We start from the raw sequence: 57671 nt of genomic DNA, 5'->3' as shown, positions 1-57671 counted from the left end.
GGTGAATAAATGAGTAAAATATATTTAGAAAAAGTCTCTTTAGAAAAAGCTAAAGAAGAATATTTAAAGATTTTCAAAGACTATTCTGTTGAAACAGAAAATATTAAAGTTGAGAATTCTAACGGTAGAGTTACAGCAGAAGCTATCTATGCAAAAAGGTTTGGGCCACACTATTATGCATCCGCAATGGATGGTATAGCGGTTAAAGCTTCAAATACATATGGAGCCAGTAAAACAAATCCATTGATGTTGAAAAAAGGTTTAGATGCGGTTATAGTTGATACTGGGGATCCGATACCAGAAGGATTTAATGCGGTTATAAAGATAGAAGAAATAAATGATGAAGGTGATTTTTACATTATAGAAAAAAGTGCTACACCATGGCAAAATATTAGAGCTATTGGAGAAAGTGTAATGAAAGGGCAATTAATGTTCCCAGTAAATCACATGATAAGGCCTTATGATGTAGGATCTTTATTAGAAGCAGGTGTGAAAGAAATCAACGTTAAAAAAAAGCCTTTGATAGGAATCATTCCAACGGGTGATGAGATTATTCCTCCCGATCAGGATCCAGAAAAAGGTCAACTTGTGGATTTCAATTCGACTATGATGAAAATTTATGGCGAACAATGGGGAGCAAAAGTTTCAATTACCGAGATCCTTCCCGACAAATATGAAGATCTCAAGAAAAAAGTGCTGGATGAGATCGAAAAAAACGATATTTTGATCATTATAGCGGGTTCTTCTGCCGGTAGGGAAGATTATACCGAGAAAATTTTAAATGAAGTAGGAAGAGTTGTTGTACATGGAATTAACATAATGCCTGGTAAACCAGTCATTCTTGGTGTTATAAAAGAAAAGCCGGTAATTGGTATACCTGGTTATCCTCTATCTGCTTTGCTGAATTATTATATTTTTGTACGAACCCTTGTGTATCAGATGTTAAGTTTGGACGTTCCAGAAACACCATATATAAATGCGGTTGTTCGTAGAAAAGTTCCTTCACAAGTTGGCTTGGAAGAATTTTTAAGGGTTAATTTAGCTTTTATTGATGGAGAATACGTAGCGGTTCCAAGAAAAAGGGGTTCGGCTGCCATGGAGTCACTGGTGAATGCAGATGGTATTATGCCTGTCCCAGAAAAATCCGAAGGAATAGGTATCAACGAAAAGGTGAAAATATATATTTTGAACCCCATCTCCTCCATTTCAAAAAACGTGTTATTCATTGGGAGTCATGATTATTCATTAGACATATTGGTTAACGAAATAAAATCTCAAAAACTTGGATTTGACTTTAACATTCAATCTGTGGGGAGTATGGGAGGATTGATGTCGCTTAAAAGAGGCGAGTGTCATTTGGCTGGAGCCCACCTTTTGGATCCACAAAGTGGAACGTACAATAAAACTTACGTTGAAGAGATTTTAGGTGATAAAAAAGTAACTATGGTTAATTTAATTTGGAGACAACAGGGTTTAATTGTACCAAAAGACAACCCTTTAGGATTAGGAAAGATAGAGGATTTAATCCGTCCAGATATTAACTTTATCAATAGACAGAAAGGTTCAGGTACCCGCGTATTACTAGACTATTGGTTGAACAAAAAGGGGATACCTTCAAAATCAATTAGAGGATACGAGAGAGAAGAATTCACCCACACTGCTGTTGCAGCAGCCGTTGCAAATAAATCTGCAGATGTAGGATTAGGGATAAAGGCAGCTGCCGATGCGATGGATTTGGATTTTATACCTCTTTTAGAAGAAAGATATGATTTTATAATTCCAACTGACTTTCTACAAGATACCAGGATGGGAAAAATTCTTGAGGTTATTAATTCTGAAAAGTTTAAGAGCCAAGTAATTGCATTGGGGGGTTATAGAACAGATAATACAGGTGAAATAATGTCATAAAAGGAGAGTTCAATTATAATGATTGATAAATACGGAAGAAGTATCGATTATCTTAGAGTATCGATAACAGATAGATGTAATCTACGTTGTATTTATTGTATGCCACCTCAAGGTGTGACTTTCAAGACCCATAGCAGTATTCTACGGTATGAAGAAATAATCAAAATCGTTGAAGTAGGTACTGAACTTGGTATAAAGAAAGTTCGTATCACTGGTGGTGAACCTCTTGTTCGACAAGGCGTAGTAAATTTAATCAAAGAATTGAGGAAAATTCCTGAACTTGAAGATATTACTATGACAACTAATGGCGTTCTTCTACCAAAATATGCATTTGCTTTAAAAAGGGCAGGTTTGTCTAGGGTTAACATTAGTCTTGATTCTTTAAATCCCGATACCTATAAAACGATTACTCGAAGGGGCGAATTTTCTCAAGCAATTGAAGGGATTAAAGCAGCACTTGAAGTTGGCTTAAATCCAGTAAAGATTAATACCGTTGTGATGAAGGGTATCAACGATAATGAATTGGAAAATTTCGTTAATCTCACAATAGATAAGGACCTACATGTGAGATTTATTGAGTATATGCCTATGGGTGAAACAAGCCTTCTTTCTGGTAATTATTATGTTTCTCTAAACGAATTCAAGGAAATAATTATCGATAAGATGGGTATGGTCCCTGTAAATATACAAAATAATGGCCCCTCAAAGGATTTCAAAGTCCCTGGGGCAAAGGGAACTGTAGGATTTATTACCGCTATTAGTCATAACTTTTGCTCAACATGTAATCGAATGAGATTAACTGCTGATGGATTTTTGAGGCCTTGTCTTGCCAGCGATGTTGAAGTAAATATGCGCGATGAAGATGGAAAGATCTCTTCAGAAGGTGTGAGAGAAAAGTTTGAAAAAGCTCTTCTTCTTAAACCCATTAGTCACAACTTTTACAAAAATGATTTTTTCCCGAAGAAAAATATGTCTCAAATTGGAGGATAGGTATGAAAGAATTTACTCATATAGACGAAAAAGGTAGAGCAAAGATGGTTGACGTTACAGATAAAGATGAAACCAAAAGAGAAGCTATAGCCTATGGGCAAATAAAGCTAAAAGAATCAACCCTTGAAAAGATAAAGAACGGTCAGATAGAAAAAGGAGCTGTTTTAGAAACCGCAAGAGTGGCTGGAATTATGGGTGTTAAGAAAACATCTGAGTTAATCCCAATGTGTCACCCTTTGCTGATAACCGGCATAGATATAAAATTTGAATTTGAAAATGCTACAACTTTAGGTATCTACGCAACGGTGAGAACAACAGGTAAAACGGGGGTTGAAATGGAAGCATTTACAGGTGTTTCAATAGCAGCTTTGACGGTATACGATATGTGTAAGGCTGTAGATAAAGATATGGTGATTAAAAATATAAAATTAATGAAAAAGACGGGAGGTAAAAGTGGGACTTATGTTAGAGAAAACGATGATTAGAGAAGGTAAAGTAGTCAAAGTTTGTAAATGTGAAAAAAGAGGAATGCTCAAAAAAATCCAAGATAAGATAAACATTATAACTAACTTTGGTGTAGAGGGTGACTATCATGCAGGAAAAAGTCATAGACAAGTCAGTTTGTTGGGCATAGAAAGCCTTGAAAAAATAGTAAAAGAAAGGAATTTAAAATTAAAAGATGGATATTGCAACTTCGCACAGAATATAACCATAGAAGGGATAGAGTTATATAAATATCCTGTGGGAACCAAATTTAGAGTAGGTGAGAGTGTATTACTCGAAATTACTGAAATAGGAAAAGCTGGAGAATTCAATCCTGACAATATAATGCTGACAGAGGGGATTTTCGCCAAAGTTTTAGAAGGTGGTATCGTGGTTCCAGGTGATAAATTAACGATTGTATCAGAGTAGGGGGTACAGTAATGATTAAAGTTGCAATAATAACAATAAGTGATAAAGGATCAAAGGGTTTAAGACAAGACAAAAGTGGTGAATTACTAATTAAGATGATTGAAGAAGAAGGTTGGATTAAAAGTTTTTACCTAATAATTCCCGATGAAAAAGAAGAAATAGAACAAAAATTAAAAGAAGTAGCCGACAATAATATTGCAGACTTAATACTCACAACAGGGGGAACGGGTTTAGCTCCAAGAGACGTTACTCCGGAGGCTACGAAAAACATTATCGAAAAAGAGGTTCCAGGAATTCCAGAAAAAATCAGATATGCCACGGGGGAGAATACCCCAATGGCATATCTTTCTAGAGGAGTTTGTGGAATTAGAAAATTCACTTTAATTATCAATTTTCCAGGTAGCACTAAAGCGGTTAAAGAATGTTTTGAAGCTGTTAAAGATCTTATCCCACACGGAATTAATATTTTAAAGGGTGAGATTACAGAACATTAAAAAAAGCCATATATCCAAGCAAGGGGAATCAATTAATTTTAAATACAAGGGCAATTTTCTCTGGGATTTTTAGAGATTTTTTGCCGTCGTTATAAGAATTATCTTCTAAATTGAAATCTTTTGTAGCGAATAAAAGATCTATTTTCCCTTCTTTTTTATCGAGTAGCCATAATGGCAGTTCAACATCGATCTCTTTTTCTTCTCTATTTATAACGGTGATTATATTTTCACTTTCATTCCATGAAGCGTAAGATACGTATCCTCCATTCCAATCAAGAAAATCAAAAGACCCCTTTCTCAATGCAAGATGTTCTTTGTACATTTTAATTAATTCTTTTGTGAAATTAAACAACATTTTATTTTCTTCACTTTCTTTTCCCCAAGGGTAAGGTCTTCTATTATCTGGGTCTGTCCAACCTTCTAAACCTATTTCATCACCGTAGAATAATCCGGGTGATCCTGGAAGAGTAAACATTGTGACTAACCCTATTTTGAAAACATCTAAATCCTTTCCAAGGGAAGCTTCTTCATGAGTTTTTGGTCCCAATCTCCCAACTTTTTGTGTGGTTCTTGTCATCCATCTAGAATGATCATGGTTGCTTAGTTGGTTTAAAGCAATAAATTTACTATTCATGGGTAATTGAGATAAAGCCCATCTCACTGAGTTAACGAAATACTCAGCATTTTTTAAGAGCTCAGGTTTATAATGCTCGTTGTGTTTTTCCATGCCTGTAAGAAAATAACTAACCGGATCCATACAGGTTATATAATTCATTATAGAGTCCCAGCATTGTCTTTCTAACCAAGCAAGAGGTGATTTATAAATTTCTGCAAATATTATCGATTCTGGATTTGACTTTTTTACAACTTTGTAGAAGAATCTCCAAAAAGCTGTGTTCATTTCAAAAGATTTACCTAAATCATCCGCAACATCGAGTCTCCATCCATCCGCATTGAAAGGTTCACTTACCCATTTTTTCCCAATATCAGCTATGTATTTCCATAAACTAATATTTCCATAATTCAATTTTGGTAGGGTGTGAAAACCCCACCATCCCTCATAGCTCTTTTGGGTACCGTCCCAATAAAAATAACTTTTGTAGGGAGAATCATCCCTATGTAGACTACCTTCACCATACAAATCCATTTCGTCTACCCACTTATGAAAAGAGCCACAATGGTTGAAAACGCCATCTAAAATAACTTTTATACCTTTTTCATGGGCTTTTTGAATAAGACTTTTTAGAATTTCATCGCTTTTTTCGAGGTTCTTTATAGAGGTAGTTCTGACTTTGTATTTTTCGTTAAGATCTTCAGAATCTTCCTCTATAACCCCAAAATGAGGGTCTACATGTTCGTAATCTTGAGTATCATATTTGTGCGGACTTGGAGAAACAAAGATAGGGTTTAGGTAAATCGTTTCCACTCCTAAATCTTTTAAGTAGTCAATCTTTTCTAAAACTCCTTGTAAATCTCCGCCATAAAACTCTCTATGACCATTTTTAGGATCTGGCAGTGAGTTCCAATCTTTTTTCAAAACTTCTTGACCATCGTATTGATACTCGTGAGATACTGGATCGTTTGTTTCATCTCCGTTTTTAAATCGATCAACAAATATTTGATAATATATTGAACCATGGGACCATTTTGGAGTTTTAAAATCTGCAACGAGTACAAAGTCATGAATAGTGCGATTTTCTACAATCCCCATAGCGTCATAGAACATTTTTTTGCCCTTTTCTATTAAATCTATTTCGAAATGGTACCTAACAATTCTGTCTGGCATTTTGAAAGTACTTTCAAAAAAATAAAAATAAGTAGTTTCTTTTGAGAGTTGCATTGGTTTATGTTGATAATTTTTTAAGTTTTTTTGAGGAGTAAAAATAACACTTCCGATACTTTTACCTAAGTATTTTGGAATTCTCAGTTTAATCGTTACCTTGTCATCTATGCTTGGCTCCTCGGGATAAAGATAACAGCTAGTTTGATCAGAATATATGCCTTTCATAATTATCCTCCGTAATTATTGTTTGAGATTTTAGTATGTTGATTTAATTCTTCTACATATTTACTTTCCAGTTTTTGTAGTTTTGTAAGTTCCTTTTCTAATTTGTTTTTTTCTTCAATTAATTCTAACACCTTATTATAATCGTCTCCATACTCAAAAAGTTTAGCTTCAACTGAATCTAACTTTTCAAATAGCAATTCCGATTCAACTCTGATTCTTGAAATTTCTTTGTTCAAAGTTTTTATTCTGTTTTTTATTTTTTTATTTTGTTCGTATTCTTCATTTACTTTTTTTTCTTTTTTTATTTTAAAAGAGTTATTTTTTATTTCTTCTAAAAGAGGTTCAATATTTTCAGATATTTTGGATTCACCGTTATCTATCAAAAGGAATTTGTTGGAGATATTCTCGATAAAAGATTGGTCATGTGAGACAAAGATTATGGCTCCCGTGTACTCCTTAAGTGCTTGCTCCAAACTTTCAATCGTTAGGATATCCAAATGGTTGGTGGGTTCATCCAATATCAAAACGTTTGGTTTCTCAAGTAAAATTTTAGCTAATGCCAATCTGGTGAGTTCTCCACCAGAGAGTTCGCTTACTTTTTTGAACACTTCGCTAGAATAGAATCCAAATCTCCCAAGATACTTTCTTACTTCGAAATCTTTCCAATCCTTTACCAATTCCCACGTTTCATTCAACACGTCATATTCTTGAGAAAGATTAGATATAACTTGATCTAAATATCCGATTTTGATATTGTATCCCCACTCAATGCTCCCTTCATGATTTTCTAATTCGCCTATCAATAATTTTAGTAAAGTGCTCTTTCCGCACCCATTTTTTCCTAAGATGGCTAATTTCTCTCCTTCGTAGAGTTCAAAAGAGATGTTTTCTAGTAATTTTTGTTCTTTGTTGTATGAAAAAGATAGGTCTTTAACCTCTACTACCTTGTAACCAGTTTTTGTGGGTTGGGGGATCTTTACGTCTATACCTTTTTCTTCTTCAATATTTTGAATCTCTTCGAGTTCATTTTTCAACTCTTCCAATTTTCTCTCGCGGATTACGGCTTGTCTAACCATTTTTTCTGTAGCCCAACTTCGGTAACGCTCTATCATTTTTTCGAGTCTTTCGATTTCTTTTTGCAAGTTCTGTTTTCTTGAATTTACTGAATTTATATAAATTTCACGTGATTGAATGTATTCTTTGTAAGTCCCTTTGAATTCCCAAATCTTAGAATTGTTTATTTCCCAATATTTGTTACACAACTCTTTTAAAAATGTCCTGTCGTGGGATACTATAACCATCGCACCTTTGTAATTTTTGAGATAGTTGATTAACCAATCGATAGAGAAGAGATCCAAGTGATTAGTAGGTTCATCAAGAAGTAATAAATCGCTTTTTTCAGAAAGGGTTTTTCCGAGGGACAATCTAGTTAGTTCACCGCCACTTAAACCAGAAACATTTCTGTTCCATTGGCTTTCTTCGAAACCAAGACCCACTAGCAAACTTCTGACAGTCTTATCGACTATGTGTTCAGGTGTATTTTTTGAGACACTTTCTTTTATAAAGTCATACAAAGTAGGATCTGTTTTATTTAAATCTAATCTATATTGCTTTAAAAGAGATATATTTAAATCATTTCTCTTGAGCACCCGTCCTTCGATAGGCTCAATATTTCCTGAAATAATATTCAATAAAGTAGTTTTTCCTGCACCATTTTTACCTATTAAAGCGATCCTATCGTTTTGATTTATAACCAAGTCGACATCGTAAAAGAGGTAAAATTCACCAAAATTATGAGACACATTTTCAAGTCTTAAAAGCAAATTTATCACCTTAAGTATTTTATTTCTATCATTGATTTGGGGTGGATATTATATAAGAATATATGTCTTCCAAAGTTGGACGTAATTTTCTTATCGACACTTTGAAATTATTCATTGTAAAGGTACTATCTTTTGAATCGATTATTAATTTTTCTTTGGATACGGGTTTTATTGCCAAAACATCAGAGAGATCTTTTAAATAGGTTAATATTTTTTCATGGTCTTTTTCTTCAAAAGTGAGTTCATAAATATTAATTATAGAATCGAACCTTTTATAAATATTTTCTATATTGTCTTTGATAACAATTTTTCCATCTATGATTATCCCCACACTTGTAGCTAATTGTTCAACTTCCCATAAATAATGGGAGGTTATCACTATTGTGGTTCCATTTTTGATGTTTTCGTTCAGTATATAACGTCTTATAAATCTTGAGGATTCTACATCTATGGCATTTGTTGGTTCATCCAACAAAAGTATTTTTGGAGATTTTAATAATGCCCTAGCTATATTCAGCTTCTGCTTGTTGCCAGAAGAAAGGTTTTTAGTTAATTTGTTTTTATATTTTTCCAATCCAAAACTATGAAAAAATTCGTTAATTTTTTTATCACTATCTTCGATATTTGAGGCTAAAGAAAACAATTTTAAATTTTCATAGGGGGTTAAATCATTTTCCAATACAGAGTAATCAGAGACTAAAGAGATCACTTTTCTAAGGCTTGGTTTGTTTTTCGAAAGATCTTTTCCGAGTATTTCCACTTTTCCTTGTGAAGGGTTTAAAAGCGTGGAAATAGTCTTCATAATGGTGGATTTGCCTGCACCATTGGGACCTATAAGTCCAAAAATCTCTCCTTCGTTAATTTCTAGATCAACGTTATCAACCGCAACCGTTTTCCCGAATCTTTTTGTTAATCCCTTAATTGATATTGCTGGTGAGATTTTTTCAGATATTTTCATATTTTTGTTGTTTTCTAATTCTCCTTTCATACTCTTTTTCTGCAATCTTTTCACGCTTATCGTATTTTTTCAATCCTTTAGCCAAAGCGATTTTAACTTTTATCAGCCCTTTATTGTTAGTATAGATTTCGAGCGGAATCATCGTCAAGCCTTCCTGTTGAACTTTAGATTGCAAACGCCTTATTTCTTTTTTATGAAGTAAAAGTTTTCTAGGTCTTTCTGGATCGTGATTAAATATAGATGCCCCTGAATAAGGGCTGATGTGAACATTATATAAAATCAATTCGCCTTTTTCTATTTTACAGAAACTATCCTTGAAATTGATTTTTCCAGCTTTGCTGGATTTTACTTCTGTGCCCAATAAAGAAATCCCTGCTTCAAAGGTTTCTATTATTTCATAATCGTGAGTAGCTTTTTTGTTTCTTGCTAAAGTTGTTATATTTCTTCACCTCTAAAATTGTGATGTTTTTACAATATTAAATTGAAAAACTATTAATAGTGTTATTACTTCTTTTCTTTGCTTATTATTTGTGCAGTTTCCTCTTCTATTTCCTCTTTTTCTCTTTTCTTTTTATTCAATGTTCCCAAGATTATTTCCGCCCTTCTTTTGCCGATTCCGCTTATATCTGTTAATTCTTCAAAAGTGGCGTTCATTAATTCTTGAAGGTTTTTAAAACTTTCCACAACTTTTTTTACCGCAGAAGTTGGTAACTTAGTAGAATAAAGGATTCTGTAGCCTCTTGATGTTAAAGCTGTTTCTTCCAGATCGTCTTCAGATGAAACATCAATATAACCTAAAGTTTTTGCTATTTTGAAGGGATCGACCAAATCGTTAAAGTCTAATTCTTTGAATATGCTTGTCGCATCTTCGGGTCTTTGATACTTTAAGTTTTCTGAGCTGTAATCCATTATAACAGCACCCACATACTTAGGGACTGTCCTTAAGATTTCTTCGTATTCTAATTTTGCACTTCCAGCGATTTCTCCTAATTCTAATAAATATTTTTCAGCTCTTTGTACAATTTTTATCGTTAGCAAACCTTTGGAAAGTATCTCAACAACGTCAGAGAGACTTACATTTCCCCTTGTCTCTTCGATGTTCAGATAGTCTAAAAGGTTCATAAAGCTTTGTCTATATCTTTGTGCAATGGTAATTTCTTGATTTAATCTAGCAAATAAAACATTTTCAGGTAGAAGTTCGTATTTCATTTTATTATAATACACTGAAACAATATTTCTTCTTTTAGAAACTGCGACTGTTAAATCTCCCGTTTGAATAGACACTTTTTCTGCAGTTTTGTGTCTCATTCCGGTTTCTGAACTAGGTATGCTCTTATCGGGATTAAGTTGTGCATTCGCTGCAAGAATTTGAGTTCCATCACTGTTTAAAACAATAGCCCCATCCATTTTTGAAAGTTCATAAATTTTTTCAGGTAAAAAATCCGAATCAACTCTAAAGCCTAACTGTATTAGACCTTCTTTAAGGTGCTTTTCAGGTTGTGAGCAAAAAAACAACAAAGCCCCCAAATTTGCTTCCATTATCCTGTCTATACCTTTTCTAATAGGCTTTCCCGGAGCCAACAATTCAAAAATTCTTTCTAATTTCTCATTCAAAATTTTATCCCCCTTTTTTGAATAATTTTATCAAATCTTTTACACTTTCTGCAACTATAATAGAGTTTTTTCTAGGGGAAAGATTTTTTGGAATAACTATATTATTAAAACCAATTTTCTGTGAAAGCTCCAATCTTTTTTCTAAAAGAGGAATACCTCTTATTCTCCCATCTAAACCTATTTCTCCAAAGGCTATCGTTGAAGAAGAAAGTGGGGTATCGAATATAGAGGAGATTAAAGATAAAGCGATAGCAACATCCATAGAACTGTCATTGATCCTTAGACCTCCTGCACTGCTGACAAATATATCTTTACTTTCCAATGGGAGCTTCAACTTCTTGGAAAGTACTGCAATTATCATTAAAAGTCTATCTAACGGTATACCAGAAGTAACCCTTCTAGGGGACCCGTATACCGGGTTACTGACTAAAGCTTGTATCTCTATTGGAAGCAATTTTTGACCAACTTTTACTATAGTTAAAGTGTTACCCGATTCATTTGAATAATCAGATAAGAAAAAAGAATTTATATTATCTATTGGTTTTAAGCCTTTTTGGGTTATTTCAAATAAAACAACTTCATCTGTAGGACCGTATCGGTTTTTGGTTACTTTTAAAAGCCTTAGTCCAGATCCACCTTCCAATTCCATTTGAAGAACACAATCTACCATGTGTTCCAACACTTTTGGACCGGCAATAGCTCCTTCTTTGTTTACATGACCTACCAGTACTACAGGGATATTCTTTTTTTTAGCGTATTCTACCATCTTTCTAGTACTTTCCCTTACTTGTAGAATACTACCAGGTGAGGAATCAATACTGTCTATCTTTAAGGTTTGAACAGAATCTATGAAAATAACAGAAGATTTCATATTAGACTTTTCTAAAGCATTAAGTATAACATCCACATTGTTTTCAAATATCAATCCTATATTTTTATTTTTTATTTCTAGTCGATTGAATCTTTGAACTACTTGTTCTGTAGATTCTTCACCAGAAACATAGAATATGTATCCTTCAGCTGTCTGAATAGACTTTGCGATTTGAGCCAATAATGTGCTTTTTCCAATACCAGGATCGCCACTCAACAAATAGACCGCACCCTCCACTAACCCACCGTTTAACACATTATCAATTTCTTGAAAATTAGTAGGTATTTTTTTCGCCGGAGGAAGTTCTTGATCAAGAAAGACTATGTCTGGAACTTTAATATTTCCAGTATCAATAGTAACATCCGCGGTATTATATTCTACCGCGGATTCTAATTCATTACACATAGGACATTTTGCGAACCATTTATCGGATTCATAGCCACAATTACTGCAGACATAGTGTTTCTCAGATTTTCTCAACTATTGACCACTTTCTTTTCCATTTGCTTCTTATCCTTAGGAACTCTTCTAAAAGAAAGACTTTCTTTAGATTTTTGGTGAGTAACTAATATCTTATCTCCTTCTTCGTATTTTCCTTTTAATAATTCTTCGGACAAAGGATCTTCAATATATCTTTGTATAGCTCTTTTCAATGGCCTAGCTCCAAAGACAGAATCATAACCCTTTTCCAGTAAGAAATCAATGGCACTTTCTTTCACGGATAATGTAAGATTCCTTTCTTCCAATCGGCTTTTTAGGTCGCTAAGTTGAATAGATATAATATTTTTAAGTTGATTTTTAGTGAGCGGGTGAAATACAATGACATCATCTAATCTGTTTATGAATTCAGGTTTGAATGCCGCCTTTACCGCAGACATCACCTGTTCTTTGATATCTTTGTATTCGCTTTCTATTGTACCTTCTTCTACAAAACCTAAGCTTCTTTTAGTTTTGCTAATCTGTTCAGAACCGAGGTTAGAGGTCATAATAATTATTGTGTTTCTAAAGTCAACCGTTCTCCCTTGAGAATCAGTCAATCTTCCTTCATCCATTATTTGCAACAAAATATTGTATACGTCTGTATGAGCTTTTTCTATTTCGTCCAGCAAAATTACGGAATAAGGTCTTCTTCTTACTATTTCTGTTAATTGCCCACCTTCATCGTAGCCGACATACCCCGGGGGAGCACCCACAAGTCTGGAGACACTGAATTTTTCCATGTATTCACTCATATCTATTCTTACTAAATGCGTTTCGTTTCCAAAAAGATAAGTTGCTAGAGTCTTAGCTAGTTCAGTTTTCCCAACACCGGTCGGGCCTAAAAACATAAATACACCTGTTGGTCTTCTAGGGTCTTTTAATCCACTTCGCGCTCTTCTTATAGCTTTTGCAACTGATTTTATTGCTTCATCCTGCCCTACCACTCGTTCGTGTAAGACAGCCTCTAAATTCAATAATTTTTCCATCTCTTCTGCACGCAACTGTCTGAGCGGAACACCAGTCCAATTAGATATTATTTCAGCTATATCCTCTTCGGTTATTTGAATTATTTTATTTTCTGCTTCAGATCTCCATTTTGAATATTCTTCTTCATACTTTTCTTTCATCTTTTTTAGTTTTTCTTCAACGTTTTCTTTAGAATTGGGATCGTTTCTTTTACTTTCGATATCTGCAATCTTTTCATATTGAATTTTTAATTTATCAGGGAGCGTTAGAGCACTTAAACGGGCTTTAGCTCCAGCTTCATCGATAACATCTATCGCTTTATCTGGTAGGTGTCTATCTGTAATATACCTTACCGAGAGTTGAACAGCTGATTGAATTGCACCATGGTTATATTTGACTTTGTGATGTTCCTCGTATTTGAATTTGATTCCAGATAATATATTTATAGTTTCTTCGATAGTTGGTTCAGTTACATATATCTTTTGGAAACGTCTTTCGAGGGCTGGATCTTTTTCGATGAATTTCCTGTACTCATTCGCTGTGGTGGACCCTATTACGGTTATTTCTCCGTTTGCTAAAGCCGGTTTTAAAACATTTGCTGCGTCCATGGAAGAACCTTCAGCCGCACCAGCCTCTACAATCATATGCAATTCGTCGATAAAAAGAATAATATCTTCAGTCTTTTGTAATATCTGCATCAATTTTTTCATTCGTTTCTCAAATTCTCCACGATATTTTGTTCCCGCTACTATTGAGGTAATATCTAAGGAAAAAATAGTTTTATTTTTTAATATTTCAGGTACTCGGCCTTCAACAATTCTTTGTGCCAGACCCTCGACCACTGCACTTTTACCTACACCTGCCTCACCAATCAAAACAGGATTGTTCTTTTTTCGTCTCGCCAATATTTCCATTATGCGATTAATTTCTATTTCTCTTCCAATTATAGGATCCAGTTTGCGGTTCTCAGCTTGAGCAGTTAAATCAGTTCCGTATTCTTCGAGCTGTTTTAGCGCATTCTGTTTTTGACGCTTTCTTTCTTCTAACTCTTCAGTTTTAGCAATCTCCATCCTCCCGGTTGATCTACCCTTAATCATCATATCCGTTAATTCTTTTCTCATCAAAGTTAGATTTATTCCTGAACGTTTCAATATATGAGAGGCTATCCCTTCGGCTTCCCTACAAATGCCTAAAAGAAGATGTTCCGCATCTATCTTATTGAAACCCATAAGCTCAGATTCATCATATGCCAACTCTAATATTCTTTTTGCTCTAGGAGTTGGTTGTGGAGAACCTATTATTCCCTGTGTTGAATTCGTACCAACAACATTTGTTATTTCCATCTTTATAGAATTATAGTACAAATTAAATTCTTCAAATACGGTATCTAAATGGCCTCCTCCAACTTTCAACAATCCTAATAAAATGTGTTCTGTCCCCACATAGGGATGTCCCATCTGTTTTGCTTCATTTTGAGCCTCAATAAAAACTTTCGCAGCTCTTTCAGTAAAATTATCAAACATGTCTACTCTCCTCCTTTACCGTACATCTAAGCAACAGAAACTACCGATTAGTTCGCGTCGCTTTATATAGAAATATTATTATTAGCCATTTTTTATACTTTCACTTCAATATTATTTTACCATGAATATTGTTAAAAACAAAATATGTAAAGATAAATTCTTTGTTATTGGATTTTTTGATAACAGATGTCAACCAACTTAAAGTACAATTTAATATATTTTTAACTTAAAATCCATTGACAACGTTTTTTTGGTTTGATATAATCAACTTCAGTTGGTAAATAACTGGTTGCCGATGTAGCTCAACTGGCAGAGCGGCTGACTTGTAATCAGCAGGTTGGGGGTTCAAGTCCCTTCATCGGCTCCAACGTTTTTTTGAATTTCATGGTGAGGTGCCCGAGCGGCCAAAGGGGGCGGACTGTAAATCCGCTGGCAGACTGCCTTCGAAGGTTCGAATCCTTCCCTCACCACCATTTGTATTTTAATTCATCACAGAAAGAGGTGATAACAGTGGCGGCTAAATCCCAAATTATAGAATTTTCTTTGAAATGTACAGAGTGTAATAATAGAAACTATTATAAAAAGAAAAATAGAAATTACAAAGAAAAAATCGAATTAAAAAAGTACTGTCCTCATTGTAGAAAACATACTCTTCATGTGGAATCGAAAATTTAGTTGTGTATTTTTCATAACAATAGGGGAGTGTTTATAAATGTCTAAATTTTGGATTTTTTTAACTTCCGTTTGGCAAGAGGCAAAGAAAATTAATTGGCCCACCAGAAAAGAGTTGTTAAATTCTACTTTGGTTGTGTTGATTGTTATAGCAATCTTTGCAGTTTATCTTTTTGCTGTTGATTTTGGACTTTTACAACTGTTTTCATGGTTAGTTTATCCGGTTTTCTTAAGAGGAAGCGGAGTACCTACTCAATAATCATTTGATTAGAGACGCATAAATTTGTTGAATGAGATGTGGTGAGAATAATATAAGATGCGAAAAGAATGGTATGTACTACAAGTTTATTCAGGAATGGAAAATAAAGTTAAAGAAACTCTCGAAGAGAGAATAAAGAATTTAGGGTATGAAAAGTATTTTGGAAAAATAATAATACCCGAAGTTGATGAATTGAATTATAGTAATAAAAGAGTGCAAAAAATCTACATTGAAAAAGAAGCTCAGATCTTTGTTAAAAAGGGTAAGGATGTAAAAAAAGGAGATATTTTAGCAAGAGAGCCAGAAATATACGCAAAAACTTCAGGAAAGATAGTAGACATAAAAAATTTCCGTAAGATTTTAGTTGAGACAGAAGGGAAAAAGTATTCAAAGACTTTTCTGATACCTGAGAGTGCAGGTTTATTAGCGGGATTAAAAGCTGGGAAAAAAGTTCGTTCGGAGACTCCGTTCAGTAAAAATCTCGAATATAAGAGTGATGTGGACGGAGAAATTGTAGCCGTTGAAAAAGTTAAAAGAGTAGTCGTTGAAAACGAGTCGAAAGAAAATAGTATCTACTTATTGCCCAGAGAAACCTTTATCCATGAGAAATTTAAAATTGGAAGTAAGGTTCAAATAGGCGATAAATTGTGTGAGCCTAAAGAGTATAAGGCAAAGTTTTCAGGAAGCATTGATATCAGAGAGACCCCTTTTCACAAAGAGATAAAGATTATAAAAACAAAAAAGAAAAATTTATTTCCCGGTTATGTTTTTGTCGAAATGATGTACATTAAAGAAACTGAGGAATTAGTTAGCAATTTGCCTTATGTATCTACTATCTTAAATATAGGCGGAAAACCTGTAAAATTGAATAAAAACGAGGTAAGATTTGTTCTTAGAGTGATGGGTGAAGAAGCTTATCAAAAAAGGCAAGTCAAAGAAGTTAGAACCGATTTCGAATTGGGAGAACATGTCAAGATTATAAATGGTCCTTTTGAATATTTTACAGGTAAAATTAAAGATTTCGATTTGGAGAAACAAGAAGTACAAGTTGTAGTCACTATGTTTGGACGTGAAACTACAGTAACGTTATCTTTAGGAGAAATTGAAAAGATCATCGATTAAACAAAATGTGGGAGGGATTTTCCCATTTTACCACAAGGAGGTTAAGAATTTATGGCAAAAAAGCTTTTGAGGGTTGTAAAATTGCAATTGGAAGCCGGAAAAGCTACACCAGCTCCACCTGTAGGACCAGCACTGGGGCAATATGGTGTAAATTTGATGGAATTTTGTAAGAAGTTCAACGCTGCTACTGCAGATCAAGCAGGTACATTGTTACCAGTAGAAATATCTGTTTTTGAAGACCGATCTTTCACGTTTATAGTAAAAACTCCTCCCGCTTCTTTTTTGGTAAAAAAAGCCGCTGGTCTTAAATCTGGTGCTAAGGAGCCAAGCAAGGAGGTTGTCGGCAAGATTAAAAGGAAGCAGCTCCGAGAGATTGCTGAAACGAAGATGCAAGATCTTAACGCTAAGGATTTGGATGCTGCAATGAAGATTATTGCCGGCACCGCAAGAAGTATGGGTATAGAAATTGAAGACTAAGAAGGGAGGAGAGGATTATGCCAAAACATGGAAAAAAGTATAAAGAAGTTTTAAAACTTGTAGATAAACAAAAAAATTATGATATCGATGAAGCGTTAGATTTAGTAAAAAAGACTTCTTACACAAAATTTGATGGTACTGTGGAACTCCATGTGCTTTTAGGAATAGATCCAAAAAAAGGAGATCAAAACGTTAGAGGTACGGTTTCTCTGCCTAAAGGAACAGGTAAAAATGTGAGAGTTTTAGTTTTTGCAGAGGGAGAAAAAGCTGCTCAGGCTAAGCAAGCAGGCGCTGATTTTGTTGGCTCCGATGATTTAATTGAAAAAATAAACAACGAAGGCTGGACCGATTTTGATGTGGCAATTGCTACTCCCGATATCATGAGGAAAATAGGAAGACTTGGAAAAGTGCTAGGTCCACGAGGTCTTATGCCATCTCCAAAAGCAGGAACGGTAACCGACGACGTAGCGCAAGCGGTTAAAGAATTTAAAGCCGGTAAGGTTGAAGTTAGAAATGACAGAACAGGAAACATACACATTCCTATAGGTAAGGTTTCTTTCGATAAAGATGATTTAAAAGAAAACTTAATTTCCGCTTTTGACCAGTTAACGAAGATGAAGCCAGAAAATTCAAAGGGAAAATTTATTAGAAAAGCTGTTATAGCTTCTACAATGGGACCCGGTATTAATATCGATTTAAGCTCCTTATCTTTATCATCAGTTGCTTAAAAGAAAGTATTTAAAAGTAATAACAGATTGCGTGCCAATGAAAGTAGGTCTTTAATGGGTTAAAGAGGCGAAATCTCGCCTACCGAGGTACGCGGATAAAGGAATAATTTTTGTTTCTTTTAGCCGCTACCCATTGCGGCTTTTTTATTTAAGGAGGTGTTATTTTTTGTTAACTAAAGAACGCAAAAAGTCTTTAATAGACAGTTTTATTTATGCTTTGGAGTCTTCGCCTGTTATTTTGTTCGTTGATTTTTCTGGAATGTCTGTATTAGAGTCTAACGACTTCAGGTTAGAACTATATAAGAATTTTGGAAAGGATGTTGTTTTCACTGTCTATCGTACTTCTTTGTTAAAAACAGCTGTTAAATTAGCTAATAAAGAGTTGGAAGACTTTGAAAAATTTTTTGAAGGTAGTACTGGAGTTATATATGCTGAGGAGTCAGATCCAGTTGATGTTTTAAAAGCTGTAAAAAAATTTTCTGAATCTCATAATAACAAACCTTTTATAAAAGGTGGGGTTTTAGAAGGAAAGATTTTTGATGCAGCCAAAGCAGAAGAGTATGCTAAACTGCCTTCAAAACAAGAACTTTACGCTACTGTTGTAAGGTCTCTTAATAGTCCTATTTCAGGATTGGTAAATGCTTTATCAGGTAATTTAAGAAAAGTGGTGTACGTAATAAATGCAATTAAAGAAAAAAAATAAGTTTGGAGGTGTAGGAAAATGACAAAAGAGGAACTTATCAACGAAATTAAAAATATGACCGTAGGAGAATTGGCTGAACTAGTGAAAGCGCTCGAGGATGAATTTGGAGTTTCTGCAGCAGCTCCCGTAATGGCAGCTGTACCAGGTGTAGCAGGTGTTTCTCCGGCACAACAAGAAGAAGAAAAAACAGATTTTAAAGTGGTTTTGAAAGGTTTTGGAGACAAAAAAATCGGTGTAATAAAGGTTGTAAGAGAAATTACAAATTTAGGTTTAAAAGAAGCTAAAGATCTCGTTGAAAAAGCTGGAACCCCAGACGCAGTTATAAAAGAAGGTGTTCCAAAGGAAGAAGCCGAAGAAATTAAGAAAAAACTTGAAGAAGCGGGAGCCGAAGTAGAATTAAAATAAGTCGAATTCGAAATTAAGTTGAAGTCTTTTTTTAACCTCTTCTTCATGAAAAAAAGTTATAATTTAGTTCGCATTGGACATTTTGTCTAATGCGATTTTTCACTTATTTTTCATCAATTCTATTTTGACTAAATACCGAGGTGGTTCCTTTGAATACGGTCGTAAGAGAAGTAGGTAGGAGAGAAAGAAAGTTTTTTGGGAAAGTTCCAGAGAAAACTGAAATATACGAGGATTTAGTGAAAATTCAAAAAGATTCTTTTAGGGATTTTTTAGATAAAAAGATTATGGAAAGCATTAAAAGATATATGCCAATAAAGATACCCGTTAAAGCGAGTGGGAAGAAAAACAAAGAATTTTTGATTGATTTTGTGGATGTAAAGTTTGAAGACTCGTCTTTTAGTGAGAATGAATGTAGGGACAAGGGATTAACTTATGCTGGTAAAGCTTATTTAAAAGTTAGGATAACTGATTCAGCAACAGGTGAAATGATAGAAAAAGACGATATATTCTTGTGTAACATCCCTTATATGACTGAAAGAGGTATATTTATTGTCAATGGAGCAGAAAGGGTAATAGTTAACCAACTCGTCAGATCCCCTGGGGTGTATTTTATAAAAGAAGAAGAGACAGATACTTCTAAAGAAATGTTTATAGCTCACTTTTTACCCATTAAAGGGGCTTGGTTGGAGATACTTTACAACCCTAATCCAGGTAAAGAGGTTCTTCAGGTCAGAATAGACAGAAAAAGAAAATTCAATTTTTTCCTTTTTTTAAGGGCATTGGGATACGAGAATGATTTGGATATATTACGATTATTCCCCAAGGAAATTGATTTAGATGATGAAGTCGAACTGTCAAATTATAACAATTGTACTGTGTTGTCGGACTTATCGTTCCAGGAATTAGATGATATGGATCCCCCAAGAAAATCAACTTACGGTATGAAATTATACGAAGTCTTGGAACTGCTGAAAAAATATGAAATTAAGAGTGTAACAGTAGCTCATCTGGTCGCAGAAATAACGTTAGAAAAGATGAAAAAAAGATATGAAAAAGAAGAAAGATTGACTTCTCTAGAAGCTTACAAAGAAATTTTTTCGAAATTAAAACCTACTGAAATTCCAAGGGCGCAGAAGGCCAAAGAAGAAATAGAAGATATGTACTTCAATCCTGAAAAATTCGATTTTTCGCAGATTGGAAGACAGAAAATTCAGGTAAAATTGAGAAAAGCTTATATTGATTATTTACGAGAGGTTGAAAAAAAGGATATTTCTGAAGATATGGAAGACAAAATAAAATATCCTATTAAAACTTTTGCTGTTGACAAGTTAGACATCATCTTGTCCGCCAGATACTTGCTGCATGTTAAGGAAAATATTGAAGGACTTGACACAAGAGATCATTTGGGTAATAAAAGAGTGAGATCGGTTGGAGAACTCATGCAAATCGAATTTGAACGAGCTTTTTCTAAAATGATTCAGCATGCTCCTGAAAAACTTGCAGGTGTTCAATCAATTAATAAAATAAGTCCTCAATCCCTTATAAATTCCAGATCAATAATGACTGCCTTTCACCAATTCTTTGCATCTAGTCAATTATCGCAATTCTTAGATCAGGTGAATCCTTTAGCTGAGCTAACTCATAAGAGAAGGCTATCAGCAATAGGTCCTGGAGGTTTGAAAAGAGAACATGCTAAATTTGAAGTAAGGGATGTCCACCATTCTCATTATGGAAGGATGTGTCCTATCGAGACCCCTGAAGGTGCGAATATTGGATTAATCACTTCTATGGCAATTTTAGCTAAAGTCGATGAATATGGATTTTTGAAAACTCCTTATTACAGGGTAAAGCATGCAAAAGTTGATTTAAACAATATAGTATATTTGAGTGCTGACGAGGAAGAACTTTATAGAATTGCCCCTGCTTCCGCCGAAATTGGGGAAGATGGTTCTTTAGTAGAAGAGTACATCGAAGCTAGATATTTAGGAAAAGTCAGTTTATTCCACAAAGATGAGATTGAATATATATCAGTCACCCCAAAACAGATTGCCTCTGTATCAGCTGCTCTTATTCCATTTTTAGAGCACGATGACGCAAACAGAGCTTTAATGGGGTCAAACATGCAAAGGCAGGCCGTTCCTCTTCTTAGACCTCAAGCTCCTTTTGTTGGTACAGGAGTAGAATGGTTAGCAGCGAGAGACTCAGGCTATTTGATAATGGCAAAACATAAAGGTATTGTTGATTATGTGGATGGAAGAAAAATTGTAATCACTAGATTGGACGAAGAGAATAACGTTCTAAAAGATTCCAATGACGAACCCTTAAAAGATGAATACACTTTATTAAAATATGTTAGATCGAACCAAGACATGTGTATAAACCAAGTTCCTATTGTTAACGTTGGAGATGTAGTGACAAAAGGGCAAGCCATAGCGGATGGCCCTTCCATGGATATGGGAGAGCTAGCTCTTGGGAGAAATATTTTCATTGGTTTTCTTCCGTGGGAAGGATACAACTTTGAAGACGCAATAGTAGTTAGTCAAGAATTATTAGAAAACGATGCCTTTACATCGATACACATAGAAGTTTTTGAAACGAAAGCTATGGATACTCAATTGGGTCCCGAAGAAATAACTGCAGATATTCCAAATGTCAAAAAAGAACTTTTAAGGAATTTAGATGAAGAAGGTATAGTTAAAATTGGTTCTTACGTATCTTCTGGGGATATCCTGGTAGGAAAAGTTACCCCAAGAGGAGAATCAGATACTACTCCCGAAGAAAAGCTTATTAAATCCGTGTTTGGTGATAAAGGTAGAGACATTAAAGATTCATCTCTAACGGTTCCTCATGGAATTGAGGGAAGGGTTATAGACGTTCAGATCTTTGACAGGAAAGATATTCCTTCTTTAGAAATCGGCGTAAATAAATACGTTAAAGTTTTCATAGCTACAAAAAAGACACTACAAGTTGGAGATAAATTAGCGGGTAGGCATGGAAACAAAGGTGTTATTTCAACCATTTTGAACAAAGAAGATATGCCATTCCTACCAGATGGAACACCTTTGCAAATGTTGCTTTCACCTCTAGGAGTTCCGTCAAGGATGAATATAGGACAAGTTTTGGAACTTCATTTAGGGTGGCTATCGATGTTAACTAACGATTACTACGCCACACCTATTTTTGATGGTGCGACTGAATCTGAAATCATGGATGAATTATCTAAAGTAAGAGAAGAACACGAGTTATATTTAGGCGATGATCCTGATCAGCCCAACGGTAAAATTGTTCTTAGAGATGGTCGAACAGGTGAACCATTCGATTTTCCAGTGGCGGTAGGATCCATGTATATGTTGAAATTGTCCCATATAGCAAAAGATAAAATTCATGCAAGATCGACGGGTCCGTACTCTTTAATTCACCAACAACCATTAGGTGGTAAAGCCCATTTTGGTGGACAGAGATTTGGGGAAATGGAGGTATGGGCTCTAGAAGCGCATGGAGCTGCTCATACCCTAAACGAAATGTTAACTTATAAATCTGATGATATTAAAGGTAGGAATGAAGTTTACAAAGCAATATTAAAAGGAGAAAATCTTCCCGAACCGGGGATTCCTGAAAGTTTTAAAGTTTTAACAAAAGAATTACAAGGACTAATGTTGGATATAAAACTTTACGATGAAGATGGGAATGAGCTAGATGTTGACAGACTCTAATTGATAACTTGAATCTAAGTTTCAACGTTGACGGAGAGTAAAATAAAAATGTACCCTCAAGGAGGGATTTCAATTGGCAAATGTTTCTTCCTTTCAAAGAAAGATTGCTAAGATAAAAATAGGTATAGCTTCTCCTCAAAGTATATTGGAAGCATCAAATGGTGAAGTTAAAAAACCAGAAACTTTAAATCACAGAACAGGTAAACCTGAAAAAGATGGTTTATTCTGCGAAAAGATATTTGGTCCCGTAAAAGATTACGAATGTGCTTGTGGCAAGTATAAAGGGAAAAAGTATGAAGGAACAGTATGTGAAAGATGTGGTGTAAAGGTTGAATCCAAAGAAGCTAGGAGAAGAAAGATAGGTCATATAGAATTGGCAACACCTATTTCTCATATTTGGTATTTAAAGTCTTCTCCATCTATTCTTTCCATCATTCTAAACATTGGTGTGAAAGATTTAGAAAATATCATTTACTACGGTTCAAAAAGAGTTATTGAAAGAGCTTATTTAACGCTTCCTGGTCCTGAAAATGAAAATTTGGGATATTTACCTGGAGAAATATTGTATCAAAGAGAGTATGAAATATACGATGAATATTTAGATTTAAGGGTAGAACCTGCTGTAAAAATAGTTTCAGTTAAGGGTATGCCCGTAGCCGATATAGATGGAAAGGTAGAAATAAAATCAGAACTAACACATACGGAAAGAGAATTGAATTGGATAATAATAAGAGATGATACCGGCGTTGAAAGAAAGTATCCCGTTTTTGAAGGTTCATCAATAATGGTAGAGAATGGACAAGAGGTTGAAAAAGGAACACCTTTAGCAGATAGATTTTTGTTTGAAGAAGATTATCTAACCCAGAAGGAGTACTCCTTATTCTTAGAATACTATCCAGGTTCCATAGAAGTTGAAAGAGATATTGAGCGGGATACACCGATTGTAGTTATCACAGACATAGATAAGAGATTTGCAAAGAGAATAGATAAAAAAATAGGAGATATTTTACTAGAAGATGAAGCAAGAGCCTATGAAGAAGTAATGAAGGTACTAAACTCAAAGATTAAGGAAGAAAGAGAAAACGTAATTGACAAAGAATTAGTATCGGAAATCGAATTTCCCGAAAAGAAATTTGAAAAGGGAACAAAGATCACTCAAGAAGTGTTAAATGAACTTCAAGAATTTGGTGTAAAAGATTTAGTTGCAAAGGAAGAAGATGGAACTGAAAAGATATTTCAAATAAATAGATATGAAAAATTTGAGTATGGTTACGGTGCTGAAGCTATTCAAAAATTGTTAACGAAGATCGATCTTGAAGTATTAAAAGCTCGATTAGAATCCGAATTAGAAAAATTGGATAGAAAAAGTCAGAAGAGTGTAAAAATATTAAGAAGACTGAAACTAGTTAAGGATTTTATCAAATCTGGCAATCAACCTGAATGGCTAATTACAAATATTATACCCGTTATACCACCCGATTTGAGACCTTTAATACAAATTGATGGAGGAAGGTTTGCTGCTACTGATTTAAACGACTTATATAGAAAAGTAATAAATAGAAACAACCGTTTAAGAAAGTTATTAGAAATGGAAGCACCGGAAATTATCGTAAGAAACGAAAAAAGAATACTTCAACAAGCTGTGGATTCACTTTTCTACAATGGACGTGTTGGTAAACCAATGACTGACAGAAATAGAAGGCCATTAAGATCACTCACAGATTTGTTGAAAGGTAAAAAAGGTAGATTTAGAAGGAACCTTTTAGGTAAAAGGGTTGATTACTCCGGTAGAGCTGTAATCGCTGTTGGACCTGATCTTAAGATTCATGAATGTGGATTACCAAAAAAGATGGCTTTAGAACTATTTAAACCTTTCGTTCTTGCAGAGCTGTTAAGAGATTCAAACGTGGCAAGTAAAAGTGCCAGAAAATTCAAAAAAACTATAATAGAAAAGGAAATGCCTGAGGCTTGGGAAGTTTTGGAAGAGGTTATAAAAGGGCATCCTGTTCTCCTAAACAGGGCACCTACCCTACATAGGGTATCTATTCAAGCTTTTATTCCAAAACTAATAGAAGGAAACGCCATAAGGTTACATCCTTTGGTTTGTCCACCGTTTAATGCTGATTTTGACGGTGATCAAATGGCTATACATATTCCCCTTTCCAATATAGCCCAAGCAGAGTCAAAATTTTTAATGTTATCAAGATATAATATTATCTCGCCTGCGAACGGCAAACCATTGTCGATGCCAGGAAAAGATATAATTGCTGGTGCGTATTATTTAACCATGCATGAAGATGAGAAGTTCAAAAATCTAAAGGTGCCTACCAAAGTTTCTGAATTGGGAAAGAATGGGTATGTAAAACACATATTCTCCGAAGATTTGGAAGCTACATATGCTTATGAATACCTAAAAATAGTGGATTCAGATATATATCTTCAAGATGGAAAATTGATATGGAAAAAATCTGATTTACCCCTTCATGAACCAGTTGCGTTTAGATATAAAGATGGTAGTATCCTTAAAACGACTATCGGAAAAATAATTTTTAACGAAGAAGTACCTGAGGATTTAAGAGACTATACACAAAAAATGGATAAAAAGAATCTAAAAGAGCTGATATTTAACACTTTTGAAAAACATGGAATAGATAGAACCGCGGATCTTTTAGATAGTATTAAAGATTTTGGTTTCCATTATGCAACATTATCTGGATTAACCATATCTATACGTGATGTATTAGTTTCTCCTAAAAGGGAGGAATTAATAGAAGAATCTAAAGGAGAAGTTCTCAGAATCGAATCGCTTTATGAAGAAGGTTATTTGACGGATAATGAAAGATACAAAGAAATAATTAAGATTTGGGAAAGCGCCACTGCCAAAGTTACAGAAGAAACAGCGAAAACGTATAGAAAATACACTTTCAATCCAATTTGGATGATGATCGAATCTGGTGCAAGGGGTAACATAGATCAATTGAAACAATTAGCAGGTATGAGAGGATTGATGGCTGATCCATCTGGAAAAATAATTGAAGTTCCTATCACTTCAAACTTTAAAAATGGGTTATCAGAATTAGAATTTTTTACCTCAACACACGGTTCAAGAAAGGGATCAGCTGATACAGCTTTAAGAACATCGACAGCGGGTTACTTAACTAGAAGACTCGTAGATGTTGCTCAAAGCATAACTATCACAGAAGAAGATTGTGGAACAGATAAAGGTATTGAAGCAAGAGAGCTTTGGGCTGACGATTCAAAAATTGAAAATCTTTCAGACTTCTTATTTGGTAGAGTTTTAGCTAAAGATGTTTTGGATCCTGAAACAAAGGAAGTAATTTTTAATCCCCAAGCAGATAAAAAATATGAAAGAGGAATAATCTTAAAAGAGAAAGACGCCCAATTCTTGGCAAATTATGTAAAAGAAATTCCTGTATCGAAGGAAAAAACGATAAAAATTGAAGATATGCCAAAAGATTCCTACTTAGAATCATTAGAAGATGTGCAAGTAGAAGGTAAGGTATTAATCAAAAAAGGTGAAGAAATCACAGAAGAAGCCATAGAAGAAGCATTCTTGCACGGCATACAAAAATTAGATGTTAAAGAATATACTGCAGTAGACTACGTTTACTCTGGAGAAGATCTTAAAGTTGAAATTGATGGAAAAACAGTTACTTTGCTTAAATACCAAGAAAGAATAGACTTAAAGGTTTCTAAAGTTCTCGAAAAACATGGCATAAAAACGGTTACTGTTAGGCCATCTATTTTCATAAGATCGCCTCTTACATGCGAGTCTGAAAATGGTCTTTGTGCAAAGTGTTATGGAATGGATCTTTCGAATTACAAATTAGTCAATAGAGGAGAAGCTGTAGGAATAATTGCTGCACAATCCATAGGTGAACCAGGTACGCAGTTAACTATGAGAACATTCCATACTGGTGGTATAGCCACTACTTCGGATATAACCCAAGGGTTACCAAGAGCTGAAGAATTGTTTGAAGCAAGAAAAAAGACAAAAGGACCTGAAGGTGAATTTTCGAAGACAAAAGGCATAGTAAGAGCCATTGAAAGAGATACTGAAAACAAGAGAGGAAGAAGATTAAAGATAATAATCGAAAATTCAGATGGAGAATTGGAAAGTTATGAAGCTGATTATAGGACGAAAGCAGTTGTAGAAGAAGGAGATAAAGTACTAGCGGGTCAAAGGTTAACAACCGGGAATATAAAACCCAGAAATATACTCAAAGAATTGGGAGTAGGACCTTTGGCAAATTATTTGCTAAGTGAAATAAAGAAAATATATGCTGAACAAGGTGTTGACATACATGATAAACACTTTGAAATAATAATTAGACAGATGATCAACAAAGTGGAAATTATAGACGGTGGAGATACCGACTTCATGCCGGGAGATTTAGTAAGTTATGGTAAGGTGCAGAAAATCAACGAGGAAATATTGGAAGAAAACTCCTATATAACAGAAAACAGAGAATTAGTAGTTGGTAAAAAATTGGCAAAGAGGGTTATAATTCCTGCCGAGGATGAAGAAGAGGAAGAAGATAAGATCTTTGAACAAGGAACAGAGATAACTGAAGAAATTTTAAACCAAATTATCGAAACAAACATTAAAGAGATTGAAGTATATGAAGAATATAAAGAGATTACAACTGAAGAGGGTAAAACTCATCTAGTAGGCACATCCAAAAAATATCTTATAAATCCAAAAGATACGATAAAATATGAACGTAGGTTGTTAAGAATCACAAAGGCTTCTTTAGAAAGGGAAGGATGGCTTTCAGCTGCTTCATTCCAGCAAACTGTACAAATACTAACAGAGGCAGCTATAGAAGGTAAAGTAGATAGGTTGAAAGGATTAAAAGAAAACGTGATAGTAGGACAACCTATCCCAGCAGGAACAGGTTTGAAGTTGTACGCGGATCAAAATTACGAAGTTGTTCAACCTGAAAAAGAAGCTGAAGCTGCACAAGAAAAATCTGTCGGGTAAAAAAATAAAAATAGTAAAAATAAAATAACCGGTACTGTTTTAAAACAGTACCGGTTATTGATTTATCTATTGGTTAGAAAAAGCGTTTTGTATGTACAATCCTTGTGCGTTCAATTGTTGAATGGCTTGTTCCATAGCTGAGAACTGGGCATAATATTGTGCTTCTTTTCTTTGAAGCCTGTCTAATAGGTTGGTCATTTCATTTGCTAGTCGTCTCATCTCGTTACCTATGGTGCCGTTCGTTCCGGCAATTTGATCTATATAGCCATTGAACTTAGTTACTTCATACAAATAATTCTGAACAGATTGAGCGTAACCATATTCTTTATTAGTTGTATCGTTTGTTGCAAACAACTTCCAAACATCTTCAGCATTAGTATTCAAAGCCTCTCTAAGTTTATCTTCATCGACGCTCAATAGTCCTTTCATTGTATTCTCATAACCAGCCCCTAAATCTCCTGAGGTTATGCCAATATCAAAAAGCGCATTATATTGAGAACCAGACTGTTCTATATCTACAGGTGAGTAAACCATATTTCTTAAATTATAAAATATTTTCTCTAGGTTATTATCTCCTTTTAGCATCCCTTTCATATAATCCTCTTCTGTCATCTCTTCTGTAGGTTTATCGGTAACTTGGTCTTCATGCAATAAATCGTATACATAAGTAATCGTTTCGTTGTACTTATCGACAAATTCTTTTATACTTTCAACACTCTTATCTATGTCTTGTTCTATAGAAACTTTTACGTAACCACTAGAGGTTGATTTTAAATCGATTGTTGTACCGAAAATGTTCAAAGTGTTTTCTGTCAAGTTGTCATAAGTGGTGATAGTTGTACTTCCATCAAAAGACAATTCAACCTGTCCCAAACTTCCCAGGGTCATAACGGTATTATCACTGTCTGCTGTAGCTGTTCCGTTTAAATTCAGTGCCGTAATTAAGGTTTCACCATTAGAACCCGAAGTGGCAGATACACTGATATCAATACTCCCATTTTCTTTGTTGACTATAAAAAATTTACCGTTCGCATCGTCAAATTTTGCTTCTACTCCCAAGATTGAAGCATTTATTTTGTCTATGAGGTTTTGTATTGTTTCACTGTCTGAAACAGTTATAGTATCAGAATTAGTTCCTTTTGTGATGGTAAAAGTTGAATCACCTGTTGTACCTATAACATCCCCTATCGTTGAACTTTTTTTAATCGTTGAATCAATATTTTCCCCCAAAAGAACGGTAGGAGAAGCCAAAGAATTAACTTTCAGGTAAAAAGTTGAATTATCGGCATCTGCAGGAGCTGTAGCGGTTAGTACACTTTCGTCGGAAGAAGTGGCACTTTTTGGGATCAAATTACTCTTCAATTTGAAAGTGATCAAATAATCATAAAAATCCTCCAATTTGTTGTCAACTTCCATCCAAAGATTTTGTTTGTAGGTTAGGGTATTAAATTTTTCTTGAGTTCTATTTAAAGGTTGTTGTTCTACTTCCATTAATTTTTGCACCATTGCTTGTGTATCCATTCCGGAAACGGCGCCGGTTAATTGAAAAGTACCAACATAAGGATTGCTATCCATAGTCTTCACTTCCTTTACATTCTTTCTTACCTATTCATTATCGACTTATCTTAAGAAAACTTTAACGAATAATTTGGTCATACTATTGATTCATTTAATTAGTTCTTTATGGAAGTTGTTGTATCCTAAAGGAAATACCTTAAAAATTATAAAAAGAATAACCTTTTTATATAATTTTAAATTACCTTGGCAAAAATTGTATGCTATAATAGCTAAAGACCCCAAAAAATAAATAATAAACGGAGGTAAGAGATGACCGTTCTAAGTGGAATGAGAGCTACAGGTAAATTACACATAGGAAACTTTGTGACCTTAGAAAATTGGGTAGAGATTCAAAATAAATCAGACAAAAATTTTTTCTTCGTCGCTGATTGGCATGCTTTGACCTCTCATTATGATACACCTGAAATAATACAACCTTCTACTTTTGATATAATAAGGCATTATGTGGCTGTAGGACTGGATCCTAAAAAAAGCGTTTTATTTGTTCAATCAGCCATAAAAGAACACGCAGAACTTTATTTAATTTTTAGCATGATAGCATCTGTTTCACGACTGGAAAGAATACCAACCTATAAAGAACAAATAAGCAACATATCAACTAGAGATTTAACTAACTTAGGCTTTTTGGGATACCCCGTTTTACAAGCTGCAGATATTTTGATATATAAAGGGGATAGTGTGCCTGTTGGTGAAGACCAAATTTACCATTTGGAATTCACGCGAGAAATCGCCAGAAAGTTTAATATGAAGTACAAAGAAATATTTCCTGAACCACAACCGATTATTTCCAAAGTGCCGAAACTCCCTGGTACAGATGGAAGAAAAATGTCTAAAAGCTACGGTAATGTTATAAACATAGAAACTAACGAGAAAGAGTTGAAAGAGAAAATTTTGCCCATGATGACCGATCCAGCAAGGATAAGAAGAACAGATCCTGGTAATCCTGAAAAATGCCCCGTGTGGGATTACCATAAGGCATTTACTAAATCTCAAGATGAAAAAGATTGGGTGTGGAATGGTTGCACCACAGCCGGGATCGGGTGTGTTGACTGTAAAAAGTTGTTGATCAAAAACATGAAAGAAAGACTTGAACCAGTTTGGGATAAATTAGCTTCTACTTCTGTGGAAGATGCAATAGAAATAGCTGAAGATGGGAACGAAAAGGCAAGAAAGGTTGCCAGCCAAACTATGCAAGAGGTTAGAGAGAGTTTACATTTAAGATGGTAAGGAGGAACGTATAATTAACTTTAACTATGTTGATATAAAATTAGACATATTTTCTGGCCCTTTTTTTAAACTCGTTGAATTAATAAAAGAAAAAAAGATTGAAGTTAGAAAAATATCTGTCAGTTATATCTCAGATATATTCGTTGATTACGTCAACGATAACTTCAATGACCTAAACTCCATAGGAGAATTTTTAGAACTAGCATCTTATTTGACTTTTTTGAAGTCCAAAGAGCTTCTCCCAAATTCCAATAACGATAAAGAATTTAGAAAACATAGAGAGATCATATATGAGACCATTGAAAATTATGACGTTATCAAAAAAGCTCAAGAGATCATAAAAAAAGATTTTGGTGAAGATAAGAAAAAAACTATTAGAGTAAAGAATAAGGCTTCAATAGAAAAAGAGATCATTGAAAATCAGTTAGTAAAGTTCTTCGATGATTACATTACAAAACAAAAAAAACTCGAAATTATCCGAGATACTTATCGTGTTGAAGATGCGATAGAAATGCTAGAAAAAAAGGATGAATTTAATATTCTAGATCTTTTCGAATATTCTCAACATAAAAAGATGAATTTTTTGGTAATGTTTTTAGCTTCCCTAATTTTGGTAAACCGTGGTTTTTTCAAATATGAAAAAGGTCTCTTTATTAAACTTAGTTCGCAAAATCTTGGAAGTGATTTGAATGGCTGAAAGTAAAATAGATGTAGAAATTCGAATGATAGAAGCATTAATTTTTTCAACTCCTAACGGTGTATCTTTCAAAGAGATTTCCAAGCGTTTAAAGATAAAAGAAGAAGAATTGAGGCACTATCTTGAAGAAATAGAATTGCATTATATGGGCGACCAACACGGTGTGGAATTGATAAAAAACGGCAACAAATACAGATTTGAAATAAAACCAGAAATAAAATCTATGATCTTTCCAAATCCTCGAAAATTAGAGTTAACACAAACTCAATTCGAAGTATTAGCTATACTGTTTATGAATGGAGATAGCAGGATTGTTGAAATAGAACAAATCAGAGGTAAAAATAGTTATTACCAACTAAAGAAGTTAATGGAATACGATTTAATTAAAAAAAGTAAAAAGAAAAACCGTGCATACTACCATCTTACAGAAAAATTTTACGAATTCTTACCGGATAAAACGTTGAAAAAATTGGAGGAAATGAAGAAAAATGAAGTTACAAAAGGCTCTTCAAATAATTTCTCTGAGTAGAAGGCAATCCTCGGAATACATCTTAAAAAAAGGCGTGAAAGTCAACGGTAAATTGGTTAAAGAACCATGGTATGAATTAAAAGAAAATAATTTCATAGAATTTAACAATAAAAAATATGGTCTTTCCGATCTACAAAAGAAAGCTGAAAATAAGGTTTATTACCTTCTGAACAAACCCAAGGGAATTCTGTGTACCTTTAAAGATGATTTTGGTAGAAAAACAATAAATGATTTGATTAAAGGAAAGATCGAAGAAAGAGTTTTTTACGTAGGCCGGCTTGACTACGATTCAAGCGGCCTTTTACTTCTAACAAACGATGGAGATTTAGCCAATTATTTGTTAAGACCTGAAAATAAGGTCACAAAAGTTTATGAGGTATTGGTAAAAGGTTCACCGTCAAAAAAGGAATTACAAATGTTGGAAGAAGGTATCACACTTGAAACCGGGTATAAAACGATGAAATCCAAGGTAAAAATTTTGAAAAAACAAAAAGATCTATCCCTTTTACAAATCAGTTTAAACGAAGGCAAAAAAAGGCAGATAAAACTCATGATAAAAGCTTTAGGTTATAAAGTTATAGAATTAAAAAGGATCAAGTTTGGGCCATGGAGTATCAAAGAAGTTCCTAAGCCTGGGAATATAAAATCCTTGGGAAGTATGGAAGAGGTGAAAAATAGACTTTTATCAGACTTTTAATAGGTAATGAAACTAGGGGAGAATAAAACAATGAGGACGCTGATGCGTCCTCATTGGATGGGCCGAAATATCAATCATGATGTTTCGGGGGGATGGGTATTTTTATTATAGCCGACTATTATTAAGGCTCGTATTCAAAAAAATTAAATTATTTTGCATTTTCTTCTCATTTAGAAAGAAAGTATTATCAAGTTAATTTTAAAAATTTTAAAAAAGAATTAAACTTGAGAAAAATATGGTATAATTTGTTGATTCAAATAAATTACAGTTTTTTCGGAATTTTAAAAAAATAAATTTGGGGGTGAAAGAAATGAAAAGGTTTTATTATGTATTTTTGTTGTTAGTTGTAAGTATGTTCCTGTTTACATCCTGTGCACTTCAAGAGATTGAGATAAAAGCTGATCCCACGCTTCAAGTACCTATTGCGACTGAAAGCATTTTAATGTCCGATTTAGTGGATACTGAAGATATTGTAAGTAGTTTAAGTGAAAGTTTTGGTGAAGATGCCACCGTCACACACAAATCTTATAATCCCTTAACTTATGGGGTAGATTTGGAAATATTTAGTGGAGGAGAAATTTTGGCTAAGCTCCCTGGATCTCCCATTGATTTTAGTCTCGTTCCCGTCGCATCTTACGATTTAGTTACATCAGTCGCTTCCATAACGTTAGCATCTTTTTCAAGTGGTGATTTGGGGATCTTAGAGGATATTGAATTAGCTTCCCTTCCTGCAACTCTTGTAGTAAGAAATGCAACAGGGGTAACGGTTAAAGCCACATTAACTTCAGGAGATACTTCAAAAAAAATCACATCAGGAGATAAAACTGACTTAGCAGATCTTTTTAATGTTGAAAATGATTTGATGTTAGAATCTATGTCAATAACTTTTGATGCAGGATTTTCAGCTGATGCATCGACCACTATAGCACTCTTGGTGGATTTTCCTTTTGAATTCACAATAAACCAAGACTTAGAATTGTTTACAAATAAAGATGAAGTTGGCGATGAGGATATCTTTGGCAGAGGTGAAGAATCTGGTGATGTTTTGGACGATATACTTGATGGAATAGAATCATTTAAGCTTCACATGGATTACGACAACACTACAGGATTGCCTTTAAAGATGGAAGTTCAAGGATGGGATGTTGAAAAGAACCAACCTACTGAATCAGAACCTGTGACGGGTGTGGTAACAGACGGTGAAGGTAAAACTGTTGAATTTGATTTAACAGACCTCATTGGAGATATAAAAGATACGGTTCCTTTCAATTTGGTATTCACCGTAAAATTGCCGAAATCAGAGACAGAAACTTATTCATTGAATATGGGTGGAAGTTTAGTTCTTCGCATTTGGTTGGATCTTGATACAGACTTATCAATACCAATTACTTTAGGCGCACAATAAAGGAGGGGATGACTATGAAAAAATTGTTTATAATATTGCTAATAGTTTCTTCGGTTTCTTTGATCATTTTTTCAGAAGGATTGAGATCTTTTGATAGTAGTTTGAATCCCATTTTGTTAGAATCGATAGGTAAAAGAAATTATTTTGAAATTGAGCTTTCTCCAGATATAATGGTCTATCAAAACGCTTACAAAGTAGCAGACCTTTTACCCATGTTGACCGCTACAAAGTTTACCGTTGATTTCGACGATATATATGCCTCCTTAGGAGCGGATGATTTATTCTTTATAACCAATGATAATGTTGAAGGTCACTTAGTAGTAAATATCTTTGATTTGGGTGTTGGGGTTGTACTCAATGGGGATTTAAAAAGCGATTTGACGGTACCAAACGATTTGATAGATCTTATCGCCAATGGTAATGAAATAGATACACCTGACGAAGGTACGATGGTGTTTAACTTAGATTCATCTTTTAAAGCAGGTGCGTACGCTTCTTATAATTTTGATGGTATGTCGGTTGGGTTGGTTTACAACTTATTCTTGCCCATAGTCTATACCAAAGAATCAAATACAAATATTGGATACGTATTTTCTACAGATACAGTGGAAGGAACAACAACGGCGGAGTTGAACATGAATGTTGATTTGTACTCTCCTTTTAACAGTGATGAGCTTGACAGTATAACGTTTAACACCATAACAGATAAATTTTTAACCGATGCAGGACATTCCATAGATGCAGGTGTAACCTTTGGAGAGATTAAAAATCCTGTTGTGGGAATCGCGGTAAAAAATATAATGGTTAAACCTGCAAAGATTTCTTACAAGATTTCTTATCAAGAAACAATTAGTGTTTTGGGTGAAGATGATGAAGATTCCGATAGTTCAACACCTACGGAAGTTCTCGTAGATGAAGAATATTTATATCCCATGAGTGTTACAGGATTTTTTAGGATACCGGTAGTCTTCCTTGATATTATTCCATACGGAGAGTTCTATGTGGATAATCAAAAGATCGACTGGGGTGTACAAGCTAAAACTTCTCTTTTCAATTTTATACCCTTGTCAGTTGGTGTTGAAAATTATTATGGTTACTGGAACACATTTTTAGGTTTTGGGATAAATAGCAGAATTGTTGAAAGTAGAACGGAGTTATCTCTTACTGCAAAGGATCTTGAAAAAATTTTTGATTTGAACGGCTTTACATTCAAATCCAGTTTCGCCATAGGGTTTTAAAAACAATGGTTTAAACAAACATAAAAAAGGGCGCTTAGCGCCCTTTTTTTGTAAGTATCTTGATGAATGTAGTATAATAGAAAAGAATCAATAGAGTTAAATTTTGTAATGAACTAGGCAAAAGGACTCTATCTATAAAACTTTCAGATTGTTTAAAGATAGTAAATATCTAGTAACTGTGAGGAGCAATATGAGTAGGCATATCTATAGGCTAAGGGGAATGAATTTGGATAAACTTATAGAACTTGCACAAATAGGGGACAACCAAGCCCTGGGCATAATTCTTGAAAAGTTTGAACCTATGGTGAAATCTATTGTTGGAAAGTATTATGGTACATGGCTGGAATTCGAAGACTTTTTACAAATAGGTTTGGTAGGTTTAATTCAAGCGGTATATAATTTCAGAAAAGATGCAAACGCTAAATTTTCAAGCTTTGCCTATATGAATATCTCTTCAGAGATTAAGTCTTTTGTCACCTACTTGAACAGAAATAAGCATAAAGTTTTAACAGAAGCTGTAAGTATGGAAAACACAGACGACGAATTTACAGAAAATGCCGATTATTATATAGAAAGCGTTGATTCTGAAAAGAAGGATTTTCTCCAGGAATACTTTTTATCAAAGAGTCTTGAACAACTCGAGTGCAACGAAAGGGAGATTGTTGAATTATGGATAGATGGATACTCATATCAAGAAATAGGGGATAAAATGAAAATAAATACAAAAAAGGTCGATAACACCATCCAGAAGATAAAAAAAGTTTTCGCAAGAAATATAGAAGAATACAATAATATAGCGGAGATGTTTGGAGGTAAGTATGAAATTTAAGATAACTATCTTTGTGGTAAGTTTAGTAGCAATAGTTTTATCCATTGTCACAGAGATTAGAGTGATAGAACTTAGGAGGGATCTGCAAAGTCAATTCAATCGATTAAATTCAACAGTCAATGAAAAATTGGAGACTCAAGAAAAAGAGATCACTAATCTCAATAGATATTTTGAACCAGATGGTGTGGTTGAAAAATTCATAGTTTCAAACAACTTTTTAGAAAAAAATCTAAACGATCTGGACAAAATTATCACTAATTTAGATGAACCATCAGATGCCGGTTACATTCAGATATATATTATAGGTTCTTCCGATGTGTGGGTGGCGTTTAGAAATCCAGAGGGTAGATACATCTTTCAAGGAAATTTAAAACCAGGGTTGAATCCATACAAATTTTACTTTTTTAAAGAGCCTTCCATCGAAACTCAATATACCTATACACTTCCTTTTAACGCTTCGTTTAGGAGTGGAGTACCTGAAAATACCTTTTTTTTGATAAAAGAACCTGGTCAATACAGACTTATCAAACATCCCGATAAAGAAATTTCAAACATAATGGAAGATTTAAACCTCTATATTCCAACGGTTACAGGAAAATAGTCAATTGTGGTATAATTAACAAAAGAGAAATCATAGATAGCATTGGAGGAATGACTATAGATGGAAAAAACTTACAACCCACAAGAGATAGAGAGAAAATGGCAAAGAAACTGGCAAGAAAAAGATGCTTTTAAAGTGTCGAATGAAGAGTACCATAAAAAATATTATGATTTGGTAATGTTTCCTTACCCTTCGGGGACGCTACATGTTGGTCATGTAAAAAACTATGTTATTGGCGACGTTATAGCTAGGTACAAAAGGATGAGAGGGTACAATGTCATGCATCCATTTGGTTTTGATGCGTTTGGGTTGCCTGCAGAAAATGCTGCGATAGAAAAGGGGAACATTCATCCTGAAGATTGGACTATGCAAAACATCAATATCATCAGAAATCAAATTAAAAAGTTAGGTATTAGCTATAATTGGGAAAGAGAAGTTATAACGTGTAAGGAAGATTATTACAAATGGACACAATGGATTTTTTTACAATTGTATAAAAATGGATTGGCTTACAAGAAAAAAGCACCTGTTAATTGGTGTCCAAACTGCAAAACCGTTCTTGCGAATGAACAGGTTGTTAACGGAAAATGTGAAAGATGCGGAACCGTTGTGGAAATAAAACAATTAGAACAATGGTATTTCAAAATAACAGACTACGCTGAAAAGTTACTGTATGATTTGGAAAAATTGAGTGGATGGCCTGAGAATGTCAAAATAATGCAGAAAAATTGGATAGGTAAAAGTGTAGGAGCAGAAGTAGAATTTAACCTTGATAATGGCAAAGGAAGCTTGAGAGTTTTCACTACCAGGCCTGATACCTTGTGGGGGGTTACCTTCATGGCATTAGCTCCCGAATCACCTCTTGTAGAGGAGTTAACAACTCCAGAAAATAGTGAGAAAGTAAATCAATTTTTGCAAAGAGTAAGTTTGCAAGATAGGTTTAAAAGAACCGCTGAGGGAGCTGAAAAGGAAGGTGTTTTCACTGGAAGTTACGCAATAAATCCTGTGAATGGAGAAAAGATTCCTATTTACGTAGCGAATTATATTTTGTATGAATATGGTACCGGAGCGATTATGGCTGTTCCCGCACATGATCAAAGAGACTTTGAATTCGCGAAAAAATACGATCTTCCAATAAGAATTGTTATTATGCCGGAAGGTGACGAGTTGACTGAAGAAAATCTAGAAAAAGCCTACATTGGTGAAGGGGTTTTGGTAAATTCTGGAGAATTTACAGGGTTAGATAATCAAACAGCAATTAGGGAAGTCTCTCAATGGTTAGAAGACAAAAAGATCGGAAAAGTTGTCACTCAGTACAAATTGAGAGATTGGCTTATATCAAGGCAAAGGTACTGGGGAGCTCCTATTCCCGTTGTATATTGTGAAAAATGTGGGGTAGTTCCTGTGCCTGAAAAGGATTTGCCCGTAAAACTTCCTAGAGATGTCGCGTTTGAGCCAACCGGCAAAAGTCCTTTGATCGATCATCCCGATTTTAAAGAAACAACATGTCCAAAATGTGGTGGAAAAGCCAAAAGAGAAGTTGATACAATGGATACCTTTGTGGATAGCTCCTGGTATTATTTGAGATATGTGAATCCAAAGCTAGAAGACAAACCTTTCAATAAAGAAGATGTAGATAATTGGTTACCTGTAGATCAGTATATAGGTGGAGTGGAACATGCAATATTACACTTACTTTATTCAAGGTTCATTACCAAAGTTCTGAAAGATCTTGGCTATGTTAGTTTTGATGAACCATTCAAAAATCTTTTTACTCAGGGTATGATATACAGGAACGGGGCTAAGATGTCTAAATCAAAAGGTAACGTTGTGTCTCCTGAAGAAATGATAGAAAAATATGGCACTGATGCCTTGAGAACTTACATTCTTTTTATGGCTCCTCCCGAAAGGGATGCAGAATGGAATGATTCAGGCATAGAAGGGACATATAGATTCTTGAATAAGGTTTGGAATACGTACATGAAAATACAGGACAAGATAATTCATCTTGAAAATAAGCCAAATTATCCTTTGAAAAATAAATCTGAAAAGGATTTAAGAAGAAAGTTGCATCAAACTATTGAGAAAATCACGAGCGATATAGAAGGCAATTTTCAATTTAACACTGCTGTAAGTTCCCTTATGGAACTTTTGAATGAATTAAACTCATATCTAAATAACACGGACGATAAAGATTGGAACCTCAACTTACTAAAAGAATTTTCTGAAGATTTTGTATTGATGTTATCTCCTATTGCCCCTCATATAAGCGAAGAATTATGGAAGAATTTTGGAAAAGATGAGTTCATATTTAAAGCAAGTTGGCCTGAGATCGATAAAAATGCGTTAAAGGCCGAAGAAATTACGCTAGCCGTACAAATAAATGGGAAATTGAGAGCTCAGATAACGGTTGATGTTAGTTTAAACGAAGATGAAGTAAAAAGTTATGCCTTAGAAGATGACAAAGTTCAAAAATATATCTCTGGTAAAAAGATACAAAAGATCATTTATGTTCCAAAAAAGATTATAAACATAGTTGTCAAATAAGAAATATCAAATAGGAGGTGAAAAAAGTTTTTCACCACATTATATGAGCGAGTTATTAATACGTTGGTGAGAACTTTTTCGTAAATATGAAATCACCAAAAGTGCCTAAACCTACAATAAAAAGATTAGCCATGTACAACAGATTTTTAAGGGAGTTACGCGAGGAAGGGATACCGAAGACCTCTTCTCATGAGATTGCAGAGGCTCTCAACATAAAGGCTTCTCAAGTTAGAAAAGATCTGTCTTATTTCGGTGAGTTTGGAAAGAGGGGCGTAGGCTACGATGTAGAAAATCTGTGTTTAAAGATTCATAAGATTTTAGGAACAGAAAGAGTTTGGAATGTTGCAATTATCGGAGTAGGAAACCTGGGCAGAGCTATTTCTCATTATCCAGAATTAGAAAAATACAAGTTTAAAATAGTTGCGGCGTACGATGTTGACAAAAGGAAAATCAATTCTATTTTGTTACCTGGTATTCCAATAAAACATATCAAAGAACTAAAAAATAAAAACGATGAGCTTGATTTTGAAATTGCAATATTAACTGTTCCGTCAAATGTGGCTCAAGAGGTTGCAAATATATTAATAGAAGCCGGTGTAAAAGGTATATTGAATTTTGCCCCAGTAACTTTGAACTCTGATGATCGTGTGGTTATTGAGAATGTAGATTTTGTTATTTCTCTTAAAACGTTAACGTACGAAATAGTCAGTAAATACGACTAAAATCTGATATTTGGAAGCCAACGTGTTCTTAACTGAGTACAATTAAGTGGTAGGAAAACAATAAGGAGGCTAATTTGTTTTGCTTAACATAAATTATCCCGTTTCTTTAGATGCGTTGAAAAAGTTAAAAAATGGAGACAATGTTTTGTATACGGGAAAAATTATATTTGTTACCCCTGAGGCTCTAAAAAGGTTTGAAAAGTATTATCAATTGGAAGGGGTTCCTTTATACAAATTTGTCGGGGAATTTGTCACTTGTGGAACTTTTAATTTAGCCCACGGTGAGATAAAAAGTATCAATATCACAGAAATATCTGATTATTTTGATTTTCTGTTTGAAGGAGGAGCCAATTCTTTAATAGTAGATAAGTTGACTACCAAAACATTAAATCAACTAAAAAAATACAATAGGCCGATTTTTAAAACACTTTCTAAAACGATTAGTTTTTTTGATCCAAAACTCCTTTTTTATAAAGATATTAAAAATGGCGGGATTATAGAAGTTTGGACTAAAAGACTCCCTATAGAAGTGTTAGCTTTTGATGAAAAGGAGCAGATAAGAGATATAAACAATGCCTAATTTTAAAACTCACATATTAAGCGGTATTTTTGGATTTCCTGTATTTTTTTTAGTGTTCAATTTTGTTTATAGTCATTTGTTTTACGAGGTTTATTATGTTTCCAGTGAAATCGTGATTTCCTATTTTCTCTTTGTTGTTGGGAGTGATTTCCCAGATATTGACCACCAAAACTCTTTTATAAACAGATTATTGAGGTTGTTTTTAATTTTTGGAAGTGTATACTATCTCTTTGAATATGATTTCTTGTATAAAGAATATCTACCTTTTCCTTATAACCTTTCTAATTTTATTATAATAGTTTTAGGCACTTTAGTTGGATTACTTTTAGGGATACTTTTTAACAAACTATCGAAACATAGAGGATTGTGGCATTCATTTTTAACTGGTGGTATACTCTCTTTCCTTATTTACTTACTTAATATAAAATATAGAACCCCTATAAACATACTTTACAGTTTGAGTTATTTTGTAGGTTTCTCATTGCATATTATTTTAGATAAGGATTTTAAAACAAAATAGGCAAACAGATATTCATCATTGACCTATTTTGTTTTTTTGCTTTTCTAAATTTTCAACCGCTAAAGGTTTTTGAAGATAAAGAGGTTCCAAGTTTTTTATTTTTACTCTCTTTCCTTTGATAACTTCTTCAATTAGAGACTTTTCATCAATGTTTGAATAAAGTACTTCATTTTCCAGTTTGTATTTGTTTTTAAAATATTCTGCTTCTTCATTTATCAAAATACAGTGGTTCATAGAATCTCTTAAAAACTCTCCAAAGACCATTTGTGGGCCAAAGGTTCTTTTCCCGTTTTCGTATATAGATGCATATGCGGCATTTTCTCGGGCTCTTTTCAAGACAGCCAACTTTTTTTCCTTAAGATTGGGATTGTTATTCACAGCGGAACGGTACAAAACATCAGAAGAGAAAAAGGTATAAACTTCTTTTTCTGGGTTATCTATTAAAAGCCCTTGTAAAGTAGAAATAGCTACTCTGATCCCGGTGAAAGATCCGGGACCTATATCTATACCAAATTCATCTATATTTTTTATATTTGTTTTTGATTCTTCTGCTACTTCCTTGATCGCGTTAGCAAGGTAATTACCGGATTTATTCTCAGTCAAAGTCCTTGAATAAATATTATTCTTTTCATCTTTTAATACAACGAGTATATTTTTTAGAGTAGTTGAAATTACTAAAAAATTCAACTTATTCACCTTCTTTTGTTTTGTCTTTTAATTTTAAGGCAGTTTTGTATGCGTTGATTGATGCGTTATACTTCCCTGCAACTTCATATGATTTTGCCAAAATTAGAAACGCCTTGTAATCTTCCGGATTTTTTAAAATGAGTTTTTCCGCCAAATGAGCAGCATATCTCCCTAATTTCAATGTACATAAAAAGTTGATTTTTGAATAAGAGGGGTACAATTCAAAATACAAGAAAATTACAATAAAGGTACCTAAAATGGAAAGCAAAAAATAAACAAAGATTCTTCTTGCTGATGCTTCTTGTGAGTCTGTTGGTTGTTCTACCAAAGTTGCTTTGTCACTTTCTACCACAATGGGCAAGTTTTCTATTCTCGTAATATGCATTTGCAATTTCAAAATCTCGGCATTTATTTGTTCGTTGAAAGAGAATGACAAGTTTTCAAAGTTTTCATCAACGACAGGTACTTTTTCTTGTATATTTTCTAATTTAGAATTCAAAGCTTTTAATAACGGCAAAAATATGTTGTAAAGTAAATTTTTTTCTATAGTAAGTGCCTTTAAATCCTCTCCAACTTTGTACACTTCAGATATAAAAGAAGACAGTTCTTGTTTTTCGACAAAGAAAACCTGGTCGTTTAATGAAGTTAATTTCTGTTTCAAAGAAAAATAATTTTTAAGTTGAGAATATGTAACTATAGATTCATTTATTGAGTTGTGTTTGTTTAAAAATGTCAGTAGTTTATATGCTCCTAGGTACTTATCTTCATCGACTAGATATTTGGATTCAGAAATAAGCTTTTCAAACAAGATATAATTATTAGCTGGTACAAAAACTTCAATGAATCTTTCAAGGTCTTCATCGAAATAAATTGGAGAAGAAAGAGAATTACTTATAGTTGTTTTGATGAAGGTTTCATAGGAATTTACTTGTAAATGTTCTTTCAATCCTTCTAATTTATACAAATATTTATAATAAGATTCTTCAAAATTCCCTGTGTTAAATATGTTATTCAAAATAGGGACAATTTCAGGAAAGATGAATAAAATTTTATTGGTATCATCTTCTGGAATGGAAAAATTGGTGCCTATTACTCCCAAGTTAATGCAAAAATTTTTTAAGTCTTCAGAAATAATAAAGTTGGCAAAATTATAATTTCTATATTTGTTAAACAAAGAGATTTTAGCTGATATCAATGAACCTGTATCTGTAATTCTAGCATCACTGGGATTTTCTATAATGTACTCTAAAAAATATTCCCATGACAATTCCAGAGTTGCAGGGTTTTTTGAAAGATTTTCTATTTCTTCGAGAGTTAAAGCCCATGAAAAAATAGATAGAGTAGAAAGAAGAATTATCAATAATATATTTTTCACTTAACTTGCACCTCTTCTAATTGGATTCATCTAGTCTTCAATATTATACAACAATTTAGCTTTTTTGAATCTTTACAAATCTTTCTTTAATATTTTAGTACTAATAATGTATAATATTTATAAAGAAAAAAATAAGAGAAGGGAGAAATTTAATATGGAGAGTAAATGGAAGGTTTTTTGGGACCCAAAGGCTTCTTATTATCAACAAAAAGATAAAGTTGCAAAAACCTTATCTAGTGCTTTGGGAATTTCCGACTTTTTGGCAAAATTATTAGTATCTAGAAATATTGAAACACCCGAAGAGGGAGATAAGTTTTTGAACCATTTAGAATTGGAAAGCTTTGACCCTTATTTGATGAAGGATATGTCAAAAGCCGTAGAAATTCTCAAACAAATTAAAGAAAAAAAGGAAAAAGTGGCGATCTTCGGTGATTACGACGTTGATGGGGTAACTGCAACTTCAGTTTTGTATCTTGGCTTAAAAAAAATAGGTTACGATGTAACTTCTTACATTCCATCTAGAATAGAAGAAGGTTACAGCCTAAACGTTAAAGCTATAGAAGAGTTAAAAAGCAAAAATTATAATAATATTATTACTGTTGATTGTGGTACAACATCCATACAAGAAATTGAATATGCGAAAAGTCTTGGAATGAAAGTTATAGTTACCGATCATCATTTACCCCAAGAAAATCTCCCAAAAGCTGATGCAATATTGAATCCAAAGAGGGAAGATGACAAATATCCTTTCAAAGACCTGGCAGGAGTAGGCGTAACTTTTAAATTGCTACAAGCCTTATACAAAAGTTACGATAATTCTTTAGACCCCTTTGAATATATAGATCTGGTGGCAGTGGGTACTATTGCTGACATAGTATCGATAACTTCGGAAAATCGATACTTGGTTAAGATAGGATTGAACAAGTTAAAGACTAATCCAACCAAAGGCTTAAAATATTTGCTCGATGAATTGAAAATAGTTGATTCTGAGATAAATTCGCGCACCATCACTTTTAAAGTTGCTCCGAAGATAAACGCTGCTGGAAGAATGTCAGACGCAAGGTCTGCGTTTAATTTGTTGATTGAGAAAGATGAAGAAAAATTAAAAAAGGCGGTTTCAGAATTACTCCGACTAAATTCAAAAAGACAAAGTACTGAAAAGGAAATCTATCTGTACTCTTTAAGTTTGTTAGATTTGTACCCTGAATACAAAAAGGATCCGGTATTGGTATTAAGCGGCGAAGACTGGCATATGGGAGTTCTTGGGATAGTGGCTTCCAAACTATCAAATCAATTCAATAAACCCGTTTTGATGATATCAAAAAATCAAGAAATGGGTAAAGGTTCAGGAAGAAGTCCTCAGGGCATAGATTTAATGGAGCTCCTTCTCAAAGTCAATGAAAGAGGGATTTTTGAAGAGTTCGGCGGTCATAAGTTTGCTGCAGGTTTTTCCATTCTTTCTAAAAATATAGAAGCTTTGAGAAAGGAGATTAACGAGGTTTACAAGGAGTTATATGGAGATAAAAAATTAACGTCTCAAATTGATGTGGATATGGAAATAGAAGGAATATGGGAAACGATGTTTGAAGATATAAACAAGTTAGAACCTTTTGGGTATGGGAATCAAGAACCAGTTTTTTTGATAAAAAACGCTAAATTAGAAAACATAAGATTCTTTCGTAACGGTTCTCAAAGTTTTTCAGGAACGCTCAATAAAGATTCCTTAATCATAGATATTTTAGGTTACGATTTGGGATACAGATTAAGCGAGCTAACAGAGAATAGTAAAAAAGACCTATTTACAGATCTTGTGGGTACCTTTAGAATAGAGAACTCTTATAATTTAAAAAATAGTTACGTTAAATTTTACTTGCAAGATTTGATGGTTAATAAGGAAATACAACAAGGTGAAACTGCAAAATTGAACTTTGCATCTAATGTTCTTCATGATGAGCTGAACAAGATCATGAATATAGAAATATTAAACGATAATTTAACTAGAAATAAGGTAGCGATGTTTCTTCCGAGTAAGATCAAAAACGATTCTTTACTGAAAAAAGTTCAGTTATCATTAGAAGAGCATCAAAAGTTGATAATTGTTTCTGCAACAAATAGTTTATTGGAACATATATATAAGATAATAAACACTTATTTTCCTGAGAATTTATTATATTTTAACAATCAATACATCCTTACACCAGAACTTATATCTAATTATAGTGTGATATTCGTTACAGTACCCAAATTTATTAAAAATCGTGAATTACTTGATTCTATGCAAGCTGAAATTATTATTGACGAACCCTTCTATTCATTATTTCATCCGGTAGTGAGAAAAGTTCCTGAATATCAGCAATTTAGAAAATATGCTCTTCAAAAGTCTAAAATTAGTATTTTTAGTTCTATTTACAGCGAAGAGCTAAAAGAATTATTAAAAAGAGCAGGATTTAAAATCCTTATATCTTTCTCTAATAATAATAGTTTTGAAGTGGTTAGAGAAAGAAACAATATTCTGGGACTTTTGAAGGATTATACAAATGAAAGAAATGGCAAAATATTGGTTTTGAACGATTATGAGAGGCAAAAATCTTTAGTGAGACTGTTAGACGAAAAATTACAAGTTGATGAGAACGATATAAGACTTTTCAACCACTCAATGAGTTTTAGGGAAAAACTTATTTCTAGAGAAAAATTTAAAAATGAAAAAGCTAATTTTTATATAACTTCTTTTTCTAACAACGGTATAGCGTTTGAGGTTAAACAATTTTCTCCAATTTTGATTATTGTGGATGTTCCAAAGACGGACATAGAGCTTTTAGACCTGGTTTCTACATGGATGAAAAAAACTCAAAGAACAACTATCATATTGGCTTACAATAATCGGTTCAAAGTTAAATTACTTTACGAGTATTCAAGAAAATATCCATCTTTCAAAGTATTAAAACTAGTCTATGATTTTATAGCCGACGGTCATTACAAAGTAGAGGAGATACAAAATTCTCTTTTGAAGGGTGATAAATCGTTATCAGAGACCGTTTTAAACGTGATGGAAGATGCAGGGTTGATAAAGGTGAATGAAGAAGAAGTAGAAATATTGAATAATTTTAATCTAAAGGATTTACGTGAAAGTTCCAATTTTAAGGAAAATATATTAGATAATTGGATATTGAAAAATTCCATAAATTTCTATGAAAATTTAGACACAAGAGAATTAATTGAGTTCTTGAAAGGTAATCCTAAAGAAGGAGCAAGAAGTTTATAAAATGAGTAAAAATTTGAGAACAACGTTAGATCTTGATTTGGTTTTGCTAAATGAAAATTATCAAATAATAGAAATAAAAGAGATGTTAACGAAGAACGGCGTTTTTTGTAAGATCTTTCCTCCCCCAAAAACTGTGTTACAAGCGTGTGCGCCAGTCTTATGCCTTTCCTCTAAAGATAAAGAAAAAGCCATTTTTATATTAGATAAAAATGGAGTTAAATATGATTTAGTCAAATTGGAGAAAGATATCGTATGGGAGTTATTAAGAACTTAAAAGTTTATGGAATCGATTATGGGACGAGTAATTGTGGGATAGCTATTTTAAAACAAGATGTAAATATTCCATTGCCAAAAGAGACAATAAAGTCTGAAAAACTCTTAGAATTCTTGGTTTCATTGGATTTAAGCCACGACGATTTAATCGTGTTTGGATTACCAATTTCCATGTCTGGGAGATATTCAAAACAGAGTTTTTTGAGTATAGATGAAGCTATAAAGATAAAAGAAAAGATAGGATGCAAAATTTACTTTGTAGATGAAAGATTGACCACTTCCTCTTTGTATAGCGAGGTTAGAGGACAAGTTAGTTATAAAAAAGTAAAAAGGACCAAAGACCAGAATAGTAGTGTACTCATTCTATCCAATTTTATTCAGAGCCCTGAAAATGCCATTGCCTTAGTAGAAAAAGAAGTTTATAATCTAAAAAAAGATTTTTCATGTTACAAAGATATTTTGATCTGGGATGTTCCTATTAATAATGAGTTGGAAAATTTTTCTATCTTTGCAAAAGACCCTTGGGTATTTTGGTACTACTACAAAAAAGGATTCGAAAGTACCACTTTGATGTCAGACCTAAAAGATTATTATGATTTAATCATAACAAATAAAGAAAACAGAGAAAAAATTCAAGTAAATATTAATTTTAATGAATTGATGTGCCTGTAGCCTAACGGATAAAGCGTTGGACTCCGGATCCAAAGATGCGGGTTCGACTCCCGCCAGGCACATTTTGCAGATTTGTGCAAAACGGTTTTTATAATAAGCTTTGATTTTTGAATTCGGGGGTTTTTAAGGGGCGTAGCCCCTTAATGTATAATGACGAAAGAGTTTCTAAAATCCCTTTAAAGAAAAAACAGGAGGTAAATTATGGCAAAATCCGATTTAGGAATAGATTTAGGAACTGCAACCTTTGTAGTATATCAACGTGGTCAAGGGATTATCCTTGAAGAACCTTCAGTGGTAGCAGTTGATAAAAGTAAAAAAAAGTTGTTAGCAATAGGAAAAGAAGCAAAAGATATGGTTGGGAAAACTCCCAGTCAAATACAAATTATTAGGCCTGTACAGGATGGGGTTATTACAGATCCCAGTATCATCGAGGAAGTGTTGAGATATTTTGTCAAAAAAGCCAAATCCAAAGGTTTTAATATGTACAAACCACGATTAATCATAGGGATACCTGCTTTAACTACAGACGTTGAAAGAAGGGCGGTTAAAGAGGCGGGGAGTAGGATTGGAGCTTCTAAAGTATTTCTTATAAGCGAACCTTTAGCCGCCGCTATAGGCAGTGGAATAGATATAACAGAACCTAACGGACACATGGTCATTGATATAGGAGGGGGTACAACCGACTTAGCAATTTTGAGTTTAGGAGGTTGTGTCATAAGTGAAACGATAAAAGTTGCAGGCGAAGCCATGGATCAAGAAATAATTAAATATACTAAAAGAAGATATAAATTCTTGATCGGTGAAACTACCGCTGAAAGGTTAAAAATAGACATAGGCAAGGCTTTTTCTCAAGAAGAAAATCTTGAAATGGAAGTTAAAGGTCAGAATATCAAAACAGGACTTCCTTCAAATTTAAAACTAACTTCGGACGATATTTTCTATGCAATCAAACCAATATTGAATGAAATAATTAATAAAATAAAAAATATTTTAGAAAAAACTCCTCCAGAATTAGCTGCGGATATAATGCAAAATGGACTTATAGTAGTAGGAGGAGTAGCAAGACTAAGAGGATTGGATAAATTAATATCAGAGCAAACTGGCGTAAGAACATATATTCCGGAAGAGCCACATCTTGTTTGTGCAAAAGGTACAGGAATTTTGTTAGAAGACATAGAATTATTAAACAAAGTACAAGTAAATTAGAACCATCCACCACAGGGGGAAATAAAATGAAAGGAATATACAATGCAACGGCTGGTATGCTCAACTCTTTTGCTGAATTGAACTCTATTTCCAACAATTTGGCTAACCTAAACACCGTAGGTTATAAAAAGGATTTTAACCTATTTAAAAGTGTATACGAAAAAGAGATTAGATCATATCAAAATGCACAAGGAAAAGGCGAACCAATAGGGAACATTTATAGTTCGGTTGTTTTGGACGAGGTAATTCCAAATCTTGAACAAGGGCCTTTGGTAGAAACAAGTGGAAAATTAGACTTTGCAATAGAAGGAGACGGTTTTTTTAAAATAGAGAGAAACGGTAACTACTTTTACACACGAAATGGTGAATTTTCTTTAAGTCCTGAAAATTACCTTGTCACAAAAAGTGGTGATTACGTGTTAGATGAAGAAAATAACCCTATACTTGTAGATCTGGATAATTTTTTTGTGGATGAAGAGGGTAATATATCTGGGACAAACACAAGATTAAACATCCTAAATGTAGAGAATTTGAATAAATATGGTGAAAATTATTTCACTGGAGAAGAGCTAGGACAAGCAGGTAACTTCAATATGAGACAAGGGTTTCTAGAGAGTTCAAACGTTGATGCCCTAAATGAGATGATTAAGATGATCGAAGCAAATAGAAAATTTGATATACTACAAAAAGCAGTATTAACAGGGGATTCACTCAACGCAAAGCTTATTGAAATAACTTCAAACTTTTAACTAATGTAGAGAATTATATTATAAAAGATTTTTAAATGGAGGGGTAAATTATGTTGGTGTCTTTGTATAACGCTGCAACTGGTATGAATGCTGAACAAAGAAAGTTAGATATCATTTCAAACAATCTTGCAAACGTCGATACAACAGGATACAAAAAACAAAGAGCTGAATTTCAAGATTTGTTATATTCATCTGTAAAAGAAGCCGGTACCCCGACCGCTCAAGGTTCAACCTTACCGACAGGTCTTTATGTAGGTCACGGTACACGTTTGGCTGCAACAACGCGTATCTTTACGTTGGGAAACATAGAGCCAACCGATAATTCTACTGATATAGCAATCATGGGAGATGGATTTTTTCAAGTTCAGATGCAAGATGGAAGTATAGCCTACACCAGAGATGGTTCTTTTAAATTGGATGCCAACGGTAGACTTACTACCAGTGATGGATTGATGGTTATCCCAAATATAGTGATTCCTCAAAATTCTGTGGGAATAAACGTTTCTCCTGATGGAATAGTAAGTGTTTCTTTGGGAGATGGAACGATTCAAAATGTAGGGAATCTCACTACTGTGAGATTTTTAAACCCTGGAGGTTTAAAACCCATAGGTAATAACTTATATTCTGAAACGCCAGCTTCCGGTAATCCAACGGAAGGGATACCTGGACAGGATGGATTTGGAGCTTTACAACAAGGTTATTTAGAAAAATCCAACGTCGATGTCGTTAAAGAAATGGTAGATATGATAGTTGCACAAAGAGCTTACGATATTAATTCTAAAACTATCACAACCGCTGATGAAATGTTGAGAACAGTTTCAAATGTTAAGAGATAAACCATAATCTCCCTTAATTTTTTTGATGGTAGTTGTTAAATGGCAGGGAGTTGATAACTTTGACACGATTAATCAAAATTATATTTTTTTCTGTGATGTTGATTGTATCATCAAGTTTTTTTTCGAGCACAGTTTTTACGATTCCGGGAGTTATATTCAGTGAAGATTGGATTTTTTCTCTCAAAGATATATTCCCTGAGATGAAATCAGATAGGACTATCTCTTATATAGTTAACGATAAGTTAATTTATTCTGAAATAGAGCTTTCAAAAATTTTGTATGGTTTAGTGAGTAGTTATTACAGCGATTTTGAACTAGTTTTTGAAGATAGTACGGTTACGGTTATATACAAAAACGATCATAAAGACCTAGATTTTCATTACATTGATTTAGAAAGTTTTTTACAGCAAAAGATAAAAGAGTACGACAATTCTTTGACCGTGAATAGTATTGATCTACAGGTTCTTCCAGAAAGGGTTTTATCAGCAGAAGTGACAAAGATCTTTCACAGCTACGATAAGTTATATATGAGTTTGAATGTTAAAGACGATAAAAACAATCAAAAGATTCTGACAGTCATTGCTAATGTATCCAAATATGAAGAAGTGCTTGTATATTCCAAAGATTTAACCAGAGGAACAATATTGAATGAAGAATTAACAGAACCAGCTACTAAAAACGTTCTAACCATTAACAATAAACCTGTAGATGTAGAATTGTTAAGATCCGGAAGTTATGAATTAACCAAAGATGTAAAAAAAGGTGAAATAGTAGATTCAACTTATTTGAAGCGTATACCTGACGTGAAACCTGGAGACATTGTAACGGTTTTGGTAGAATTTGAGGGAATAAGGGTTTCTACTTTAGCAAGGGCTATGACAAATGGGAATTTTGGAGACACTTTGAGCGTAAGGAATGTTGAAAGCGGAAACATAATAACTGGTAAACTGAAGGAAGGTCCTATACTTCTTGTTAGTTTAGGAGGTTTGTAAGAATGAAGACTAAAAAGTTTTCAAAAGTTTTGATTTTTTTCTTAACTTTTCTAGTTTCAACTAGCCTTGGGTTCTCCGAGTCGTTGTGGAATAAAAATGATGAAGAAGGTAATTCTATTTACAACTATAATCAGGATTTTGGCGTTGGAGATGTCGTAACAATTGTCGTTTCAGAAAATCCTTCCCTCTCTTTATCTGAAAATATGCCTGATTATAAAAAAGCGTCCGTTGATACGGTTAACTCAGTAGTTACAAATATAGGAGGGGTAGATTTATCCAATTTTTTGCCCATTGGGGCTGGAGATCCTGCGCAGGTTAGTGTACAAAACGATCAAAAAAGCGCCTCTTCTTCTGCAGAGGTTCAGCTATTTGTATCCGCAGTAATCCAAGAAGAGGACCAAAATGGACTTTTAAAAATTAGAGGAGAAAAGGAAATTAAAGTGGGTAACAACAGGAATACAATGATTGTTGAAGGTTACGTTTCTCCAAAAAATATAGCAAGAGATGGAACTATTTATTCTTCCAGTTTAGCTAATGCAAAAATTTGGTACGATGGAGATATAGTTTTCCAACAGGATCCTAATGAACCGTCATGGTTAACCTCTATACTTTCAGGAATAGCAAATATATTCTTTTAGAAGGGAGTCAAAATGAGGAAAAATTTATTTGTCACCTTTTTATTAATTTTAATTATAAACGTATATGTCTTTGCCGGAGTTAGAATAAAAGATATATCTGACTTCAGAGGTGCAAGGGACAATCAATTATTTGGAATCGGTTTAGTTACAGGGTTAAATGGTAGTGGTGATTCAGGGAATGTACCCTCTGAAATGCTAAACAATATGCTGGCCAACTTTAACATCAATATTACCTCTTATGTAGAGACACAAAATACAGCACTTGTTATGGTCTTTGCTGATATACCTTCTTTTTACAAGGAAGGTATGAGATTAGATGTCACAGTAGCTGCTATAGGAGATTCTGACTCTATTGAAAATGGAGTTTTAATGCAAACACCACTCTACGGTGCTGATAATAAAGTTTATGCTGTTGCACAAGGTAATGTTCTAACTGGTGGAGCCAATATTCGCTCTTCATCTAACCTACAAGAAAAATACAAGGTTGTCGGGTATATCCCTGAAGGGGCAATTATAGAGAAAGAAATCCCTGCACAGATCGTAAATGAAAACACTGTGACTATCAACTTGAAACAACCAGATATAACAACATCGGCGAGGGTTGCCAACGCAATAAACTCAACTTTTTCATTAAAAATTGCAAAAGCTATTGATCCATCATCAATTAGAATAGAAGTGCCTAAATACTTTGAAGATGATATCATTTCGTTTTTGGCTTTAATTGAAGAGATAGAGATTACTCCGGATGTAAAAGCCAAGATAGTGATCAATGAAAAAACTGGAACAATAGTTTTGGGAGGAGATGTTGAAATAGCAGATTTCACTGTTAGTCATGGTAACTTCAATGTAAGTGTTGAAAACGGAAAAATAAGTGGGAAACCTGCAACGGTTTCAAATTTGATTACAGCCTTAAAAACGGCTGGAGCAACTCCTCAAGATATAATTGCAATTATTCAAAGCGTTCAAGCTTATCTCTATGCTGACTTGGTGGTGATGTAAAAATGGCGAACATAATTGGTCCCGCATTTAACGTAACTGGTATAAATTATAATGAAGTGGGTGTAAGAGATGCAACAGAAGCTTTTGTTTCGGATATCTTTGCAAAGATATTGAACTCTGCCCAAGATGATGAATTGTTTAAAGAAGATAAATTAATTCCCGAATCAAATGCTGAGAAATGGATTAAAGAATGGATAAATGTTGAATATGCTAATCTATTGACTCAACAAAGTTTAAAGCCGTTAGTGAACCAAATTGTTAGTTCTTTTCCTCCAGAACGGTAAAATTATTTTTGATTTTTTGTGCAAGAAGTATTTCTTCTTGTTCTAAAAAGCCTTCTGATATTTCTTCTTTGAAGACCGATTTAAAACCTATTTCAAGAGCTTTGACTATCTCTATCTTTGAAATAGGTTTTTTTAAAATTGTTTCTAAATCGATGGTAGAACTAATTAAATGTTGTTTTATCCATTCAGTATGAGAATATTTAAAAGAATTAACATAGGTTTCATAGTCATGCTTAATCGGAATTGAACCATGTTGAAGAACGAAATTTGCTGTTCTGTATTGTGCACTTCCAATTAATTTCTTTCCGTTAACTTTCACCTCATAAAATGAAGGGGCGTCATAGCAAAGGTCTTTGGTTACTCCTTCTTTTTTTGACCTTTCAAGATCCGCTTCTATTCCTAATGCTTGTAATGATCTTACTAACGCTTGAGAGATTTTTAAGTAGCTGGCAAGTAGATTATTTGGTAAGTTTTTGTTGCTAACAAAGGTTGAGAACGAATAAGTTATTTCATTATTATGTAAAACCGCTCTCCCACCAGAGGGCCTTCTTACAACAGAAATATTGTTACTTTTTATAAACTCCCAGTTTAGGTTGTCCGTTTTTTGATGTTTCCCAAGGGATAAGGTGGGGCATTTCCATTGATAGATCCTTAAAGTAGAAATTTTTCTAATTGCATTTAGTTTGGCTATGGCTAAATCAAATGCCATGTTCATAGAACCCTCATAAGGCTGATCAACAATTATTTTTATCATTTGATTTCTCCTAAAGGAAATTTTTTCGGGATCCCTACTTGCCTTGGAAAGTTTTGGGGGGTTATTCCAATCTTTTTAAAAAGTATCATATACCTTTTCTTTTTGTCTTCTCCAATTTCGTAATCAATTTCTTTAAACTCAGCGATATTTAGCTTTTTCAACACATTTTGTGTATATTTCATTTCATTTGTGTAGTATGATGGGCCTTTGAATAGAGATATATAGCTATTTACTTTCACGAGCGGTGACAAGTATTCTAATGCAATATCACTTCTGGCTAACGCTTTACATGTGGCAAAGTCGAAATAATCTCGATGAGTTTTTGCAAAATCCTCTGCTCGTTCACAGAACAAATAAACGTTAGTTATTTTTAACTCTTTTATAAAAATTTTTAAAGCTTCTATCTTTTTTGATACGCTATCTACTAGATAAAATTCTTTTTCTGGGAAGTATATAGCCCATACTAAACCAGGTATCCCTCCCCCTGTTCCTATATCTACAATATTTTTTGAATTTAGAAAGGTATCTTCTGCCTCTATAGGAATTAAACTGTCTAAAATGAGGTTTTCATAGGCGTCTTTTTTGGTTGTATAAGCAGTCAGATTTACGGGATAGTTAATTAACATTTCAATGTATTTATTAATTTTTTCAGCCTTTTCATCCGATTCTTTCATTGACAAACTGCTCCTTATATGTTATAATTCCTGTGGGTTGAGCATTTCATTCATATTATTGGAGACGTAGCCTAATTGGCTAAGGCGTCGGTCTTGAAAACCGATGGGGTTACACCCCGTGTGGGTTCGAGTCCCACCGTCTCCGCCATTCTTAAACTTAAAAAACCGCCTTTTGGCGGTTTTTAATATACTTATCTATATCTTACCGAACCTGTCAAACGGATAAATTCTTAAAAAAGTCGTTCCAATAACATTCTCAACAGGAACAAATCCAAAAAAGCGGCTGTCTTGACTTTCCAATGTATTATCACCCATGAAGAAATAGTATCCTTCTGGAATTTTTACATTTACAAGTCCTTCTTCATCTCTGAATATTAAAGAAGTCAAGTCCAATTTTGAAAGTTCGTTTTCATAAAAATTGGTAAATAAGAGTGTATCTCTCATTTCTTTGTACCATTCAATAGTGGGTTTAGCTGGTATTAATCTGCCTGTGAAGTTATCTTTATACATAAAAAATAAATCAGATGTAGCAATTTCATAACGGTATTGATCGGGATAGGCTATATAATCAAAAAATTTAGGATCTTCAAATATTGCATCTCTTAAATAATAAATATTTTCAAATTCAGGTAGTATTTCGCCGTTTATTTCTAGTTTTGAAACCTTGTTTTTTATCTGGGTTGGAATATAATCTACACTTTCATAATAATCAATAATAAAATCTAACCACTCGGGAGTATTTTGAATTTCTCCGTTTTTAATATCTTCCCAAAACTTTTCTTCAACTGGTACCAGTCTTAAGGTATCACCCGGTTTCCCCACCAATCTCTTAACGTATTTTACATGACCTTCAAATTGTGCTGGAGCAAAAAAATCCATAAACCTATCAAAAGTACGTAACTGTTGTTGGGCCCTAATGTCCACAAAAGGTGTCCAAAAGACCACTATTGAGCCTCTATTTGGTTCGGCAAATTCATAGGTAACTTTTTCTACAAACAACCTGTCGTATACTTGGATCGTTGGAACCATAGAAGGAGTTGGAACCATCATTGTTTCAAACACGTAGAGTCTGATAATTGTTCCAAATATCAGTGCATATATTATGGCGTAAATCCAATCTAAGGTTTCATCTTTAATTTTCTTCTTAGTAGCCTCTTTCAAAAGGCTCAGTCCTTCCTCTCTTTGATCCTTATCTTTCCTTTAACATCCCTCAAGTAATAGAGTTTAGCCCTTCTGGTTTTACCTTTCTTCAATACTTCTATGCTACTTATTGACGGGGAATGAAATGGAAAGATCCTTTCAACACCTACTCTATCTGCTCCCATTTTCCTAACAGTGAAAGAACGTCCAAGACCAGCGCCTCTTATTTTTATTACTATTCCTTCAAAGGGTTGGATTCTTTCCCTTTTCTTTTCACCTTCCCCTTCAACAACTTTTACGTTGACTCTTACAGTATCACCTGGCCTAATTTCAGGGATATCTTCTTTTTTATAATTTGTTTCTACTGCATTTATGATTTTGTCCATTTTTAAAACCTCCCAAATATTATTTTTCGTAGTGTCTTTAGAAACTTCATTTAGCGCCCCTTCGCCCCGCTTCCCACCCAACAGTTGACTCACAGAAGAGTCTAGAAATCAAACAATTTCACCTATTAATCTATCTAAGGTTATTGCAACTGCTGCTCTGACAGAAAGATGATTGAACTCTCCATTAGCTCTAATAGGTTCTAAATCGTAATCAGAAATTTCTCTAATTTCTTCTGGCATTCCCCAACCGGTTCCAAAAAGAATTAAAAATGGATGATCGGAATCTTTTATCTGGTTCTTTAGTTCCTCGAAAGAAACTACATTATTTCTTGCTTTAGCAGAAGTGAAAACTATCTTTGGTCGTTCTCCTTCATTTTTTTCTATTTCTTCGATAACGTCCTCCAGGTAATTTTTTATTTTAAATATTTCAAGCGCTTCTTTTCTGTTGGGATTAAATTCTCCTCCATATCCGTTGAGCCAGTAATCTAAAACTTTTTCTACAATCTTTCGTTGAGCAGGCAAGTTAGTAACTAAGAAATAGTTTTTAACATTATAAGTTTTACAGGTTCTTGAAATATCGTGAACATCAAAATTTGTAACGGCTGTTGAAACAATGCTTCCGTCTTTTTTTAGAATAGGATAGTGAATTAAGGCCACATATAGTTTATCAAACATCTTTGGACTCCTTAAAATTATCAGGGTTTTTGTTAAACATTTCTTGAATAATCTCTACTAAAATCTTTTTTTCTTCTTCATCTAATTCTTTCTTTATAAATAGATCTGGCCTCTTCAATATCGTTTTTAACAAACTGTCTTTTTTTCTAAAGATTCTAATACGTTCATGATCCCCGCTTAACAGAATTTCCGGCACTTGCATCCCTCTAAAATTCTGAGGTTTGGTGTAGTGTGAATAATCTAAAAGCCCATTGTAAAAGGAATCGTTTTCCACGCTTGTTTTTGAACCTATTACTCCGGGCAAAAATCTTAAAAGAGTTTCAATAATAACCATGGTAGGGATTTCACCGCCGGTTAAAACATAATCTCCTATTGAAACTTCTTTGTCAACGATCTTTCTAACCCTTTCATCTATTCCTTCGTATCTTCCACAGAAAAAAACTAATTCCTCTTTTTTTGCTAACTCAAAAGCTAAATCGTTATTAAATACTTCGCCTTGGGGAGAAGGTAAAACTACATAAGGTTTGTGGTTCTTAGATAGTATGTATTCATCGTAAAAACGATAAAAAGGTTCTGCCAGCATAACCATTCCATTTTCTCCACCGTAACCAGGTTTATCAGTTACTTTGTGTTTATCGGTTGTGTAATCTCTTAAATTGAGTATATCTATTTCAACTAATTTTTTTTCTATAGCTTTTTTGATTACTCCATAGTTTCTGATTATATCAAACATACCAGGGAAAATAGTCAAAACACTAATTTTAATCCGCTTGATTTGTTCCATTTTCGTACCACTCTATCTTTTTTACTATAATACTTTTATCCTCTTTTTTTAACTCAATAATGTAATGATCTGTCATTGGTATGAGAACTTCTTTATCATCTTCAAGGTTTTTTATAGAAATAACGTCGTTTGCACCTGTTTGAATTATTTCTTCTACTTTTCCAACGTATTCCCCATCTTCATAGTACACCTCAGAATCTAAAATCTCATACCAGTAATATTCCTCACTATTAAGAGAAGGAAGATCTTTCTTATCGATAAAAACTTCATACCCTATCATTTTTTTAGCTTCGTCCATATCCTTTATTCCACGTAAGTTCAATACAAAAAATTTATTTAATGGTTTAACTTGTAGTACCTTACTAAAGAAGAAATTTCTGGTTGAGGTGTTGTATAAAAGAACTTCTTCTAAGTTCGTTATCACATCTTTTACGTTGGTAAAAGGTACTATTTTTACTTCTCCGTGCACTCCATGGCTATTAAC

At 33.8% G+C, this 57671-nt stretch carries 53 protein-coding genes and 4 tRNA genes (1 of these 57 only partly in view); 40 read left to right on the top strand and 17 right to left on the bottom strand.

What is annotated here, in order from left to right; translation table 11 throughout:
- Positions 1-9: 9 nt before the first annotated feature.
- The 5 genes from PMOB_RS01935 to PMOB_RS01915 are packed head-to-tail and all read left to right on the top strand — an operon-like array spanning position 10 to position 4304.
- The gene (locus PMOB_RS01935) at positions 10-1908 is read left to right on the top strand and encodes a molybdopterin biosynthesis protein (protein WP_012208223.1); all 1899 of its coding nucleotides are present in this window, start codon (positions 10-12) and stop codon (positions 1906-1908) included.
- Between the two features lie 18 nt (positions 1909-1926).
- Positions 1927-2898, top strand: coding sequence for a GTP 3',8-cyclase MoaA (gene moaA / locus PMOB_RS01930; RefSeq protein WP_012208222.1), 972 nt, complete (start codon positions 1927-1929; stop codon positions 2896-2898).
- A 2-nt stretch (positions 2899-2900) separates the two neighbouring features.
- Positions 2901-3383, top strand: a complete 483-nt coding sequence (gene moaC, locus PMOB_RS01925) for a cyclic pyranopterin monophosphate synthase MoaC (RefSeq protein WP_012208221.1) — start codon at positions 2901-2903, stop codon at positions 3381-3383.
- Positions 3361-3810, top strand: a complete 450-nt coding sequence (locus tag PMOB_RS01920; RefSeq protein ID WP_196793038.1) for an MOSC domain-containing protein — start codon at positions 3361-3363, stop codon at positions 3808-3810. The genes moaC and PMOB_RS01920 overlap by 23 nt, the downstream gene beginning before the upstream one ends.
- Before the next feature lie 11 nt (positions 3811-3821).
- Positions 3822-4304 carry a MogA/MoaB family molybdenum cofactor biosynthesis protein gene (locus tag PMOB_RS01915; protein WP_012208219.1) on the top strand — a complete coding sequence of 161 codons (483 nt, stop codon included), beginning with the start codon at positions 3822-3824 and terminating at the stop codon, positions 4302-4304.
- A gap of 28 nt (positions 4305-4332) precedes the next feature.
- Here PMOB_RS01915 and PMOB_RS01910 read toward each other — a convergent pair whose 3' ends face one another.
- The 7 genes from PMOB_RS01910 to PMOB_RS01880 all read right to left on the bottom strand — a co-directional run bounded on the left by PMOB_RS01910 (position 4333) and on the right by PMOB_RS01880 (position 14547).
- Entirely contained in the window at positions 4333-6312 is a 1980-nt protein-coding gene (locus PMOB_RS01910) for a glycoside hydrolase family 13 protein (protein WP_012208218.1), read from the bottom strand.
- A gap of 2 nt (positions 6313-6314) precedes the next feature.
- On the bottom strand, positions 6315-8144 hold the full coding sequence (gene abc-f / locus PMOB_RS10990) for a ribosomal protection-like ABC-F family protein (protein WP_369974007.1): 1830 nt from the start codon (positions 8142-8144) through the stop codon (positions 6315-6317).
- Positions 8145-8163: 19 nt separating this feature from the next.
- Positions 8164-9123 carry an ABC transporter ATP-binding protein gene (locus PMOB_RS01900; protein WP_231282474.1) on the bottom strand — a complete coding sequence of 320 codons (960 nt, stop codon included), beginning with the start codon at positions 9121-9123 and terminating at the stop codon, positions 8164-8166.
- Positions 9080-9532 carry an SsrA-binding protein SmpB gene (gene smpB / locus PMOB_RS01895; RefSeq protein WP_012208215.1) on the bottom strand — a complete coding sequence of 151 codons (453 nt, stop codon included), beginning with the start codon at positions 9530-9532 and terminating at the stop codon, positions 9080-9082. Before smpB ends, PMOB_RS01900 begins: the two co-directional genes overlap by 44 nt.
- A 65-nt stretch (positions 9533-9597) precedes the next feature.
- Positions 9598-10707 carry a DNA integrity scanning diadenylate cyclase DisA gene (gene disA / locus PMOB_RS01890; protein WP_012208214.1) on the bottom strand — a complete coding sequence of 370 codons (1110 nt, stop codon included), beginning with the start codon at positions 10705-10707 and terminating at the stop codon, positions 9598-9600.
- A gap of 4 nt (positions 10708-10711) precedes the next feature.
- Positions 10712-12058, bottom strand: coding sequence for a DNA repair protein RadA (gene radA, locus PMOB_RS01885; RefSeq protein WP_041534014.1), 1347 nt, complete (start codon positions 12056-12058; stop codon positions 10712-10714).
- Positions 12055-14547 (bottom strand): ATP-dependent Clp protease ATP-binding subunit, encoded by a 2493-nt coding sequence (locus PMOB_RS01880; protein ID WP_012208212.1) that lies wholly within the window; start codon positions 14545-14547, stop codon positions 12055-12057. Before PMOB_RS01880 ends, radA begins: the two co-directional genes overlap by 4 nt.
- A gap of 291 nt (positions 14548-14838) precedes the next feature.
- Here PMOB_RS01880 and PMOB_RS01875 point away from each other — a divergent pair.
- The 11 genes from PMOB_RS01875 to PMOB_RS01825 all read left to right on the top strand — a co-directional run bounded on the left by PMOB_RS01875 (position 14839) and on the right by PMOB_RS01825 (position 27631).
- Positions 14839-14914, top strand: a tRNA-Thr gene (locus PMOB_RS01875).
- 19 nt (positions 14915-14933) lie between these two features.
- Positions 14934-15020, top strand: a tRNA-Tyr gene (locus tag PMOB_RS01870).
- 28 nt (positions 15021-15048) lie between these two features.
- Positions 15049-15222, top strand: coding sequence for a 50S ribosomal protein L33 (gene rpmG, locus PMOB_RS11105; RefSeq protein WP_369973690.1), 174 nt, complete (start codon positions 15049-15051; stop codon positions 15220-15222).
- A 37-nt stretch (positions 15223-15259) separates the two neighbouring features.
- The gene (gene secE, locus PMOB_RS01860) at positions 15260-15478 is read left to right on the top strand and encodes a preprotein translocase subunit SecE (RefSeq protein ID WP_012208210.1); all 219 of its coding nucleotides are present in this window, start codon (positions 15260-15262) and stop codon (positions 15476-15478) included.
- A gap of 57 nt (positions 15479-15535) precedes the next feature.
- The gene (locus tag PMOB_RS01855; protein ID WP_012208209.1) at positions 15536-16600 is read left to right on the top strand and encodes a transcription termination/antitermination NusG family protein; all 1065 of its coding nucleotides are present in this window, start codon (positions 15536-15538) and stop codon (positions 16598-16600) included.
- A 51-nt stretch (positions 16601-16651) separates the two neighbouring features.
- A complete protein-coding gene (gene rplK / locus PMOB_RS01850) occupies positions 16652-17077 on the top strand; it encodes a 50S ribosomal protein L11 (protein WP_012208208.1) in 426 nt (141 codons plus the stop codon).
- 17 nt (positions 17078-17094) lie between these two features.
- Positions 17095-17805, top strand: a complete 711-nt coding sequence (gene rplA / locus PMOB_RS01845; RefSeq protein WP_012208207.1) for a 50S ribosomal protein L1 — start codon at positions 17095-17097, stop codon at positions 17803-17805.
- Positions 17806-17971: 166 nt separating this feature from the next.
- Positions 17972-18508: a 50S ribosomal protein L10 gene (gene rplJ, locus PMOB_RS01840; RefSeq protein WP_012208206.1), complete on the top strand. Its 537-nt coding sequence runs from the start codon at positions 17972-17974 to the stop codon at positions 18506-18508.
- Positions 18509-18526: 18 nt separating this feature from the next.
- A complete protein-coding gene (rplL, locus tag PMOB_RS01835) occupies positions 18527-18913 on the top strand; it encodes a 50S ribosomal protein L7/L12 (RefSeq protein WP_012208205.1) in 387 nt (128 codons plus the stop codon).
- 149 nt (positions 18914-19062) lie between these two features.
- Positions 19063-22626 (top strand): DNA-directed RNA polymerase subunit beta, encoded by a 3564-nt coding sequence (gene rpoB / locus PMOB_RS01830; RefSeq protein WP_012208204.1) that lies wholly within the window; start codon positions 19063-19065, stop codon positions 22624-22626.
- Positions 22627-22699: 73 nt separating this feature from the next.
- Positions 22700-27631 (top strand): DNA-directed RNA polymerase subunit beta', encoded by a 4932-nt coding sequence (locus PMOB_RS01825; protein ID WP_012208203.1) that lies wholly within the window; start codon positions 22700-22702, stop codon positions 27629-27631.
- Between the two features lie 66 nt (positions 27632-27697).
- Here PMOB_RS01825 and fliD read toward each other — a convergent pair whose 3' ends face one another.
- Positions 27698-29206 (bottom strand): flagellar filament capping protein FliD, encoded by a 1509-nt coding sequence (gene fliD / locus PMOB_RS01820; RefSeq protein ID WP_012208202.1) that lies wholly within the window; start codon positions 29204-29206, stop codon positions 27698-27700.
- A 252-nt stretch (positions 29207-29458) separates the two neighbouring features.
- Between fliD and trpS the strand changes: the two genes are divergently transcribed.
- The 12 genes from trpS (at position 29459) to PMOB_RS01760 (ending at position 40801) form a co-directional block, all read left to right on the top strand.
- Positions 29459-30436: a tryptophan--tRNA ligase gene (gene trpS / locus PMOB_RS01815; RefSeq protein WP_012208201.1), complete on the top strand. Its 978-nt coding sequence runs from the start codon at positions 29459-29461 to the stop codon at positions 30434-30436.
- A gap of 10 nt (positions 30437-30446) precedes the next feature.
- Positions 30447-31133, top strand: coding sequence for a segregation and condensation protein A (locus tag PMOB_RS01810; RefSeq protein WP_081429172.1), 687 nt, complete (start codon positions 30447-30449; stop codon positions 31131-31133).
- The gene (gene scpB, locus PMOB_RS10140; protein WP_012208199.1) at positions 31126-31662 is read left to right on the top strand and encodes an SMC-Scp complex subunit ScpB; all 537 of its coding nucleotides are present in this window, start codon (positions 31126-31128) and stop codon (positions 31660-31662) included. The genes PMOB_RS01810 and scpB overlap by 8 nt, the downstream gene beginning before the upstream one ends.
- Complete coding sequence (locus PMOB_RS01800) at positions 31622-32359, top strand: pseudouridine synthase (RefSeq protein ID WP_041534012.1); 738 nt, start codon at positions 31622-31624, stop codon at positions 32357-32359. Before scpB ends, PMOB_RS01800 begins: the two co-directional genes overlap by 41 nt.
- A gap of 310 nt (positions 32360-32669) precedes the next feature.
- Positions 32670-33764, top strand: a complete 1095-nt coding sequence (locus PMOB_RS01795) for a hypothetical protein (RefSeq protein ID WP_012208197.1) — start codon at positions 32670-32672, stop codon at positions 33762-33764.
- A 14-nt stretch (positions 33765-33778) separates the two neighbouring features.
- Positions 33779-35002 (top strand): hypothetical protein, encoded by a 1224-nt coding sequence (locus tag PMOB_RS01790; RefSeq protein ID WP_012208196.1) that lies wholly within the window; start codon positions 33779-33781, stop codon positions 35000-35002.
- Between the two features lie 220 nt (positions 35003-35222).
- A complete protein-coding gene (locus PMOB_RS01785) occupies positions 35223-35831 on the top strand; it encodes a sigma-70 family RNA polymerase sigma factor (protein ID WP_041534217.1) in 609 nt (202 codons plus the stop codon).
- The gene (locus PMOB_RS01780; protein WP_012208194.1) at positions 35821-36432 is read left to right on the top strand and encodes a hypothetical protein; all 612 of its coding nucleotides are present in this window, start codon (positions 35821-35823) and stop codon (positions 36430-36432) included. The genes PMOB_RS01785 and PMOB_RS01780 overlap by 11 nt, the downstream gene beginning before the upstream one ends.
- 60 nt (positions 36433-36492) lie before the next feature.
- Positions 36493-38979 carry a leucine--tRNA ligase gene (gene leuS, locus PMOB_RS01775; RefSeq protein ID WP_012208193.1) on the top strand — a complete coding sequence of 829 codons (2487 nt, stop codon included), beginning with the start codon at positions 36493-36495 and terminating at the stop codon, positions 38977-38979.
- Positions 38980-39065: 86 nt separating this feature from the next.
- The gene (locus tag PMOB_RS01770) at positions 39066-39701 is read left to right on the top strand and encodes a redox-sensing transcriptional repressor Rex (protein ID WP_012208192.1); all 636 of its coding nucleotides are present in this window, start codon (positions 39066-39068) and stop codon (positions 39699-39701) included.
- A 79-nt stretch (positions 39702-39780) separates the two neighbouring features.
- Complete coding sequence (locus PMOB_RS10135) at positions 39781-40281, top strand: hypothetical protein (protein ID WP_012208191.1); 501 nt, start codon at positions 39781-39783, stop codon at positions 40279-40281.
- Positions 40274-40801 carry a metal-dependent hydrolase gene (locus PMOB_RS01760; RefSeq protein ID WP_012208190.1) on the top strand — a complete coding sequence of 176 codons (528 nt, stop codon included), beginning with the start codon at positions 40274-40276 and terminating at the stop codon, positions 40799-40801. Before PMOB_RS10135 ends, PMOB_RS01760 begins: the two co-directional genes overlap by 8 nt.
- A 15-nt stretch (positions 40802-40816) precedes the next feature.
- On the opposite strand, the gene tsaB is transcribed toward PMOB_RS01760, so the two are convergent.
- Together tsaB and PMOB_RS01750 are read right to left on the bottom strand one after the other, a co-directional pair.
- Positions 40817-41488: a tRNA (adenosine(37)-N6)-threonylcarbamoyltransferase complex dimerization subunit type 1 TsaB gene (gene tsaB / locus PMOB_RS01755; protein WP_012208189.1), complete on the bottom strand. Its 672-nt coding sequence runs from the start codon at positions 41486-41488 to the stop codon at positions 40817-40819.
- 1 nt (position 41489) lies between these two features.
- Positions 41490-42863 carry a tetratricopeptide repeat protein gene (locus tag PMOB_RS01750; protein WP_012208188.1) on the bottom strand — a complete coding sequence of 458 codons (1374 nt, stop codon included), beginning with the start codon at positions 42861-42863 and terminating at the stop codon, positions 41490-41492.
- A gap of 154 nt (positions 42864-43017) precedes the next feature.
- On the opposite strand from PMOB_RS01750, the gene recJ reads away from it, so the two are divergent.
- The 11 genes from recJ to PMOB_RS01700 all read left to right on the top strand — a co-directional run bounded on the left by recJ (position 43018) and on the right by PMOB_RS01700 (position 52774).
- Positions 43018-46125: a single-stranded-DNA-specific exonuclease RecJ gene (recJ, locus tag PMOB_RS10130; protein WP_012208187.1), complete on the top strand. Its 3108-nt coding sequence runs from the start codon at positions 43018-43020 to the stop codon at positions 46123-46125.
- A gap of 1 nt (position 46126) precedes the next feature.
- The gene (locus tag PMOB_RS01740) at positions 46127-46399 is read left to right on the top strand and encodes a putative Se/S carrier-like protein (RefSeq protein ID WP_012208186.1); all 273 of its coding nucleotides are present in this window, start codon (positions 46127-46129) and stop codon (positions 46397-46399) included.
- A complete protein-coding gene (locus PMOB_RS10380; protein WP_012208185.1) occupies positions 46378-47070 on the top strand; it encodes a RuvX/YqgF family protein in 693 nt (230 codons plus the stop codon). The genes PMOB_RS01740 and PMOB_RS10380 overlap by 22 nt, the downstream gene beginning before the upstream one ends.
- Positions 47061-47132 (top strand) — tRNA-Arg (locus tag PMOB_RS01735). The genes PMOB_RS10380 and PMOB_RS01735 overlap by 10 nt, the downstream gene beginning before the upstream one ends.
- Before the next feature lie 139 nt (positions 47133-47271).
- A complete protein-coding gene (gene mreB, locus PMOB_RS01730) occupies positions 47272-48276 on the top strand; it encodes a rod shape-determining protein (RefSeq protein ID WP_012208184.1) in 1005 nt (334 codons plus the stop codon).
- Positions 48277-48302: 26 nt separating this feature from the next.
- Positions 48303-49025, top strand: a complete 723-nt coding sequence (locus PMOB_RS01725) for a flagellar hook-basal body protein (protein WP_012208183.1) — start codon at positions 48303-48305, stop codon at positions 49023-49025.
- Between the two features lie 50 nt (positions 49026-49075).
- Positions 49076-49861 carry a flagellar basal-body rod protein FlgG gene (gene flgG / locus PMOB_RS01720; protein WP_012208182.1) on the top strand — a complete coding sequence of 262 codons (786 nt, stop codon included), beginning with the start codon at positions 49076-49078 and terminating at the stop codon, positions 49859-49861.
- Positions 49862-49920: 59 nt separating this feature from the next.
- On the top strand, positions 49921-50853 hold the full coding sequence (gene flgA / locus PMOB_RS10125) for a flagellar basal body P-ring formation chaperone FlgA (RefSeq protein WP_012208181.1): 933 nt from the start codon (positions 49921-49923) through the stop codon (positions 50851-50853).
- Positions 50854-50855: 2 nt separating this feature from the next.
- The gene (locus PMOB_RS01710) at positions 50856-51491 is read left to right on the top strand and encodes a flagellar basal body L-ring protein FlgH (RefSeq protein WP_012208180.1); all 636 of its coding nucleotides are present in this window, start codon (positions 50856-50858) and stop codon (positions 51489-51491) included.
- Positions 51492-51503: 12 nt separating this feature from the next.
- Positions 51504-52490, top strand: a complete 987-nt coding sequence (locus PMOB_RS01705) for a flagellar basal body P-ring protein FlgI (RefSeq protein ID WP_012208179.1) — start codon at positions 51504-51506, stop codon at positions 52488-52490.
- A 2-nt stretch (positions 52491-52492) separates the two neighbouring features.
- A complete protein-coding gene (locus PMOB_RS01700; protein WP_012208178.1) occupies positions 52493-52774 on the top strand; it encodes a hypothetical protein in 282 nt (93 codons plus the stop codon).
- Here PMOB_RS01700 and PMOB_RS01695 read toward each other — a convergent pair.
- A complete protein-coding gene (locus PMOB_RS01695; RefSeq protein WP_012208177.1) occupies positions 52749-53528 on the bottom strand; it encodes a lipoate--protein ligase family protein in 780 nt (259 codons plus the stop codon). The two genes, PMOB_RS01700 and PMOB_RS01695, sit on opposite strands and share 26 nt — an antisense overlap.
- Positions 53525-54202 carry a 16S rRNA (guanine(527)-N(7))-methyltransferase RsmG gene (gene rsmG, locus PMOB_RS01690; protein WP_012208176.1) on the bottom strand — a complete coding sequence of 226 codons (678 nt, stop codon included), beginning with the start codon at positions 54200-54202 and terminating at the stop codon, positions 53525-53527. Before rsmG ends, PMOB_RS01695 begins: the two co-directional genes overlap by 4 nt.
- Positions 54203-54262: 60 nt before the next feature.
- On the opposite strand from rsmG, the gene PMOB_RS01685 reads away from it, so the two are divergent.
- Positions 54263-54350 (top strand) — tRNA-Ser (locus PMOB_RS01685).
- A gap of 47 nt (positions 54351-54397) precedes the next feature.
- On the opposite strand, the gene lepB is transcribed toward PMOB_RS01685, so the two are convergent.
- The 5 genes from lepB to rimM all read right to left on the bottom strand — a co-directional run.
- Positions 54398-55363, bottom strand: coding sequence for a signal peptidase I (gene lepB, locus PMOB_RS01680; protein ID WP_012208175.1), 966 nt, complete (start codon positions 55361-55363; stop codon positions 54398-54400).
- Between the two features lie 5 nt (positions 55364-55368).
- Positions 55369-55728 carry a 50S ribosomal protein L19 gene (rplS, locus tag PMOB_RS01675; protein WP_012208174.1) on the bottom strand — a complete coding sequence of 120 codons (360 nt, stop codon included), beginning with the start codon at positions 55726-55728 and terminating at the stop codon, positions 55369-55371.
- A 108-nt stretch (positions 55729-55836) separates the two neighbouring features.
- Complete coding sequence (locus PMOB_RS01670) at positions 55837-56403, bottom strand: RNA methyltransferase (protein WP_012208173.1); 567 nt, start codon at positions 56401-56403, stop codon at positions 55837-55839.
- Entirely contained in the window at positions 56396-57187 is a 792-nt protein-coding gene (trmD, locus tag PMOB_RS01665; RefSeq protein WP_012208172.1) for a tRNA (guanosine(37)-N1)-methyltransferase TrmD, read from the bottom strand. The genes PMOB_RS01670 and trmD overlap by 8 nt, the downstream gene beginning before the upstream one ends.
- Positions 57165-57671, bottom strand: partial view of a ribosome maturation factor RimM gene (gene rimM / locus PMOB_RS01660; protein WP_012208171.1) — the 3' portion only. Its footprint extends 51 nt past the window's final position; only the last 507 of its 558 coding nucleotides appear in the window; its start codon lies off the right edge, out of view; its stop codon occupies positions 57165-57167. The genes trmD and rimM overlap by 23 nt, the downstream gene beginning before the upstream one ends.

The organism is Petrotoga mobilis SJ95 (assembly GCF_000018605.1).
GTDB lineage: Bacteria > Thermotogota > Thermotogae > Petrotogales > Petrotogaceae > Petrotoga > Petrotoga mobilis.
Note: the sequence above shows the minus strand (reverse complement) of the source record. Positions and strands in the feature narration are given on the sequence as shown.

What these genes read in the sequence shown, in the direction of transcription:
- scpB (WP_012208199.1), top strand. Translation starts at nt 31,126, where the DNA reads ATGGCTGAAAGTAAAATAGATGTAGAAATTCGAATGATAGAAGCATTA.
- rplA (WP_012208207.1), top strand. Translation starts at nt 17,095, where the DNA reads ATGCCAAAACATGGAAAAAAGTATAAAGAAGTTTTAAAACTTGTAGAT.
- PMOB_RS01920 (WP_196793038.1), top strand. Translation starts at nt 3,361, where the DNA reads ATGTTAGAGAAAACGATGATTAGAGAAGGTAAAGTAGTCAAAGTTTGT.
- rplS (WP_012208174.1), bottom strand. Translation starts at nt 55,728, where the DNA reads ATGGACAAAATCATAAATGCAGTAGAAACAAATTATAAAAAAGAAGAT.
- rplL (WP_012208205.1), top strand. Translation starts at nt 18,527, where the DNA reads ATGACAAAAGAGGAACTTATCAACGAAATTAAAAATATGACCGTAGGA.
- PMOB_RS01760 (WP_012208190.1), top strand. Translation starts at nt 40,274, where the DNA reads ATGCCTAATTTTAAAACTCACATATTAAGCGGTATTTTTGGATTTCCT.
- PMOB_RS01670 (WP_012208173.1), bottom strand. Translation starts at nt 56,403, where the DNA reads ATGTTTGATAAACTATATGTGGCCTTAATTCACTATCCTATTCTAAAA.
- fliD (WP_012208202.1), bottom strand. Translation starts at nt 29,206, where the DNA reads ATGGATAGCAATCCTTATGTTGGTACTTTTCAATTAACCGGCGCCGTT.
- moaA (WP_012208222.1), top strand. Translation starts at nt 1,927, where the DNA reads ATGATTGATAAATACGGAAGAAGTATCGATTATCTTAGAGTATCGATA.
- PMOB_RS01900 (WP_231282474.1), bottom strand. Translation starts at nt 9,123, where the DNA reads ATGAAAGGAGAATTAGAAAACAACAAAAATATGAAAATATCTGAAAAA.
- flgG (WP_012208182.1), top strand. Translation starts at nt 49,076, where the DNA reads ATGTTGGTGTCTTTGTATAACGCTGCAACTGGTATGAATGCTGAACAA.
- PMOB_RS01780 (WP_012208194.1), top strand. Translation starts at nt 35,821, where the DNA reads ATGAAATTTAAGATAACTATCTTTGTGGTAAGTTTAGTAGCAATAGTT.
- PMOB_RS01700 (WP_012208178.1), top strand. Translation starts at nt 52,493, where the DNA reads ATGGCGAACATAATTGGTCCCGCATTTAACGTAACTGGTATAAATTAT.
- PMOB_RS01705 (WP_012208179.1), top strand. Translation starts at nt 51,504, where the DNA reads ATGAGGAAAAATTTATTTGTCACCTTTTTATTAATTTTAATTATAAAC.
- moaC (WP_012208221.1), top strand. Translation starts at nt 2,901, where the DNA reads ATGAAAGAATTTACTCATATAGACGAAAAAGGTAGAGCAAAGATGGTT.
- leuS (WP_012208193.1), top strand. Translation starts at nt 36,493, where the DNA reads ATGGAAAAAACTTACAACCCACAAGAGATAGAGAGAAAATGGCAAAGA.
- PMOB_RS01740 (WP_012208186.1), top strand. Translation starts at nt 46,127, where the DNA reads ATGAGTAAAAATTTGAGAACAACGTTAGATCTTGATTTGGTTTTGCTA.
- PMOB_RS01910 (WP_012208218.1), bottom strand. Translation starts at nt 6,312, where the DNA reads ATGAAAGGCATATATTCTGATCAAACTAGCTGTTATCTTTATCCCGAG.
- PMOB_RS01785 (WP_041534217.1), top strand. Translation starts at nt 35,223, where the DNA reads ATGAATTTGGATAAACTTATAGAACTTGCACAAATAGGGGACAACCAA.
- PMOB_RS01935 (WP_012208223.1), top strand. Translation starts at nt 10, where the DNA reads ATGAGTAAAATATATTTAGAAAAAGTCTCTTTAGAAAAAGCTAAAGAA.
- PMOB_RS01800 (WP_041534012.1), top strand. Translation starts at nt 31,622, where the DNA reads ATGAAGTTACAAAAGGCTCTTCAAATAATTTCTCTGAGTAGAAGGCAA.
- recJ (WP_012208187.1), top strand. Translation starts at nt 43,018, where the DNA reads ATGGAGAGTAAATGGAAGGTTTTTTGGGACCCAAAGGCTTCTTATTAT.
- PMOB_RS01790 (WP_012208196.1), top strand. Translation starts at nt 33,779, where the DNA reads ATGAAAAAATTGTTTATAATATTGCTAATAGTTTCTTCGGTTTCTTTG.
- PMOB_RS01880 (WP_012208212.1), bottom strand. Translation starts at nt 14,547, where the DNA reads ATGTTTGATAATTTTACTGAAAGAGCTGCGAAAGTTTTTATTGAGGCT.
- trpS (WP_012208201.1), top strand. Translation starts at nt 29,459, where the DNA reads ATGACCGTTCTAAGTGGAATGAGAGCTACAGGTAAATTACACATAGGA.
- PMOB_RS01770 (WP_012208192.1), top strand. Translation starts at nt 39,066, where the DNA reads ATGAAATCACCAAAAGTGCCTAAACCTACAATAAAAAGATTAGCCATG.
- trmD (WP_012208172.1), bottom strand. Translation starts at nt 57,187, where the DNA reads ATGGAACAAATCAAGCGGATTAAAATTAGTGTTTTGACTATTTTCCCT.
- PMOB_RS01795 (WP_012208197.1), top strand. Translation starts at nt 32,670, where the DNA reads ATGAAAAGGTTTTATTATGTATTTTTGTTGTTAGTTGTAAGTATGTTC.
- PMOB_RS01710 (WP_012208180.1), top strand. Translation starts at nt 50,856, where the DNA reads ATGAAGACTAAAAAGTTTTCAAAAGTTTTGATTTTTTTCTTAACTTTT.
- PMOB_RS01915 (WP_012208219.1), top strand. Translation starts at nt 3,822, where the DNA reads ATGATTAAAGTTGCAATAATAACAATAAGTGATAAAGGATCAAAGGGT.
- PMOB_RS01725 (WP_012208183.1), top strand. Translation starts at nt 48,303, where the DNA reads ATGAAAGGAATATACAATGCAACGGCTGGTATGCTCAACTCTTTTGCT.
- mreB (WP_012208184.1), top strand. Translation starts at nt 47,272, where the DNA reads ATGGCAAAATCCGATTTAGGAATAGATTTAGGAACTGCAACCTTTGTA.
- rsmG (WP_012208176.1), bottom strand. Translation starts at nt 54,202, where the DNA reads ATGAAAGAATCGGATGAAAAGGCTGAAAAAATTAATAAATACATTGAA.
- secE (WP_012208210.1), top strand. Translation starts at nt 15,260, where the DNA reads ATGTCTAAATTTTGGATTTTTTTAACTTCCGTTTGGCAAGAGGCAAAG.
- PMOB_RS10380 (WP_012208185.1), top strand. Translation starts at nt 46,378, where the DNA reads ATGGGAGTTATTAAGAACTTAAAAGTTTATGGAATCGATTATGGGACG.
- PMOB_RS01695 (WP_012208177.1), bottom strand. Translation starts at nt 53,528, where the DNA reads ATGATAAAAATAATTGTTGATCAGCCTTATGAGGGTTCTATGAACATG.
- PMOB_RS01855 (WP_012208209.1), top strand. Translation starts at nt 15,536, where the DNA reads ATGCGAAAAGAATGGTATGTACTACAAGTTTATTCAGGAATGGAAAAT.
- rplK (WP_012208208.1), top strand. Translation starts at nt 16,652, where the DNA reads ATGGCAAAAAAGCTTTTGAGGGTTGTAAAATTGCAATTGGAAGCCGGA.